A 52,117-nucleotide genomic window follows, 5' to 3' on the forward strand; every position below is an offset into this window, starting at 1 on the left:
CCAGGAGATGGGCGGCAGCTGGGGTGGCGGCCACGACCAGTGGGGCGGCCACGACCAGTGGGGCGGCAAGGACGGCGGATCGTGCGAGTCGGACGAGTCAGGTTCGATGACCGCTCCGGGTGCGTCGACCGCTCCGGGTGCGTCGACCGCGCCGGATGCGTCGACCGCGCCGGATGCGTCGACCGCGCCGGATGCGTCGACCGCTCCGGGTGCTGCGACCGTGCCAGGTGCGTCGACCGCGCCGGGTGCGTCGACCGCGCCGGGTGCGTCGACCGCGCCGGACGGGGCTGCTGCTCCGGGTGCGCCGTCGACCGACGGGTACTCGAGCGGTGGCACGGGTACCTGGGACTACGGCCAGGACATGGGCCAGGGCGGCTACACCACGACGCCGCGGTAACCCAGGACTGGTGGGACAGCTGACTCGCAGAGCCGACTGACCCGGTCAGCCAACGCGATCGGTCAACCGATCGCCGCGCATGCCGCGCCCCACGCATCGTGGGGCGCGGCTTCGCGTCGCGTACCCGCCGATCGTCAGCGACCCCGCAACGCGTCGGCCCCCAGTCCGCGCTCGACCACGTCGAACGCCGTGTTCAGCAGGGCGGCGTGATCCTCGACGACATCGGCGTGACCCTCACCGGCGAGTTGCCGTTGAGCGGTGGCCACGTACGCCGTGCGGCAGGCGGCGACGACCAGCGCCGCGGCCAGCCGGGCGGCCGGGTCGTCCGGTCGACCACCGGCAGCCTCGGCAAACAGGGTGGTGAGCAGGTCCTCCAACTCCTCGGCCGCCTCCCTCACCCGCGCGAGCAACGCGGGCGAGTCGACCACGACCTGCCAGAACCCGGACAGGGACTCACCCACGCCGGCCAGTGGATGCCCCTGCCGCAGCAGGTCGAGCAGCATCCGGCGCAGGGCCGCGACCGGTGTCTCGCCGTCGTGCCGGCCACGGATCGCGCCGGCGATCAGCGCGGCGGCCTCCGGACCCCGGTCGAAGAACAGGTCTTCCTTGCGGGGGAAGTAGTTGAAGACGGTCATCTTGGAGACCTCGGCCGCCTCCGCGATCTCCGCGACCGTCACGTTGTCGAATCCCTTCGCGAGGAAGAGTCCCGTCGCGATGTCGGAGATGCGCTGCCGTGTCTGCGCCTTCTTGCGTTCACGCAGCCCTGGTTCGGTCGTCACCACCCCACTATACCGATCCCAATTTTTGACCCGGTACACTTTCTTCATGACCTACGACGTGATCATTGTTGGCGCGGGGCCGGTGGGACTGATGCTGGCCGGCGAGTTGAACCTCGCGGGGATGCGTACGGTCGTCGTCGAGCGACTGACCGACCCGGACCTGACCATCAAGGCGGGGGCGATCAACACCCCGACGGCCGAATCCTTCTACCGGCGGGGGATGCTCGCCGAGGTCCAGGAGGCGCAGCGGCAGAACCACGAACGGATGCGTGCCTTCCTGCGTTCCCGGGTCCCGGGCGGTGCGCCACTCAAGATGCCGCCGAAGTTCGCGGGGCACTTCGGCGGCATCGTGCTGCGCGGCGATCTGTTCGACGAGTCCGATCCGGACTTTGCGCACCGCGGGCCGGTAGGGAACCTCGGCTTGCTCAACCAGCAGGACGTCGAGCGGCTGCTCGCGGATCGCGCGGGCGCGCTCGGTGTGGAGGTACGCCGCGGCGTGGAGGTGACCGGCTTCGACGCCGGCCCAGAAGGCGTGATCGTGGAGGCGGGCGGCGAGCGGATCGCGGCCGGCTGGCTGGTGGGCTGCGACGGCGGGCGGAGCATGGTGCGCAAGCTCGCCGGCTTCGACTTCCCGGGCACCGAGGCGCAGGTCACCGGGCACCAGGCGATCGTCGACATGGACGGTGCCGAGGCGTTGCCGTTGGGCTGGAACCGCACCGACGCCGGCGTCTTCGTGCACGGGCCGGTGAAGGGCCGGATCCTGACCGTGGAGTTCGACGGGCCACCGGCCGACCGCGACGCCCCGGTGACCGCGGCGGAGTTGCAGGCGAGCCTGCGCAACGTCAGCGGTGTCGACGTGACCATCACCGAGGTGCACAGCGCCACCCGGTTCACCGACAACGCCCGCCAGGTCTCGACGTACCGGCGGGGTCGGGTCCTGCTGGCCGGCGATGCCGCGCACGTGCACTCGCCGTTTGGTGGTCAGGGGCTCAATCTCGGCATCGGGGACGCGATGAACCTCGGCTGGAAGCTCGCCGCCACGATCCGGGGCTGGGCACCGGAGGGGCTGCTGGACACGTACACCACCGAGCGGCACCCGATCGGGGCCTGGGTGCTGGACTGGACCCGGGCTCAGATCACCATCATGCGCCCGGATCCGAACGGTAGGGCGATCCGCGCGGTGGTCTCGGACCTGACCGAGACCGTGACCGGGACGACGTACTTCGTCAAGAAGATCTCCGGGGTGTGGCAGCGGTACGACCTGCCCGGCGACCACCCACTGATCGGGCGCAGTGCCCCCGACCTCGTACTGGCCGACGCCAGCACGCTCGCCGACCACTGCCACGACGGCACCGGGCTGCTGTTCGACCTGGCCGACGACGCCGCGCTGCGGGCACGTGTGGACGGCTACGGCGACCGGGTACGCGTCGTCAGTCAAGCCTGCCCGGAGTGGCCCGAGCTGGCCGGGCTCCTGGTGCGGCCCGACGGGTCCGTCGCATGGGCCGCCGACCGGGACGGTGGTCACGACGCGCTGGATGCCGCGCTGGCAGCCTGGTTCGGCATACCCGCGACGGTCGCCGCGGGCTAAGGCGTCGAGATAGCCCGGTTCAGCCTGGTGGAAGATGGGGGCATGCAGATTCGACGCGTATCCGCCGAGGAACGCCTGGACACGAGCATGCCCCTGACGGCATACGCGTTCGCGCCCTCTCCCGAGCCGGTCGATCGGGAGAAGTGGCGCGACAACCTGCCCTACTACCAGGGGCACTCCACCCTGATGGCGGAGGACGGCGGCCGAACTCTGGCCGTCGTCACCAGCATCCCGATGCGGCAGAACGTTCGCGGTTCGGTATATCCGATGGCCGGCATCGCCGGGGTGGCGAGCCACCCGCTGGCTCGTCGCCAGGGGCACGTCCGCACCCTGCTGACCCGGCTGCTCGGCGAGATGCGTGACGACGGACGCCCGGTCAGCGCGCTGTATCCGTTCCGGCCGTCGTTCTACCACCGTTTCGGGTATATCGGCCTGCCGATGCCGCCGACGGTCAGCTTCGCGCCGGCCGACCTTGCCCCGCTACTGCGCGCCGACCTGCCCGGGGAGGTCAGCTGGGAGCGTCTGGCGGACGGGTACGACGGCTATCGCGACATGCGGGAGCAGTTGGTGGCGCGGCGGCACGGGTGCGCGATCCTGCCGGACTACGCGGTGGCGCGCTTCCGCGACGAGGAACAGCGCTGGCTGGTCACCGCCCGGTCGGGTGGCGAGCTGGTCGGCGCGGTGACGTACCGGATCACCGACCACGGCGGCGACCTGCTCGCCGATGACCTGCTGACGACCGGGCCGCTGGGCCGGGCGCTGCTGCTGCGTTTCTTCGCGTCGCACGTCGACCAGGTGACCCGGGTCTCCGTGCGGGTGGACCCGGACGAGGCGCCGGAGCAGTGGGCGACGGACCTCGGGTTCGTCAGCGAGGCGAAGGTCGCCGTCCCCAGCTTCCACGCGCCGATGGCGCGGATCCTGTCGCTGGACGCGCTCGCCGGGATGGCGGTCGGCCCGGGCCGCGTCGCGGTCACCGTGGTGGACGACCTGTTCATTTCCGGCGAGTACCTGCTGGACGGAGCGTCCGGGAAGCTGGAGGTGACGCGTGGCGCCGGCATGGCGGTACCGGCGGCCACGCTGACCGTGGCCGGGCTGTCTGGCCTGGTATACGGGGTGCTCGACCCGGCCGAGCTGGCGTTCCGGGACCTGGGTACGGTGCCCGACCCGGCCGCCGATCAGCTGCGCGCGATGTTCCCGCGACAGCGCCCGTACGTGGTGGCTCAGTTCTGACGCTCGGACCGCCTGGACCGCCCTACGACGGCGATTGATCCGAACCCGGTGCGGGCGGCTGGCCGGGCAACGGGTGCTGGCCGGGCACGGGCGGCGGTGCCTGACCGGGGATCGGCGCCTGGCCGGGGATAGGCCATGGCTGGCCGGGCGGCGGACCGTATGCCGGTGTCCCGCCCGGCATCGGACCTCCGGAGGCGGGTGCGCCCGGCATCGGTGCGCCGGAGGTCGGTGCGCCGGAAGCCGGGGCGCCCGAGGTGGGCGCGCCGCCGGGCGGGTAGGGGCCGCCGCCGGACGTGGGGGAGGCCGGCGGGTATGCCGGTGCGCCGGACGTGGGCGGGTAGCCCGGTGCCGGCGGGTACCCGGGGGTTCCCGCGGCCGGCGGGTAACCGGGCGCCGGCGGGTACCCGGGGGTTCCCGCCGCCGGCGGATATCCGGGCGCTGGCGGATAGCCCGGCGCGCCCGTCGCCGGTGGGTACTGCTGGTAGCCGGGCGGCGTGGGCGGGTAGCCGGGCTGCGGTCCGGGAATCTGGTTCGAGTCGTTCCGCCTGCTCAGCATGATGGGCACCACCACCGCGCCACCGATGATCAGCAACACGACCAGACCGAGGCACGCCAGGGGACCTATGCCCATGCTTCACTCCACTCACAGTTCCGACCAGTCTGGCTCGGCGCGTCTGACGCCGCGCGATGACCCAGACCAGTCGTCTGTCGTCTCAGTTGGACAGGTCACGACACCATATGCGCCACGCCGGCGCCTCGCATGTCAGGAAGCCGGCGGCATCGATGCAGGCGGCGCCGATGCCGGTGGCGCCGGGTACCCGGGGGCGGGCGGGTACCCCGGTGCGCCGGGCGCCGACGGGTACGCCGGCTGGAGCGGGTACGGCGCCGGTGCTCCACCGAGCGGTACGGCGACGGGTGCCGCCGCTGGCGTGGCCCGGCCGATCTGGAAGCCGACCCCACCGAGCATCGCGGCCAGCCCGCCGATTGCCAGCACTGTGGCGGTCGTTCCCTCGCCTTGGCCCCGGACGGCGCACGCGCTGTCGGGCTGGTCTCCGCTGCTGGAGGTGCACGCGTCCATGGAGGTGATCGCCACGACGAGTGCCACCGCGAAACTGGCCAGGGACAGGCCGAAGAAGATCAGGAAAGATGGGTGGATCTTGGCAAACCGCACCGCGTCAGCGTAGAGCATCGATGGCTCCGGCGCGTCCAACTACAGCAGTAGTTTCATGCCCTCATGGCTCGCGACGAAGCCGAGCCTGGCATAGAAGCGGTGTGCGTCGACCCGGGACTTGTCGGACGTCAGCTGCATCATGACGCACCCCCGCGCCCGGGCCTGGTCGATCGCCCACGCCATCATCCGCTGGCCCACGCCCTGGCCGCGGCGCGCCGAATGGACCCGGACCGCCTCGACCTGCGACCGTTCCGCGCCGTGCCGGCCCAGCCCGGGGATGTACGTGATCTGCATGCACGCCACCACGTCGTCGTCGTCCTGCGCGACGACCAGAACGTTGCGCGGGTCGGCGTCGATGTCGGCGAACGCCTTCTCGTACGCCTCGTCGACAGTCGCGAACTCGCGAGCCTTGCCGAGTACGTCATCCGCGAGCAGGGCGATGATGGCGGGCAGGTCGGCGCGGACGGCCTCGCGGATGATCATGCGGGACAGCGTACGCGACGGCCGTGCGGCGGCGCTTGACAATCCCCGCTTGTCGTAATCGAATCTGTTACAGAAAGCGGGGTGCCATGGCAGCGAACAGTCGGCTGACGATCGCCGTGCACGCGTTGGCGTGGATGGCGCTCGCCCAGCGTCGCGGCAACGACTCCCTGACGTCGGATCAGATCGCCGCGAGCGTGAACACCAACCCGGTGGTCATCAGGCGCAGCCTCGGCGATCTGCTGCGTGCCGGCCTGGTCGAGGTGCGCCACGGCGCCGGTGCCGGCTGGACCCTGGCCCGCGCTCCCGAAGAGATCAGCGTGTGCGACGTGTACGACGCGGTCGAACGGGAGCCGTTGTTCGCCATGCACCACTCCGAGCCCAATCTGGAATGCCCCGTGGGACGCGGCATCCGGCCCGCCCTCGGGGGCGTGTACGACGGAGCCGAGCGTGCGCTCCGGAGCGAACTCGAACGCACCTCGATCGCTGACGTGCTGCGCCGTACCCTGCGCGTGCGCTGATTCCGGCCGTTGGCACCGGTCCCGGCACGCGCCCTTGGTTGTAACAAGACCTGTTCGGACAAGCGGAAGGAGCGCGGAGTGCCCGAGGTTCGGTACCCCGTCGTGGAACTGCGGCAGTACACCCTGCGGCCCGGCCAGCGGGACGTGCTGATAGAGCTGTTCGACCGGGAGTTCGTCGAGAGCCAGGAGGCGCTCGGCATGGCGGTCGTGGGACAGTTCCGCGACCTGGACAGCCCCGATCGCTTCGTGTGGCTACGCGGCTTCCAGGACATGCCGAGCCGTGCCGAGGCGCTGCGGAGCTTCTACACTGGACCGATTTGGCGGACGCACGGCCCCGCGGCCAACGCCACCATGGTCGACTCGGACGACGTGCTGCTGTTGCGTCCGGTGGCGGGGCGGTTCGGCTTTCCGGCGCCGGTCGCCGCGAGGCCCGGCGCGGACGCGGACGGGGGCGGTGACGGGGGCGGTGACGGGGGCGGTGACGGGGGCGGGGACGCTCCGGGCTCCCTCGTGGTGGCCACCATGTACTTCCGCGACCGCCCCTTCGACGACGCGTTCGCGGATTTCTTCGAACACCAGCTGCGGCCCGCTCTCACCGAGGCCGGCGCCACACCCCTGGCGCGGCTGCACACCGAATACGCGGAGAACACCTATCCGGCCCTGCCGGTCCGGGCGGGCGAGCACGCTTTCGTCTGGTTCGCGCGGTTCGACAGCGTGCGGGCGCTCGACGACCACCTCAGCCGGCTGCGTGGCTGCGACCGCTGGCAGAACGACCTGCTGCCGCGGCTGTCGACCCTGGCCGGCCCGGCGCGACGGCTCCGGCTGGCGCCCACCGCCCGCTCGCTCCTGCGGTGACGGTCGCCCGTCTCCGGATACGGCTCGGCCGGCACCATCGGGCAGGGATGGTGCCGGCCGCTGTGTCGCGATGCCTCAGCTGGCGGTGTCCTCGCTGGCCTCGGCGGGTGTGCCGCCCTCGACGGCGGTGGGGCTGGTGCCCCCGCTGATCTCGATCCGCCGCGCACCGGTGCCGGTGTAGGCGCCGGACACCCGGATGCTCAGCACGCCCGCGTCGTACGACGCGCTGATCGCGTCGGCGTTGACGTGCGCCGGCAGGTCGAACGAGCGCTGGAAGGTGCCGTAGCGGACCTCGCGGAGGCTGCGTCCGTCCCGCTCCTCGGTCCGCTCGTCGCGACGCTCGCCGCGGATCACCAGCCGACCGCGGTCCACCTCGACCGTCACGTCGTTGGTCACGTCCACTCCGGGCAGCTCGACGCAGACCACCGCGTCCTCACCGTCCCGGCTGATCTCGGCGGCCGGCGTGAAGCCGGTCGCACGCCGCGCCGGCCACGTCGCGACCGGGCCGAAGGCGTTGCGCACCAGGGCGTCGAACTCCGCGAACGGGTCGCGCCGCGCCCACAGTGACAAGGTGCTCATGCTGGTCTCCTCAGTCTCGCCGCGCCGGCCTCACCGGCGCATCACCCGGCATAACTTGAGTCGGATCGACTCAATTCCGGATCGTGACGCGCACCTCAAACTGGCCGGAAGCTCCGGCGTAAAACGCCATATAGGTAGAAATGAGGCGCTTTCTCGGTACGCTGAAAGCCAGCTTCGCGAGGAGGAGCCGGTGAGGTCGAACACGCAGGCGAGCGCCAGGGTGGAGACCCCCGACACCGCGGTGGTCCGTGGGCCGGGGGATGTCGAGGTCTGGCTGTCGGTCAACGGAGCCGCCCACCGGTTGGCCATCGAGCCCCGGGTCAGCCTGTTGGACGCGCTGCGCGACCGGCTGGAGCTGACCGGCACGAAGAAGGGCTGCAACCAGGGCGCGTGCGGGGCGTGCACGGTCTGGGTGGACGGCGAGCGCGTGTTGTCCTGCCTGACGCTGGCGATCGCCTGCGAGCGGCGGGAGGTGCGCACGATCGAGGGCCTGGCCGATGGCCAGACGCTGCACCCGATGCAGGCCGCGTTCATCGCGCGAGACGCGTTCCAGTGCGGATACTGCACCCCCGGCCAGATCATGTCGGCGGTGGCTCTGTTGAAGGAGGGCCACGCCAAGGACGACTCCGACATCCGCGAGTGGATGAGTGGCAACCTCTGCCGTTGCGCGGCGTACCCGCACATCCGTTCCGCGATCCGCGACGTCCGCGACGGGAAGACGGGGGACTGAGCGCGATGCGGCCGATCAGCTACTCGCGGGTGGCCGACGTGGGCACCGCGGTCGGGACGGTCACCGCCGATCCGGCCAGCGCGTTCCTCGCCGGTGGCACCACCCAGGTCGACCTGCTGCGCATCTACGTCGAGCAGCCCCGCCGGCTGGTGGACATCAACGACCTCCCGCTGCGCGACATCGAGGAGTTGCCGAACCGCGGCCTGCGCATCGGCGCGCTCGCCAGGATGAACGAGGTCGCGGAGCACCCCTCGGTGATCGACCGGTCGCCACTGGTCTCGCAGGCGCTGCTGCTGGGCGCGTCCCCACAACTGCGCAACATGGCTTCGATCGGCGGCAACCTGCTGCAGCGCACCCGGTGCACGTACTTCCGCGACGTGTCGACCGCGTGCAACAAGCGCACCCCGGGCACCGGCTGCGCCGCCATGGACGGCGTCAACCGCGGGCACGCCGTCCTCGGCACCAGCGACCAGTGCATCGCGACCCACCCGTCGGACCTCGCGGTCGCCCTCGTCGCCCTCGACGCGGACGTCATCGCCGAGGGACAGCGGGGACGGCGATCCATCCCGGTCCACGAATTCTTCCTGCCGCCGGAGGACACCCCGGACATCGAGCACCCGCTCGACCACGGCGAGCTGATCGTGGATGTCGAGGTGCCGCCCGCGCCGGACGGGTCCACCTCGCTGTACCTGAAGGTCCGCGACCGGGAGTCCTACGAGTTCGCGCTCGCCTCGGTCGCGGTGGCGCTGCGCGTGGAAGGCGGCATGGTGGTCGAGGTACGGCTGGCTCTCGGCGGTGTCGCCACCGTGCCGTGGCGTGCCCGGCGGGCCGAGCGCATGCTCACCGGCCAGCCCGCCACCACGGAGAACTTCGCCGCAGCCGCACGCGAGGAGTTGGCGCCGGCCGTCGCACGGGGGATGAACGGGTTCAAGATCGAGCTGGCCTGCCGGACCATCGTCCGCGCGCTGGAGACGGTCGCGCCGGACGGTGCGCGATGAGCGAGCCTCAGCCAGGTCAGCGCAGCGGAGCCGCTCCTCCCGTGAGGATCAGGAATTGGAGTTGCAGCGCTCTCGTGCCTCATGCCGAACCGGCGGCGGAGCGACTGGTCTGGGTCGCCGCGCGGCGACAGACGCGCCGAGCCAGACTGGTCGGACAGGATCCGGCATGAGCCCGGCGATCGGTGGCACGCTCGCCCGGCTGGACGGCCGGGCGAAGGTCAGCGGCTCCGCCCGGTACTCCGGCGAGGTGCCGATTCCCCACCTCGCGCACGCGGTCCTGATCGGCGCCCCGGTGGCCAACGCCCGGATCACCGCGGTCGACGCCACGGAGGCGGAGCAGTCCGCCGGGGTGCTGGCCGTGCTGACCCACCTGAACCTGCCCAAGGTCGCCATGCAGCCGTCGCTGCTGCCGTCGCTGGCCGGCCTGGCCGCACCCGGGCACACCTTCTTCCCGATGCAGGACGACACGGTGCACTACGCCGGGCAGCACGTGGCGGTCGTCGTCGCCGACACCCTGGAGCGCGCCGAGCACGCGGCCACCCTGGTTCGGATCGACTACGACACCACACCGCCGGTGACGCTCCTGGAGGAGATCAAGGACCAGGCGTACGAGCCGCAGAAGATCTTCGGCGGTCTGCTGCCCGGTCGCCAGGTACGCGGCGACATCGAGGCCGGCCTGCGGGACGCCGAGGTACGCGTCGAGGCGATGTACGAGTTCGCCGCCAACCACCACAACCCGATCGAGCCGTCGACCACCACGGCGGCGTGGGACGAGGTCGGCCGGCTCACGCTCTACGACGGCATCCAGGGGCCGACCTCGACCCAGCTGACCGCCGCCGCGTTTCTCGGTGTGCCGCCCGCCCAGATCCGGGTGGTGAGCAACTACGTCGGGGGAAGCTTCGGGTCGAAGGCGATGGTCTGGCCGCACGCGACCCTCGCCGCGATGGCCGCCCGGCACGTCGGGCGCCCGGTCCGGCTCGCCCTCAACCGGGAGCAGATGTTCACCTCGTGCGGCCACCGCGAACAGCAACGCCAGCACCTCACCCTGGGCGCCCGGGCCGACGGGAAGCTGGTCGCGGTGCGCCACCACAAGCTGTCGTTGACCTCCCACTTCGACGACTGGGCCGAGCCGTCGCTCCAGTCCCCGGCGATCATCTACGACTACCCCAACTACGAGGGCATCTACCGGCTGGGGCGGGGGAACATCAACACGCCGACCTTCACCCGCGCGCCGGGCGAGGCGACCGGCATGTTCGCCATGGAGTCCGCGATGGACGAGCTCGCCGAGCGGATCGGGGTGGACCCGGTGGAGTTGCGGCTGCGCAACTGCTCCGACACCGACCCGGCCACCGGTGACCCGTGGTCCAGCAGCGGCCTGCGGGAGTGCCTGGAGCGCGGCGCGGAGCTGTTCGGGTGGGCCGGGCGCGACCCGCGGCCGAGGCAGCGGCGGGAGGGCAACTGGCTGATCGGTACCGGCATGGCCACCGCCGCCTACCCGCACGCGCAACCGGTCAACCCGCAGCGCGCCCGGGCCCGGATCTACTCCGACGGCAGCGTCATCGTCGAGGCCGGCGTGTCCGAGTTCGGCACCGGCATATCCACGGCGATGACGCTGGTCGCCGCGGATGGGCTGGGAGTGACCGTGGACCAGGTGCGGTTCGCGGGCGGCAACACCGACATGCCGAACATCACCGCCGCCGTCGGCTCGGCCGGAGCGGGTGCGGCGAGCGCGGCCGTGCACCTGTCGGTGACCGCGCTGCGCGAGCAACTGATCGGCATGGCCGTCGCGGACGAGCAGTCGCCGCTGCACGGCGCGGACCCGGCCGCCGTCGTGGTCGAGGGCGGCCGGATGGCGCTGCGCGACCGGCCGGACGCCGGCGAGACCTACTCGGCGATGCTGCAGCGCAAGCTCGTCCCGGATGTGGAGGCGATCGGCAACTGGATACCGCCGGCCCAGGACGTCGGTCACGGCATGCACACCTTCGGCGCCCAGTTCGCCGAGGTCGGTGTGGACGCCGAGTTGGGGCTGATCCGGGTACGGCGGATGGTCGGCGTGTTCGCGCCCGGACGGGTGCTCAACCGGCGTACCGCGCACAGCCAGTTGATGGGCGGGATGCTCTGGGGGCTGGGCCAGACGCTCCTGGAGGCGACCCGGATGGATGCGCGCAGCGGTCGCTGGGCCAACGCGAGCCTCGCCGACTACCTGGTGCCGGTCAACGCCGACTCGCCGGACGTGGTGGTGGACACCGTCGAGGTGCACGAGAACGTGGTCAACCCGCTGGGCGTGAAGGGGGTTGGGGAGATCGGCGTCGTCGGGGTGGCCGCGGCCATCGGCAACGCGGTCTACCACGCCACCGGCTACCGGGCGCGTAGCCTGCCGATCGCCCTGGACGACATCCTGTCCCAGGCGAGCTGACGCGGCCTGCCAAGCGCGGGCCGCCAAGTGCGGTGCGGGCGGGCCCGCCACGTGGTGACGGGCCCGCGGTGCGCGTACCGGATGGGTCAGGGACTGGTGCAGGTCAGCGCGGGTGTCGCCGCGCTGCCGGTACCGGTGAAGCCGAACTGCGTCGAACCGCCCGCGGCCAGCGAGCCGTTGTAGGACAGATTCTTCACCGTCACGCTGGAGCCGCTGACCGACAGCGTTCCGTTCCAGAGTTGGCTGATGGACTGGCCACTGGCCAGGGTCCAGCGGACGGTCCAACCGTTGATGGCCGCCCGGCCGGCGGTCACGGTCACCTGTGCCTGGAAGCCGCCCGGCCACGAGTTGGTCGTCTGGTAGGCGGCCGTGCAGGCGCCGCCGGCCGGAGTGGTCGGAGGCGGGGTGGTCGGTGGAGCGGAGGTTGGTGGGTTGGAGGTCGGTGGGTTGGACGTCGGTGGGTTGGAGGTCGGCGGGGTGCTGGTGGGTGGGGTCGTGGACGGAGTGGTCGGTGGGGCCGTGGGTGACTCGGTCGGCGGGTACGGCGCCGAACTCGCCAGGCTGTAGGCGAGGTTGGGCTGGAACGAGCCGGCCGTGTACGAGCAGCCGTCGGCCTCGCCGGGCGGCTTCACCCACAGGTACGCGTCGATGTTCGCGTCGCCCGTGTTGGTCGTCGGGTACGCGCCGATGCGCCGGTCGGTGTTGTCGTCGGCGCACCAGTCGCCACCGGCCCCGCCGTTGCGGCTGGTGTCGATGATCTGGTGCTTGCCCGATGTGCCGAGACCGTTGAGCGCGGAGATGATCGAGCGGCCGTACGCGGCCTCGTTCGCCGTGGAGTTGAAGTTCGACACGTTGGTGAAGAACCCGTCGGCGTACTGGACGCCGGCCGCCTTGAGCCGGTTGGCCTGATCCGACGCGCTGTTCCAGGCCGAGTGCCCGCCATCGAGGTACACCCGGGCGCCGGAGTCCGCCGCCTTGATGGTCTGCACCGCCGTGGCCAAGGCCTGGTCCCGCGCCGTGACATCGCTTGCGCTCAGGCACGTCTGCAGGGCGAGGGCGTCGGTTTCCAGGATGACGATGACCGGCCGGTTGCCCAGTCCGGCCGAGAAGCTGTTGATCCAGGTCTGGTACTGCGCGAGACTCGGCGCACCGCCGGCGCTGGCGCCGCCGCAGTCCCGGTTGGTGATTTCGTAGACAGACAGGACGGGGATCTGGTTCGCCGAGGCGGCCGCCCCGACGAACGTGGAGACCTCGGACTGGACTGTCGTGAGGTTGAACGACGAGAGCCAGTGCGCGGCCGGCTGGCTGGCGATCTTGTCGCGGATCACCGGCATGCGGGAGTCGCTGGGGTTGGCGGCGACCCATCGGGCCGCCTGGGAGTTGGGATCGCGGTAGAGGCTGCCGGTGATCGCTCCTGCCGACGCGGGGCCGGTAGAGAACCAGGCACCGGCGAGGACCGTGCAGCCAACGGCGGCCGCGGCGACGGCCGCCGTCCGTCGATGTCTACGGATGTGCTGGGACACGTGGGTACCTTTCTCGGGGACAAAGTGGCAGGCATCGATGGGAGCGCTTCCATGCAAGGTAGACGATGGGTAGCGCCCTGCCAAGCGGCAGTGGGCAAACGCGTCGTCATCGATTAGAATATGTGTACTAAAACAGCTCCCGACCTGGGAGGATTCAAATGGTCTCCAGTACCACCGCCACCCCCACGCCGTATGCGACACTCCTGTCGTTCAGCCGTTACATCGGCCGCACCGGGCCGGCGAAGGCGACCTTCGTCGGCGGCCTGCGCCGGGCCCGGCAGGCCCGCTCCGGATTCAACCCGCACGGCCAGTTCATCAAGGCGCTCAAGGCAGACATCCAGTTCCGCAACCGCGGTGACCACACCGCGGTCGCCGCGGCCGTGGGCACCGTCGCGCCCCGGTGGCGTGCGCTCTACGCGGCGCTGGAGGCCGGCGGCGCCCGCTACCTGGACTCGCTCGGCGATCCGGGGAAGGTCGAGCTGGCGCAGATCCATGACGCGCTCGGCGTGATCGGCGGGCTCACCGTGAAGGTCAATCCACACCTGGGGCTGCGCTACGACGACGGGCGCGCCGAGGCCGTCCGGCTGTACTTCGACGAGCAGCCGCCGGCTCCCGACCTGGCGGTCGCGACCCTGTGGCTGATGTCCCGACACATGCACCAGATCATGCCGAAGGCCGAGCCGGTGCTGGTCGACCTGCGCCGCGGCGAGGTGCACCGGCCGGACCCGAAGACCCGCCCGGACGACGTGGAGCGGTGGCTGGCCGGCGAGGCGGCCGCGTTCACCGCGATGTGGGGCCCGGCCGCGTAGACGACTGGTCTGGGTCGTGGCGCGGCGTCAGACGCGCCGAGCCAGACTGGTCGCGCGACTGGTCTGGGTCGTGGCGTGGCGTCAGACGCGCCGAGCCAGACTGGTCGCGAAGGTAGCCGTCCAGTGGCTCGCCGCGTACACGCGCGGCGAGCCACTGTGATGTGTGGGGTGGGCCGCTTGACCAGCCCGCCACAAACCAGGCGGGCCTGGCGGCGTTGAGCGATCGACCGATCAGCCCTCCGCGCCGCTGGTGTGCACGATCTCCCGTACCTCCATGGCGCCGTACCGGGCGTCCGGCCAGCGCCCGGCGATCTCCACCGCCCGCTCCTCGGTGGCCACGTCGACGATGAGATATCCGGCCAGGTGCTCCTTGGCCTCGAGGAACGGACCGTCCGTGGCGGCCACGGCGCCACCTCGCAGCCGGACCGTCTTGGTCTGCGACGGCGCCGCCAGGGCCTGCCCGCCGACCATCTCGCCGGACTCGGTCAGTTCCTTCATGATCACGTCTACGTCGTCGAATATCCGCTGGCGGTCGGCGTCCGGCATGGTGGCGAACTCCGCCGGGTCGTTGTAGATCAACAGCAAGTACTTCACGGCGTACCTCTCGATGGCTCGTGGCGCCCGGTCGGGCACCTCTCATGGTGAAGGTCGGAGCGGCGCCCGCCATCTCGACATCCGGATCTCGCCGGGATCTCTGACCAACCGGCTCCCTAAATAGTTGACACTGACTAGTCAGTAGTGGATAGTCAGTGTCAACGGATCGCCGCTACACTCGAAGGGACAACCGCCATGAACGCCACCGCCATGAACGCCACGCAGACCGCACGCACCGAGTCGGTTCGCATCCCCGCGAACAACGCCGTGACCAAGCGACTCGGCAACTGGACCACCGCCCGCCAGTTCCAGGTGCGCTCCCACCGCGGGGTCGTCGTGCTGGACCTGCGCTCTCCGCAGATCCCGGCCGGCGACATTGAGGTCGAGGTCGACCTGGAGAACGCCGTGCTCAAGCTGCTGGTTCCCGACGACGCGCCGATCGAGGACTGGGACCTGCGACGTTCGGGCCGCGGCCGGGTCAAGGACGCGCAGCGGCCCGACACGCCAGGCGACCGTCGCGTCGTCCTCACCGGCGCGCTGCGCCATGCTGAGATCCGCGTCCACCGTGGCGGCGTCGCCATGCTGTCGGCGATGTTCTCCCGTGAGTACGTCGCCGACCTGCGCCGGGCGCACAAGCAGGGCCTGCTGCCGACCGTGGACGACCCCACCCGCACCGGCAGGGCCTGACCGATTCACGTGCACGGCGCGTGCCGACCCGCCACCGGTAGGCGCCACGGAGGAGCAGATGGCAAAGCAACGCAAGGTCGGCAACCTGCTCGGGTTGGCCGTGCTGTCCTACCTGATCCAGCGCCCCATGCACCCGTACGAGCTGAGCCGCACCCTGCGCGACAACGGTGACGCGCGCAGCATCAAGTTCAACCACGGGTCGCTGTACATGGTCGTGGGCCAGCTGGCCAAGGCCGGATTCGTGGCCGAGGTGGAGACCAACCGGGAGGGGCAGCGCCCGGAGCGCACCGTCTACGCGCTGACCGACGCCGGTCGCCAGGAGATGCGCGACTGGCTGCGCGAGCTGGTCGAGGAGCCGCGGCACGAGTACCCGCAGTTCGTGGCGGCCCTGTCACTCATCGGGGCGCTGCCACCCGGCGACGTGCTCGTACTGCTGCACCGGCGACTCGACCGGCTGGCCGAGCAGCGCGCCGAGGCCCAGAAGCTGGTCGACGAGTCGCTGGCCGCCGGGGTGCCCGAGCTGTTCCTGGTCGAGGAGCAGTACCGGATAGCCCTGCTGGACGCCGACGCGTCGTTCGTCCGGCGGTTCGCCGAACGCATCACCGACCCGGACAACGGCTGGGGTCGGCAATGGGCCGAGTTCCACGGCGAGTCCCAGCCCACGCAGGACGTGTCCACGCCGGAAATGTCCACGCCGGAGAGGCCCACTCAGGAAAGACCCACGCAGGCGCAGGAGGAGTGACAGTCATGAACCGTACGCGTTCCGCGCTGGTCATCGGCGGCGGCATCGCCGGTCCGGTGACCGCGATGGCGCTCCAACGGGCCGGCATCGAGGCCACCGTGTACGAGGCGTACCCGACCACCGCCGACGGAGTCGGGGCCGGCCTGAGCATCGCACCAAACGGGCTGGCGGCACTCGGCATCGTCGGAGCCGACGACCTCGTCCGGCAGATCGGCATACCGATGACGTCGCTGGTGATGGAGAGCTGGACCGGCAAGCGGCTGGCCGAGTTCGGCGGGCCGGCCAGCGAGTCGAGCATGCAGTTCGTCTGGCGTGCCGACCTGTACCGGGCGCTGCACGACGAGACGACCCGCCGGGACATCCGGATCGAGCACGGCAAGCGGCTGGTCGGCGCGCGGGAGGACGGCGACGGCGTCACCGCGCGGTTCGCCGACGGCAGCGAAGCCACCGCGGACATCCTGATCGGGGCCGACGGCATCAAATCCGCCACCCGGGCGCTGATCGATCCCGGCGCGCCGGCTCCCCGCTACACCGGTCTGCTCAGCTTCGGCGCTCGGCTGGCCGACACCGGCCTGCCGTCCAGCGAGGGCAAGATGCACATGGTCTACGGCAAGCGGGCGTTCTTCGGGTACGCGGTCTACGACGACGGCAGCGGCGGGTGGTTCGTCAACCTGCCGCGGCGTGAACCGGTGTCGCTCGAACAGGTCCGGGAGACGGGCGCCGGCCGGTGGCTGGACGTGTTGCGCGACGCGTTCGCGCAGGACCGCACCCCGGCACCGCACCTGCTGGACCGCACCGACCCGGCCGAGCTGCTCATCGTCGGTCCGATGGAGGACCTGCCGAACGTACCGACGTGGAGCGCGGGCCGGATGGTCCTCGTCGGCGACGCCGCGCACGCCCCGTCGGCCAGCTCCGGACAGGGCGCGTCGATGGCCGTGGAGAGCGCGGTACAGCTCGCGCGCTGCCTGCGCGACCTGCCGTACGAGCGGGCGTTCGCCGCGTACGAGCGGCTCCGCCGCGACAGGGTGGAGAGGATCGTCGCGGCAGGCGCCCGTACCAACCAGGACAAGGCCGCCGGACCGGTCGCCCGGGTGCTGCGCGACCTGTTCCTGCCGGCGACCATGAAGCTGCTGGCCAAGCCGGAGAAGATGGCCTGGCAATTCGACTACCGGATCGACTGGGACGCCCCGGTCGCCGACCCGGCACCCGGCGCCACGCGGCAGTCCGTCCGCGCGTCGTGACGTGCGAGGATCCCGGAGTGATCGGGATCCGCTCGCGGCGCCCGGGGGCCCGGAGGGCAAGTGGCGCCTGCCCGGCGTTCCGCTGGGAGGAGCCGGACAGGCGCCTCGCCCCGGTCCCGATCGGGGGTCGGTGCGGAACCCCTCGGCGGTACACGGGCGTCGGTGTGAGCGGGATCGGGAGAAGCGGCATTGGCTGCCGGCAACCGCGCTCCGCACGTTAGCCAGAATCTCCACCGTGTCAACGAGGGCGATGTGAAGCGGGCGTTACCGGAGGGTGAACGCGCAACGGGTCCGGACGCGACAGGGCGCCCGCCGGTTACGGCGGGCGCCCTGTGCTTGCGGCGCTTGAGAATCAGGCGGTGCTTGAGAATCAGGCGTGCTTGAGGATCAGACGTGCTTGAGAATCAGGCGGTGCGCAGCGGCGCGAGCGCCGTGCTCCACGCCACGACCTGGTCCAGCACGGTGCTCAGCGCCTGGAGGTGGTACTCCGCCGGCTTGAACACGCTGTAGTTCTCGAAGTCCGTGATGAGCGACAGCGCGACCTGCGCGCGGACGTCCGCCATCATCAGCTCGCCGGCGATCAGCCGCAGGTGCTCCACGGCGCGGGCACCGCCGACCGAGCCGTAGCTGACGAAGCCCACGGCCTTGTTGTTCCACTCGGCGAAGAGGAAGTCGATCGCGTTCTTGAGCGCGCCCGAGGTGGAGTGGTTGTACTCCGGGGTCACCATCACGAAGCCGTCGAAGGACTTGATCTTCTGGGCCCACTCCAGGGTGTGCGGCTGGGAGTACTGGCCCATCGACGGCGGCACGGCCTCGTCGAGGTGGGGCAGCTTGTAGTCGAGCAGGTCGACGAGTTCGAACTCCGCGTCGGTGCGCTGCTTGGCGTTCTCGTATACCCAGCGGGCGACGGCCTCACCGTTGCGTCCCGGGCGGGTGCTGCCGAGGATAATTCCGATCTTGGGCATTGCGAAGGATCTCCTTAGGAACAAGCTGATTGCTTGATGAAGCAAATATCCTAGTCATTGATGCGTCAAGTAATTAGTCTAGAATCATGAGCACTGTCACACCGCCAGTTCGGCCGCTTAGTGCCGACGAGGAAGCGGTGATCCGTGCCCTCAGTCGGGTGATCCTGGTGGTCCCGCGGGTGCTGGACGCCGACCTGATCCGGGAGCAGCGTCTGCCGCTGAACGAGTACCTCGTCCTGATGACTCTCTCGGAGGCTCCGTCACGCCGGATGAGGATGAGCGAACTGGCGACGGCGTGCGACCTGTCCATGAGCGGGATCACCCGGATCGTCGCGCGGCTGGAGGGAGACAAGCTGGTTGAGCGGGTCCGGTGCGAGAACGATGCGCGAGGGTGGCACGCCGTACTCACCGATGCCGGCCTGGCGCGGCTCGAGGAGGCGTGGCCGACACACCTGGCCAGCGTCCGCCGGCACATCATGGACCACCTGGAGGGGGTCGACCGCGCCGAACTGGCCCGGGTGCTGGGGAGATTCGGCACCAGCGTCCGAGATTCCGGCCCCTGACCGGATCCCGCCGTATCGCCGGAGTTTCGACCGTTCGTCCTCGCCGGGGTCGCGCGCGGGCAACGCGTCTGCGTACAGTGACGGGTCTTGCCCCACCGGAAAGCTGAATGCCCCTCGGCGACAGGAGACGGCCCGTGGAGTACTCGTCCCGTTCGGCTGGCGGTGTAAGGGAATTGGGCGACCGTCAGGAGGGCCCGGCGGGGCGACGCCCGGGCGGAAGGCCACCAAGGGGTCCACGGGGGACTACTGGGAGTAATCGCGCGTCGGGAAAGAAGAAGGGACGTTCCGGCAAGAAGGTCAAGGGGCCGCTCTGGGCCCGGCTTCTGCTGATCTTCGGCGTGATCCTCATGGTCGGTAGCGGCGGCTCGATCGTGGGCTTCCACGTGGTGCTGGCCGAGGCGACCAAGAGCTTCACCAAGCAGAACCTGCTCGGCTCCGCCAGCGACAGCGGCGGCGCGGCGCACAAGTCCATCACCGGCGCGAAGAACATCCTGCTGGTCGGCGTCGACGCGCGGCCGGGACAGAACCCGAACGACATCGTCCGCGCCGACTCGATCATCATCCTGCACATCCCGGCGGACCACACCGAGGGGTTCATGGTCTCGCTTCCCCGGGACACGCTCGTGGAGATCCCGCCGTACAAGAACGGCAAGCACTCGTACGGCGTCCAGCACGACAAGATCAACGCGGCGTTCGGGTTCGGCGGCTGGGGGCTGACCGGGGCCGCCGCCCGCCAGCACAGCGTGGAGCTGCTCGCGCTGACCATCAAGAATCTGTGGGGGATCACGTTCGACGCCGCGGCGATCGTCGACTTCACCGGCTTCCAGCAGGTGGTAAACGTGATCGGCGGGGTCCACATGTGCGTGGACGAGGACACCAGGTCGGTCCACATCGGCTACAACAAGTCGGGCAAGCAGGTCTCCCCGGGGTGGCGACTGACCAGTGCTGGCATACCCATCGGGCCGATTCCCGGCGTCACGCCGAAGGAATACAAGGTCGGCTGCTACGACATGAGGCCGTGGGAGGCGCTCGACTTCGTGCGCCAGCGCGACCTGCTGGCAAACGGTGACACCGACTACGGCCGCCAGCGTCACCAGCAGCAGTTCCTCAAGGCGATCTTCAGCAAGGTCATGTCCGGTGATGTGCTGACCAACCCGGCCAAGCTGTCCGGAGTGCTCAACACGGTCGGCAAGGCGATGACCATCGACCAGGGGCAGTTCTCGATCCAGGACTGGTTGTTCGCGATGAAGGGCATCGGGGCCTCAAGCCTGATCACGTTGAAGACCAACGGCGGCACGTACGTCAACGTGAAGGGGCCGGACAACAAGGACTACCAGGGTCTCGACCCGACGAGCCTGCAGATGCTCCAGGCGGTCAAGGACGACGCCATGGACGCCTTCGTCAACCTGCACCCCGATCGGGTGGCGACCAGCAACACGTGACGCCGGGCCGGTTCGCGCCGCGTTTCCGACCAATCCGGCTCGGCGCGTCTGGCGCCGCGCCACGACCCGGACCAGTCGCCGGCCCCGCTACCCCCGCGACCAGCCGGGACTGGGCACAATGGGGGCATGCAGCTGCCGGTCATGCCCCCTGTCGCGCCGATGCTCGCCAAGTCCGTCCCGGACATCCCGCCGGGCGCGTCGTACGAGCCGAAGTGGGACGGCTTCCGGTCGATCATCTTCCGTGACGGCGACGAGGTCGAGATCGGCAGCCGCAACGAGCGACCGATGACGCGGTACTTCCCGGAGTTGGTCACCGCGTTCCGTCGTGAGTTGCCGCCGCGTTGCGTGATCGACGGCGAGATCGTCCTCGCCACCCCGGCCGGCCTGGATTTCGAGGCGCTGCAGCAACGCATCCACCCGGCCGCCTCCCGGGTCACCATGCTCGCCGAACAGACGCCGGCCTCCTTCGTCGCCTTCGACCTGCTGGCCCTCGGCGACGAAGACCTGACCGACCTGCCGTTCGCGCGGCGCCGGGAGATGCTCGAGCAGGCTCTTCGCGACGCCGGCCCGCCGGTGCACGTGACCCCGACGACCACCGACCGCGAACTGGCGGCGCGGTGGTTCGAGCAGTTCGAGGGCGCCGGGCTGGACGGCGTGGTCGCCAAGCCGCTGGACATCACGTACCAGCCGGACAAGCGGGTGATGTTCAAGATCAAGCATGAGCGGACGGCCGACTGCGTCGTCGCCGGGTACCGGCTGCACAAGAGCGGACCCGACCGGATCGGCTCGCTGCTGCTCGGCCTGTACACCGACGACGGATCGCTGGCCTCGGTCGGGGTCATCGGCGCGTTCCCGATGAGCGAGCGCAAGAACCTGTTCGAGGAGCTGCAGTCGCTGGTCACCACGTTCGACGAGCACCCGTGGAACTGGGCGAAGCCGACCGAGGGCGTGCGCAACCCGCGCGACAACGAGACGTCGCGCTGGAACGCGGGCAAGGATCTGTCCTTCACCCCGCTGCGCCCCGAGCGGGTGGTCGAGGTGCGGTACGACCACATGGAGGGCACCCGGTTCCGGCACACCGCGCAGTTCGTCAGGTGGCGGCCGGACCGCACCCCGGACTCGTGCACCTTCGCGCAGTTGGAGCAGCCGGTGACGTTCGAACTCAACGACATCGTGCCCGGCCTGTCCGCCGCGACGCCGTCGCGCGTCCCCGCCGATCCGACCTGACATGCGGCCGGTTGCTACGGTAATGCGGTGATCACGGGGAATGAGTTCAGTGTCGTGTTGCGCGGATACGACCGGGTCGAGGTCGACGCGCTGATCGGGCGGGCCGGGAAAGCGATCCAGTCCGACGACACCGCGCTGCGCGCGGCGGCACGCGAGGAACTGCTGACGGCCAGGCTCAACGTGCGCATGCGCGGTTACGACCGCAGCCAGGTGGACGGCGTCCTGCGCAGATACGCCGAACAGCTCGAACGGCCGCAGGGCGCGTAACCGCGCGGGCAGCGGTGGGGACGATTCACGCACGTGCCCAATTTCCGGCATTCGCCATACGATGAATAGATAGTTGCAAGAGCAGCGTTTGAGGAGACTGTGATGTCCGAGCCATACGGCCCGCCGGGCGCGTACCCGAACCAGCCGCCACCCTGGCAGCCGCCGGGCACCAGTCAGGGATCGACCCAGCCGGTCAGCGGCGGCGGGACGCCGCCCGGGTACCCGCCGCAGTACGGCACCCCGCAGCCTCAACAGCCGTACGGCAACCAGCCCGGCCAGCCGTCCTACGGCGCACCGCAGGGCCAGCCGGCGTACCCGGGGCAGCCCACCTACGGGACGCAGCCCACCTACGGGACGCCGCAGGACCAGCCCACGTACGGGACGCAGCCCACCTACGGGACGCCGCAGGACCAGCCCACGTACGGGACGCAGCCCACGTACGGAACGCCGCAGGACCAGCCGACGTACGGCGTCCCGGGCCAGCCGTCCTACGGCACCGGCCAGGGCCAGCCGGCATACGGTGCTCCCGGCCAGCAGGCGTACGGCGCACCGCAGGGACAGCCCGGGTACGGCACGGTTCCGGGCCAGCCGGCGTACGGCGCCGGCCAGGGGCAGCAGCCGCCGTACGGCGCCTTCCCCGGCCAGCCGCCCTACGGCACGCCGCAGAAGTCCGGCTCGCGCGGCCCCATCATCGCTGTCGTCGCGATCGTCGGGGTGCTGCTGATCGGTGGCATCACGGCCGCGGTCGTCATCGGCGGCTCGAACAACGACAAGGACCAGGCGGTAAGCACCAGCACGACCGGTTCGGGCGGCGGCGGGTCCACCGGCGGCGGCGGGTCCAAGGGCGGCGGCACGGTGACGTTCAACGCGCCGGACAAGGTCGGCTCGCTCAACAAGATGAGCAGCCAGTCCGAGGTCGACCCGATGAAGGACAGCCTGAAGGCCGCCGGCATCGACAACCCGTTCGCGGTCGCCTACGAGGACTCGTCCGACTCGGACCACACCGTGATCGCATGGGGTGGCAGCGGCAAGGCGTTCGAGATGGGCAGTGCGCAGACCGAACTCGACGCCTTCTTCAAGAGTGCCGTCGCGTCGATCCAGGGCGGTAGCCAGGGGTCGGTGAAGAAGGTCGACGCGGGTTCGCTCGGCGGTACCGCCGAGTGCGCCGAGGTCTCGGGGCTCTCGCAGGCCACGTCGCTGTGCGCGTGGACCAACAGCGAGGCACTGCTGGGCTTCATCTTCGACGGGTTCTCGCCATCGCAGAGCCAGAGCCAGGTGCGCACCATGCTGCCTGCGCTGATCACCGTCGACTGAACCGCCGCGCCGCGCCCAGGCGGCGACCGGCGGCGTTGTCGGCTTGCCCGGATACGGACACCGGAATCCGGGCGAACCTCCGCTCTGCCGGACGCTGCCTGGTTCCCGGCCCGCTCGGCAGAGATTCGCCCGGTTCTTTATGCCGTCGGCGCGGCTCTCAGCGGCGGTCGCCGGCCGCGACCGTGAGAGTGGTTGGCGGATTGGCGGTGGCGGGGGCAGTGGCGGCGCTGGGGGGAGCGGCTTCGGGAGCCTGACCCGGGGAAGCGCCGGCGGTCGACTCCGGGGCACGGTGGTCGAGCCGCCGGATCGACCGGTACCGGTGGAGTGCCTGGGCCGACGCGGCGACCGCGACCAGCGCCGGGCCTCCGATGAGCACCAGGTTGGGCACCGCGAACAGCTTGAGCGCGCTGGCCAGCAGGACCACGACGAGGGCCACGCGCACCACGCCACCGGGGGCTCGCGAGGACAGCCGGGCACCGAGCAGGACTCCGGGAATCGAGCCGATGAGCACGGCGCCGGCCACGTTCAGGTTCAGGTCGCCGAACAGCGCGTGACCGAGAGCGGCCGCGGCCACCAGCGGAATCGCCTGTACGAGATCGGTGCCGACGAGGTCGCCCGCGCGCAGCGTCGGGTACAGCGCCAGCAGCACCACGATGATCAGTGAGCCGGAGCCGACCGAGGTCATCCCGACCAGCAGGCCGCCGGCCGCACCGAGCAGGGCGGTCGGCAGGCGGCGCACCACCACCGGCCCGGGTGCGCCGGCCGCGGGGCGGCGCCGCGAGGCGTAAGCCTTGACCACCATCCCGACCACGGCGAGAACCAGTGCGCAGCCCAGCGCGTATTGAATGACTCGCTGCACCTCGGCGCCCCCGCCGAGCCACCGGGTGACCAGCACGCCGACGAACGCGCTGGGCACGCTGCCGACGCACAGCCACAGCACGACGGGCCAGTGGACCGTGCCCCGCCGGGCGTGCACCCAGCCGCCGAACGGCTTCATCACGGCGGTGGCGGCCAGGTCGCTGGAGACGGCGGCGAGCGGCGGGATGCCGAAGAACAGCACCAGGATGGGGGTCATCAGGGCGCCGCCGCCCATGCCTGTGAGCCCGACCACGATGCCCACGCCGAGGCCGGCAAGTGCCAGAACCGGATCCATCCGCTCAGTGTCGGGCACCGGCCGGGGCATGTCTACTTTCCCGCGTGACTTGGTTGGTATTGCAGGTCACGCCCGCGTCCGCGACGGGTCCGGGTCGTTGCGTGGCGCCAGGCGGGCCGAGCCGGACCAGCCGAGCCCGCGGGTCAGAGCGCGCGGGTGAAGACGACGAGGTCGTGGCCCGGACCGTTGTAGCCGGGTACCGGGCCGTCGACGGTGAAGCCCATCCGCCGGTGGAAGTCGATGGACGCCTGGTTGCCCGGCGAGGTGATCGCACCGACCGACTGGCGGCCGTGCTCGCGGGCCGTCTGGAAGAACCGCTCGTACATCGCCCGGGCCAGGCCGCGGCTCCTGACCCGAGGATGGACGCCGACGAAGTGGATGTACGCCCGGTCGGGCTGCGCCGGGGACGGGAAGCCGACCAGGAAACCGACCAGCTCGCCGCCGTGGGAGGCGACGAGGCTGCTGTCGTGGAAGTGGTCGAGGAACAGCCGGGGGATCGCGGCCAGGATGGGGCGCCCCCACCAGTCGTCGACCACCGCCGCGATCGGGTCGTAGTCCGTCGGGCGTGCCGGGCGCAGGATCGGATCCGTCATGGCCGCCATGCTCGCAGGAGCGGTCAGCTCCCCGTACGCGCCGGGACCCGCTCGTCGGCGCCGGCCGGGGTCGACGACGGCTCCGCGGCGGTGGTGGTGACGGTGGCCGTGGTGGTGGCGGGAGCCGGTGCCGGGCGGACCACGACCAGGGCGATGAGCGCCGCGATCCCGGCCGCGATCGCCCCGCCGATCAGGATCTCGTTGAGCCCGTTCACGGTCGCCACACGGGCCGCCGCGGCCAGGGCCGGGCGCAGCGCCGCGGGTGCCGAGTCGGCGACCCGGAGCCCGGCACCGGAGCCGACCGCGTCGGCGATCGCGGATGCCTGACCGTGGGGTACCCGGGCGGCGGCGAGCTGCCGCGCCATGTCGGCGGTCGCCCGGTGCTGGAACACCGCACCGAGTACGGCGACGCCGGCCGCCACGCCGATCTGGCGCATCGTGTTGACCGTACCGGTCGCCATCCCGGCCCTGGTGTGGTCGACGGCGGCGAGGGCGGCCTGGGACATCGACGCGTTGGCCATGCCGAGGCCGACCCCGGCGACGATGAACCCGGCCAGCAGCGCGGTCCAGCGGGAGTCGCCGTGCAACTGGCCGGCGAGCCACAGGCCGAGCGCGGACAGGGCCAGGCCGCCGCCGACGGTGACCCGGGGCGGTACCCGGTCGACCAGCCGGGCCACGATCGGCGCCGCGACGAACGAGGCGACGGTCAGCGGCAGGAAACGCAGGCCGGCCTGGAACGGGCTGTAGTTCAGCGTGTTGACCAGGTACAGGCCGAGGTACGAGGTGGCGGCGACCAGCGTGGCCGACACCGCCCAGGCGCCGATGGACACCCCGGCGAACGACGCGTTGCGGAACAGGCGCAGGTCGAGCATCGGCTCGCGGGCGGACGCCTCCCGGATCACGAAGCCGACCAGCAGCACGGCCGCCGCGGCGAACAGGCCGAGAATCTCCGCCGAGAGCCAGCCGTCGGCGTTGCCCCGGATCAGACCCAGCAGGAGGGCGAGCAGGCCGGCGGTGAGCAGCGCGGTCCCCGGCCAGTCGGCGGCTCGCGCGGCGGCCACCCGCGACTCCTCCAGGCGCAACCAGCCGGCGACCAGCGCGGCCAACCCGATCGGTACGTTGACCAGGAAGATCCACCGCCAGCCCGGCCCGTCCACCAGCGCGCCACCGACCAGCGGTCCGACCGCTGTCGCGCCCGCCAGGGTCGCACCGAAGACGCCGATCGCGGCGGCCCGGGCCCGGGGCTCCGGGAATGCCGCGCCGACCAGCGGCAGGCCGACGCCGAACAGCAGCGCCCCGCCGACGCCCTGCGCGGCGCGGGTCAGGTCGAGGATCAGCGGCGACCAGGCCAGCGCGCAGGCGAGGGAACCCAGCGTGAACAGCGCCATGCCGGCCAGGAAGATCCGCCGCCGGCCGATCCGGTCGCCGAGCGTGGCGGCGGTGAGCAGCAGTCCGGCCAGCGGCAGGGTGTACGCGTCGACGACCCACTGCAGCGAGCTGAGGTCGGACCCGAAGTCGGTCTGGATGTCGCCGAGCGCGACGGCGACCACCGTCACGTCCAGCAACAGCATGAACGTCGCGACGCACACGATCGCGAGCGTCCACCGGGGGTGGCGCCGGGCCGGCGAAAGCGGTGACATGGGTAGCCTCTCCTCGCGGGAAGACGTAGGGCAACGGGCGTAGCCTTAACTCTGCGAGTTATGTTTACACCCGTAAGGCTACGGGCGTCAACTAAGGAGGAACGAGTGCCGGACGACGAGGGTGTGGGGCCGGACCGCGAACTGGGCGCGCGGGAGGGCGCGGCCGGTCCCGGTCCCGGTCCCGATCCCGGTCCCGGTCCCGGTCCAGGGCGCCGGCGACGGGCCCGGCGTGGCGAGGGTGAGCGGCTGCGCGAGGAGATCGTCACGGCGGCCAGCCGCATGCTCGCGGAGACCGGCGAGGTGGGCGAGCTGTCCCTGCGCTCCGTCGCGCGCGAGGTCGGCGTCGCCACCACCTCGATCTACCTGCACTTCCCGAGCCTCGACGAGCTGGTCCTGGCGGTGAAGACGCGCTACTTCGACGAGTTCGGCGAGGCGCTCGCCGCCGCGGCCGGGCAGGCCGGCGACGCGCCGCTGGCGCGGGTACGGGCCAGTGCCCACCGGTACGTCCGGTACGGGCTGGAGAACCGCGGCCGGTACCTTACGATGTTCGCGTCCGAGTCGCTGCCGCCGCACCTCCTTCCCGCGGTCGGCTTCGTCGGCAGGGACCAGTTCGAGGCCGTACGGGACGAGGTCGCCGCGCTGACCGGGCCGGAGCAGGATGCCGACATGCTGGCCATCCACCTGTGGACCGCGCTGCACGGGATCGTGACCCTGCGGGCCATGCGTCCCGCGTTTCCCTGGCCGGACCTGGACCGCCAGATCGACAGCCTGATCGACCGGCTGCTGCCTGCCGGCTGAGGCGGCCCGCCCACCGCCCGCGCGTGGCTGACTCGCTTGATCGAAAAGGAGCGAACGAACCTCGCGTCCGGTCTCGACCGATAAAACTTCCAGCGTTAGTTTAGAGAGTGCGGCACCGCTCCCCGCCCCGGCGCCACCGTGGGCCGACCACCGTGGGCCGACGGCGCACATCTGAAGAGGGACACCATGGATTTCGCACTCAGCGACGAACAGAAGGCCATCCGCGACACCGCGCGTGCGTTCATCCGCAAGGAGGTCATGCCACTGGAGCCGGAGCTGCTCCGCCGTGAGCGTGCCCACCAGCCCGGCCTGACCCGCGACGAACTGCGCGAGCTCCAGCTGCGCGCGAAGAAATTCGGGTTCTGGGGACTGTCCACACCCGAGGAGTACGGCGGCATGGACCTGCCGGCCGTGACCCAGTCCCTGATCTGGACCGAGATCGGCCGGACCATCCTGCCGTTCCGCTTCGGCGGCGAGGCGGACAACATCCTGTACCACGCCAATGAGGCGCAGCGGCAGGAGTACCTCATCCCGACCGTCGAGGGCGACCGCGTCTCGTGCTTCGCCATCACCGAGCCGGGTGCCGGATCGGATGCGGCCAACATCAAGCTGTCCGCGCGCCGGGACGGCGACGACTGGGTGCTCAACGGCGAGAAGACGTTCATCACCAACGGAAACGACGCGGATTTCGCCATCGTGGTCGGGGTCACCGACCCGGAACGCGGGGTGCGCGGCGGCGGCACCACGGCGTTCCTGGTCGACCGCGCGATGGGCTGGCGCTCCGAGTTCATCCAGACGATGGGCGAGGGCGGACCGGCGTCGCTGGTCTTCGAGGACGTCCGGGTGCCCGGGCGCAACGTGCTCGGCGAGGTCGGGCAGGGCTTCGAGCTGGGCATGCAGTGGATCGGCAGGGGCCGGTACATCATCCCGTCGCACGCACTGGGCATCGCCGAACGGGCGCTGCAGATGGCGATCGACCACGCGAACACCCGGGAGACGTTCGGCCGCCCGATCGGCGCCAACCAGGCCATCCAGTGGATGATCGCGGACTCGGAGACCGAGCTGGAGGCCGCCCGCTGGCTCGTGCTGCGGGCCGCCTGGACAGTCGATCAGGGTACGGACCCGCGCCACGCCTCCTCGATGGCGAAGCTGTACGGGGCCGGCATGGTCAACCGCGTCGTCGACCGGGTCATGCAGATCCACGGCGGCATGGGCTACACCCGCGAACTGCCGATCGAACGCTGGTACCGGCAGGTGCGGCTGATCCGCATCTACGAAGGTACGGACGAGATGCAGCGACTGATCATCTCGCGCGACCTGTTGCGCGGGTACACCACGATCGGAGGACACCTCGGATGACCATGTTGTCGCTGGCGAGCACGCTCGCCGAGTCCGCCCGGCGGTACCCGGACAAGACGGCCGTCGTCGACGGCGACCTGCGCGTGCCGTACGGGCAGCTGTGGCGCGAGGCTCGCGGGTACGCGGCGGGACTGCGCGAGCTGGGTGTGCGCCCCGGTGACGTGGTGGCACTGCTCGCTCCGAACACGGTGGACTTTCCCCGCGCGTACTACGGCGCGCTCGCGGTCGGCGCGGTCATCGTCCCGGTACACCTGTTGCTGACCGCGGATGAGGCGGCGTACGTGCTGCGGGACAGTGGTGCGCGGATGCTGATCTGCCACACCGCCCTGCTGGCCATGGGTGCCGCGGCCGGCGGCTCGGCCGGCGTACCGGTCGTCACGGTCGGGCCGGCCGTCACCGGTGAGTCCACAGTGGACGTCCCGCGGCTGGAGGACGTGTCGGCGGCGCTCGACCCGGTACCGACGTTCGAGTCCCGGCAGGCCGAGGACCCCGCCGTCATCCTCTACACCAGCGGCACCACCGGGGTGCCGAAGGGCGCCGTGCTCACCCACCTGAACCTGGTGATGAACGCGGTGGTCAACACGTTCGACGCGAACGACGCACAGCACGACGACATCGTGCTCGGCTGCCTACCGTTGTTCCATTCCTTCGGTCAGACCGTCAGCATGAACGGCGCGTTCCGCATCGGCGCCACTCTGGTGATGCTGGCCCGGTTCTCCGGCCCGGCCGCGATCGAGCTGATGCTGCGCGAGAACGTGAACGTGTTCCAGGGCGTACCGACGATGTATGTGGCGCTGGCCGAGGCGGCCGGCGGGTACGAACGGCTGCCCCGGTTGCGGCTGTGCATCTCCGGCGGCGCGTCGCTGCCGATGGCCGTGCTCGAGCGGTTCAACGCCGCGTTCGACACGACCATCTTCGAGGGGTACGGGCTGTCCGAGACGTCGCCGACCGCGACCACCAACCAGCCGCACTTCGGTACGAAGGCCGGTACGGTCGGCCACCCGGTCTGGGGCGTGGAGGTGGAGATCGCCCGAGCGGAGGTCGACGAGCGCATCGAACTGCTGCCGGTCGGTGAACTCGGCGAGATCGTGATCCGGGGGCACAACGTGTTCGCCGGGTACCTCGGCCGTCCCGAGGAGACCGCGCGGACCGTCGTCGACGGCTGGTTCCGCAGCGGCGACCTGGGTACGAAGGACGAGCAGGGTTTCATCACCATCGTCGACCGGAAGAAGGACATGATCATCCGCGGCGGGTTCAACGTGTACCCGCGCGAGGTCGAGGAGGTACTGGCCCGGTACCCCGGGATCGTTCAGGTCGCGGTCATCGGCGTACCCGACGAGACGCACGGCGAGGAGATCTGGGCCGTGGCGGTCCTGGACAAGGACACGTCCCTCACCGAGGACGAACTCGTCGCGTGGTCCAGGGAGCAGCTCGGCCGGCACAAGTACCCGCGCCAGGTCCGGTTCGTCGACGAGCTGCCGGTCGGCCCGAGCCACAAGGTGCTGAAGCGGGAACTGCGCCGCACGTTCGGCGGCTGACCTCAGCGGCCCACCGGGGCCGGCTCGGCCGCCACGGGCGCGTCGGCACCGGTGGGCTCCTCCTCGAGGGACAGCGTCGGCAGGGCGCGGCCCAGCCACCGGGGCAGCCACCAGTTGGACCTGCCGAGCAGAGCCATCACCGCGGGTACCAGCAGACTGCGGATGACCACGGCGTCGAGCAGGACCGCGCTGGCCAGCCCGAGACCGGCTATCTTCACCACCCGGTTCCCGCCCATCACGAACGAGGCGAAGACCAGCACCATGATGATGGCGGCGGCGGTGATGGTACGACCGGTCGCCGCCAGCCCGCGCACCACGGCCGCGCGGTTGTCCCGCAACCGGTGCCACTCCTCCTGGATGCGGCCGACGAGGAAGACTTCGTAGTCCATCGACAGGCCGAACAGCCCGGCGAACAGCAGCACCGGAAGATACGGCTCGATCGGCCCGGTCCGGTCCACCCCGATCAGCGAGCCGGCCCAGCCCCACTCGAACACGGCGGTGAGGATGCCGAACGCGGCGCCGGCCGCGAGCAGGTTCATCAGCGCCGCGGTCAGCGGCACCAGCAGGCTGCGGAAGACGATGGTGAGCAGAATGAACGAGATGCCCACCACGGTCGCGATGAACAGCGGCAGCCGGTCGGTGAGCGCCTGCGAGAAGTCGACGTCGACGGCGGTCGTGCCGCCCACGTACAGCCGGGTGCCGGTGCCGTCGGTCGCCTGCGGGATGACCCGGGCACGCAGGTCCCGCACCAGATCCGCGGTCGCCTCGTCCTGCGGCGAACTGGCCGGGTAGACGGTCAGCACCGCGACGGTGCCACCGTCCCGGGCCGGGGCGAACACGGCCGGTGGTACCCGGGCCACGTCGTCGTGGTGGGCCAGGCCGGCCGCCAGCCCCTGGACCGCCTCGCGCGCCCCGGTGCGGTCCATCCGGCCGGTGATGACCAGCGGGCCGGTGTACCCCGGCCCGAATCCCTCGGCCAGCAGGTCGTACGCCGCCCTCGTGGTGCTGCCCTTCGGATCCAGGCCGGCGTCGGAGATGCCCAGGCGCATGGACAGCAGCGGCAGCGCGAGCAGCACGATGGCGGCCACCGTGGCGAGCGTCGAGGTCACCGGCCGGCCGATGATGGCCCGCGCCCACCGGCTCCACGCACGCCCCTCCTTCTCGGCCCGCGGCCGCCCCTCCCGCTCGGCTTGCGCCCGGCCGTCCTGCTCGGCTTGCGGCCGTCCTTCCCGCCCGGCCTGCGGCCGCCCTTCCTGCTCGGCTTGCGGCCGTCCGTCCGCCAGCCGGCGCCGTTCGCGCCGGGACAGCACCCGCTTGCCGATCACCCGCAGCAGCGCCGGCAGCAGCGTCAGCGCGGCGAGCATCGTCAGCAGGACCGCGACGCTGGAACCGATCGCGATGCCGTACAGGAAGTTCAGGCGCACGGTGAACATGCCCAGCAGTGCCACGCAGACGGTCAGCCCGGCGAACAGCACACTGCGCCCCGAGGTGACGGCCGCCGCGCCCAGCGCGTCCTCCGGCGTGCGGCCGGCCTTGATGCCCTGCCGGTACCGGGTGACGATGAACAACGCGTAGTCGACCCCGACCCCGAGACCCATCAACGCGGTGATCTGTGGACTGACCTGTGCGACGTTCATGACGTGGGTCAGCAGCCCGACGACCGCGACTCCGGAGCCGACCGACACGGCCGCGGTGAGCACCGGCATCAGCATGGAGAACAGCGACCCGAACGTGACCAGCAGGACCACGGCGGCCGCGAGCAGCCCGATGTACGCACCGCCCAGGCTCGGCGGCGACGCCCGCATGGCGACCTGGCCGGACACCTCGACCGTCAGCCCGGACTGGCCGGCCGAGCGGGCCACGTCCACCAGTTGCCGGGCCTGGCCCGTGGTGACCTTGTTGGCTCCGGCGCTGTACGAGACCGTGGCGAAGGCGACCCGCCCGTTGCCGGCGACCTGCGGCTGGCCCTGCGGCGAGTACGGCGAGATCACCTGTGTCACGTGCGGCAGACCGGCCACCCGGGCGAGCATCGGATCGATCCGCGCGCGGATCTGGGCGTCGGTCACCGAACCGCGCGAGGTGGCGAACACGATCCGTTCCGAATCGCCGGCCTGGACGCCGCCCTGGACCTGGCTCAGCAGGTCCTGGGCGCGCGAACTGTCGGAGGCCGGGAGGTTGACGGTGTCGCGGTAGTCGCTGCCGAGGGCGCGGTCGGCCAGGGTGAGGCCGACCAGGACGACCAGCCAGGCCGCGATGACCCAGCCGGCGTGGCGGTGGCAGAACAGAACTACCCGACGCATGGATTCCTCCGAGTCTGCGGTGGCTTCCGTCGCCGCCCAGTGGCGTCTTCCGTCGCCCACCGAACTGTCGCGCCTGACACGATAGCTCGAAAAGTGTCAGCCCTGACACTTGGGGTTGGACCTGGAATGACGACCGGGGGAATGATGACCGGGTGACTCAACCGGGGCGCCGCGAACAGCACAAGCTGGTGACACGCCAGGCGTTGCAGGACGCCGCGTTGCGGATGTTCGAGCAGCACGGGTACGCGGCGACGACGGTGCGCGACATCGCCACGGCGGCGGGCGTGACCGAGCGCACGTTCTTCCGGTACTTCCCGTCCAAGGAGGACCTGGTCCTCGGCGAGATCGTGGACCTGATCCCGGTACTCCAGGAGCAGGTGCGCGCACGCCCGGCGGGGGAGTCGCCGTACACCGCGGTGCTGCACGCGGTGCTGGCGATCGCGTGCCGGCGCGGTACCGGGCTGGGCATCATGTTCAGCGGTCCGCCCGCCCGCTTCCTGTCCCAGGCGACCCGGCCGGCCCAGTCGGTCCTGCGGGAACTGGAGGACGGCCTCGCTCAGGCCCTGCACACGCGGCTGAGCCCCGGGCCCGGCGACTCCGACGGCGCTTCGCCGCGCCGGCCGTCGCTTGCCGCGTCGGTACTGGCGAGGGCGTGCGTCGCGGCGATGCGCAGCACCCTGATCGTGTACTCCGGCCTACCGGACCGGGAGAAGACCCTGGACAGGGCGCTGGAACTGTTGCGTGAGGCGTTCGCGGCCCTGCGCCAGGGTTGACCGCGAGGGGTGCCGGGGCTGACCCGGTAGCGCGCCCGCGAGCGCGCCGGGGCTGACCGGCTAGCGCTATTGCCGGCCCCGGCCGATTTGGTCTGACGTTTTCGGGGCCGGGCTCGGTCGCGCTCGCCGGCATAACTTCCGTCCGGAAATGCCGGTTTACCTGTATGACTTTGTGGCGTTATGCCGCTCGGTGGATCGGGTCGCCGGGCGGAGAGGACCGATAGTGGTACTGATCTTTCTGCTCGGCATCGTGGTGGGCTCTCTGGCGGGCTGGTCGACCTCGCAGCGGATGGCGGGGTGGCGATCGTCGGGCGGCGGTGACGGCGCGACCGAGGAGGGCTTCGTCGCCGGCCTGGTCGCCGGGTTCATCACGCTCCTGAAGGGTGCGGCTCTCATCGTTGCCGTCTTCGTCGTGCTGTTCGCGCTCGCGACCTTCATCGCGCCGCTGCCGCGCAAGTGAGTCCGGGCCGTACGGTCCACTATGGATGGTTGGGCGGTGGGTCCGCCGGGTCGGCCCGGTCTCTCCGGGTACATTTGCTGGCACAGCAAACGATACGGAGAACGTCTCATATGGGTTCCAGAGCATCGGGCGAGCTGGACGCGGCGCGGCGCCGGCGGCGGACGGGCACCGCCATCAAGGAATCGCTGCGCGAGTTGAGCATCCAGCTGTCTCTGCTCAACCACCAGGTCGGCGCCCGGCTGAATCTCAAGGACGTCGACCTGGACTGCCTCGAACTCATCAATCGCCACGGCGCGATGAGCCCGAGCGCCCTGGCCCGCCGCGCCGGGCTGCACCCGGCCACCATGACCGGCATCCTCGACCGGCTCGAACGCGGCGGCTGGATCGCCCGGGACCGGGCCACCGACGACCGGCGCGCGGTCATCGTCCGCAGCCTGCGCGACCGCAACGCGGAGCTGTACCGCCTGTACGGCGGCATGAACTCGGCGATGGACCGGATCTGCGCCGGCTACACCGAGGATCAGCTCGACCTGCTCGCCGACTTCCTGCGCCGGGCGACCGAGGCGGGCAACGACGCGACCGGGGACCTGGCCGGCTGACGGTCGCCGGATGCGATCATTGTCGAAAAGCACACGATCCCTGTGGTGAGTCCAAATGTTCACGTTGATGACCGTCATCCGCAAGAAGCCGGATGTCACGACCGAGGATTTCCGGCACTTCATGGAGCACGAATACGGGCCGACCTACCAGGCGATGCCCGAGACCAGGTCGTACGTGCAGTTTTACCTGTCGGACCTGATGACCGACGGCGCGGAGCCGCCGATCGACGCGATTGTCCAGATCAGTTTTGAGTCCCAGGACGAGATGCGCAAGGCGCTGCAGACCGACGGTTACCGGAGGGCGCACGAGATGCGGACGCGGTACATGCGGGAAACGTCGGTCGGTATCCATTCGGCGGTCGTCGACGAGGTCGTCACGCTCGTCTGAGCGCATCGTCTGAGCGCAGCCGGAGCCGGTTTGTGGCGGAGGCGAGCACAGACTCCGGCGCGTCGTCTGGGCGCAGCCGGAGCCGGTTTGTGGCGGAGGCGAGCACAGGCCCCGGCGCGTCGTCTGGGCGCAGCCGGAGCCGGTCTGTGGCGGAGCGCCCTTAACCTGGGACCGTGACTCCGCCGCCCCGGCCATCGAGGATCCTCGTCTACGGCGTCACCGGCTCGGGCAAGACGACGCTCGCCGCGCGGATCGGCGCCGGCCTTGGCCTGCCGTGGCACTCGGTGGACGACCTCACCTGGGAACCGGGCTGGGTCGAGGTGCCGAAGGACGTCCAGCGTGCCCGGATCGCCGAGATCTGCGACGGTGCCGAGTGGGTACTCGACGCCGGGTACAGCGGCTGGCTGGACATTCCGCTGGCCGCCGCCGACCTGGTGGTGTGTCTCGACTTTCCCCGCTGGGTGTCGCTGCGGCGGCTGCTGTGGCGCACCGGTACGCGGGTGGTGGCCCGGACGCCGGTGTGCAACGGCAACCGTGAGTCGCTGCGGCAGGCGTTTTCCGGGGACTCCATCATCGTGTGGCACTTCCACAGCTTCGCGCGTAAGCGGCGGCGCATGCGCGAGTGGGCCGTGGGACCGTGGGGCGACAGGGTGGTGCTGCTGCGCTCCCCGAGGGCGGTGACCCGGTGGCTGCGGGAGCTGGCCAATTCGACGCCGCCGGGTTAGGCCGGGTCTCGAAGCACCTGCCGAGCACTTCGAGACCCGGCCTGGGGCCACCCGGTGCCGGTCGCGCCGCGGTTCGCGATACTGGGCCGATGGCAGCGAAGTCGATCGTGGTCACCGGCGCGTCCACCGGCATCGGTCGGGCCTGCGTAGACGAACTGGTGCGCGGCGGCGCGCACGTCTGGGCGACGGTACGCGGCGACGCGGATGAGGAGGCGCTGCGCCGCGACCACGGGGAGCGGGTGAGCGTACTGCGGATGGACCTGACCGATCTGGAGTCGGTACGGGCGGCCGGCGAGCGGGTGTGCGCGGCCGGGAGGCTGAACGGTCTGGTCAACAACGCCGGTGTGGCGGTGGCGTCCCCGCTGGAACACGTGCCGATCGACGCGTTCGCCCACCAGATACACGTCAACCTGATCGCTCAGCTCGCGGTGGCCCAGGCCATGCTGCCCGCCCTGCGGGACGCCGCCGAGCACAACGAGCGGTCGCGCATCGTGCTGGTGGGTTCGATCGCCGGGCGGGTCGCCAAGCCCATGCTCGGGCCCTACCACGCCTCGAAGTTCGGTCTCGTCGGCCTCGCCGAAACGCTGCGCGCCGAGTTGGCGCCCTGGGGGATCCGGGTGGCTCTCGTCGAACCCGGTGCGATCGTCAGCTCGATCTGGAGCCGGGCCGAGGAAGCCGGTGACCGGCTGCTCGACCGGATGCCGGAAGCCGGCCGGCAGCGCTACGCCGCCCAGATCGACGCGGCCCGTGCCAGCGCGCGGCGATCGGCCCGCCGGGGCCTGCCCGCGGCACGCGCCGCCGCGGTCATCGTCAAGGCGCTGACGTCCGGTAATCCGCGTCCCCGGTACCTGGTCGGGACCGATGCGCGCATCGGATCGGTGGTGGCCCGGCTGCCGTACCGGCTGCGGGACCGGCTCATCGCGGGGAGTCGGTAACTCAGTGTGACCCGTTGGCGACGGCGTGTGGGTGGATCGAGGGCGCCCGGCCGCCGCCCAGGGACGCGTGTCGCGGCCACGTAGAGTGGGGCAGCGCCGCCGCCGCCCGGGCGCGACCAGCCGATCGTCGATGCGGAGGATTCACGCACATGCCCGTACCCCGCCAGGAGTCAGCCCGTCCGCGTCGAGCCCGGATCCGGCCGTCATGGCCGGCGTGGGCGGCGGTGGTGGCTTGCCTGGCCGCCGTCTCCGGCTGCGGGTCCGCCCCGGCGGGCGGCGCGGGCTCGGCGAGTTGGGTGTCCGGTAGCGCCCAACCGCGTCCCAGTGCGTCCCCTCTGTCCCCGTCGGCGAAGCCCAGCGCCGGTGCCAGCGCCGGTGCCGGTGCCGACACCTGCGTCGGGTCCACGCTGAGCCGGCTCAGCGTTCAGGAACAGGCCGGGCAGGTGTTGATGATCGGTACGCCGATCACCGGCCCGACGGCCCTGGAGGACACGATGCGCCAGTACCACCTCGGCTCGGTCTTCCTCTCCGGCCACGCTCCGCTGGCGGCGTCGGCGGTCACCCAGTCCATCAAGTCGCTGCAGAGCACCGCGCGGGCGGCCGGCGACCTTCCGGTGCACGTCGCGCTCGACCAGGAGGGCGGCGAGGTGCAGAGCCTGCGGGGCAGCGACTTCCCGGCGATCCCGTCCGCCGTCGCGCAGGGCAAGCTGAGCACGACGGCGCTGCGCGGCCAGACCACCGACTGGGCGAAGCGCCTCGCACACGTCGGGGTGACGCTCGACCTCGCCCCGGTCGCGGACACCGTGCCCGCCGGTACCGCGGACTCCAACCCGCCGATCGGCGAACTCGACCGGCAGTACGGGTCGACGCCGAGCGGGGTCGCCCAGGACGTCAGCACCGTCGTCACGGCCGTGCAGTCCGCCGGGGTCCTGACCACCCTCAAGCACTTTCCCGGCCTGGGCCGGGTCACCGCCAACACGGACACGTCCACCCACGCGGTCGACAACAAGACGACCGCCACGGACTCGTTCCTCGAGCCGTTCACGAGCGGCATCCGCGCCGGTACCGCCGCAGTGATGATCTCCTCGGCGTCGTACCCGAAGCTGGACTCGCACGCGATCGCGCCGTTCTCCAGCGCCATCGTGACCGGGCTGCTGCGCCAGCGGCTCGGCTTCACCGGGCTGATCATCTCCGACGACCTCGGCGCGGCGGTGGCGCCGAGCGCCGTCCCCGTCGGGCAGCGCGCGGTGCGCTTCCTCCAGGCCGGGGGTGACGTCGTGCTGACGGTCAAGACCAGCGACGCTGGCCCGATGGAGGACGCGCTGGTCACCGCCGCGAAGGGCTCCGCCACGTTTGCCGCGCGGCTGCACGACGCGGCCCGTCACGTGATCGCGAGCAAGGTCCGGGCCGGGCTGGTGGACTGCTAGGCCAGCTGACGGCTCAGCTGACGGCCCACCAGTTGACGGCCCAGCGGACGGCTCAGCCGCCGGATCGGGGGCGCGGCACCGGCGCGCCACCCACGACGTCGCCGACCACGTCGACCTGGCCGTCGGCCAGCCGGTAGTACATCCCGACGACCGCGCAGCGGCCGGCCGCCACGGCGTCACCGGTGGCCGTGCCGGGGCGGGCCACCGCCGCGACGGTGCGCTCGACGTGGATCCGGGTGATGCCCTCCTGATCCGTGACGCCGCGGGTGTGGGCGTTCGCGATGCTCGGCGTCACCCCGTCGACGATGGCGGCGAGCCGCGGGTCGGGCTGATCGCCGGCCAGCGCGTCCCTGCCGGCCCGGATGCCGCCGCAGGCGTCGTGCCCGAGGACCACCACGAGTGGCGTGCCGAGCACCGCCACCCCGTACTCGATGCTGGCTGTCACCTCCGGGCCGGCGACGTGCCCGGCGGTGCGGACCACGAACAGGTCGCCGAGGCCCCGGTCGAAGATGATCTCGGCGGCGAGGCGGGAGTCGGAGCAGCCGAACACGACGGCGAACGGCTGCTGCTCGAGCGCCACCGCGGCGCGGTGCTCGGCGTCCTGGTGGGGGTGGACGCGGGTACCGGTGACGAATCGCCGGTTTCCGGCGAGCAGTTCGTCCAGCGCCTGCGCGGGCGTACCGGGTCGGTGATCCAAGGCCGGCATGTGCTCGGTCCGTCCTTCCGGGGTTCGGATTCGTCTGCGCCCAACGGTACCGAGCCCCGGACTAGGAACCACACGCGATCATCTCTCGGGTATCCCGGAACACACCGCGGATCCGGCTCTCTCCGGCAGCGAGGTGAGCGCCGGGCGGCGAAGGCGGACCCGGGCCTGAGCCCGGGCCTTGGCCTGGGCGGTTTGTCGCCGTTGCGGCCCGCCTGCCGGTCCCGCCCGCCGCTGGAGTGCCCGGAGTGCTCCGTTCGATGATCGGCGCCTCCGCGCCTGTGCCATGGTCGGGTATGGGGGCAGGGTCGTTACCGCTGATCCGCCCCATGCTGGCCACCCTCGGCGAGGTGCCCGACCCGCCCGGCTGGGGGTACGAGTTCAAGTGGGACGGCGTGCGCGCGGTCGTCTACCTCGACGCGGGGAAGCTGCGCGTCGCGTCCCGCAACGATCGGGACGTCACGCCGAGCTACCCGGAGCTGCGCACCCTGCTTGGCCGGTTTCCCAAGCGGCGGGTGGTGTTCGACGGCGAGATCCTGGCGCTCGACGACCGGGGCGTGCCGAGCTTCAGCCTTCTCCAGCAACGCATGCACGTCCAGGCGCCCAGTGCGGGCCTGCTGGCGCGGGTACCGGTGCGCCTGTACCTGTTCGACGTACTGCACCTGGGCGGCCGGCCGGTCCTCGACGAGCCGTACGAGTGGCGGCGCGAGCAACTGGCGGAGCTCGGCCTGGACGACGGGGTGGCCACGACGCCGCCGTACTGGGCCGACGACGCCGGCCGGGATCTCCTGCGCGCCGCCGCCGACCTGGGACTGGAGGGTGTCGTCGCGAAGCGGCTCGACTCCGCGTACCGTCCCGGTGCCCGCTCCCGGGCCTGGATCAAGACTCCGCTCAACACGACGGTCGAGGTCGTCATCGCCGGCTGGAAGGCCGGCGGCGGGCGACGACAAGGAATGATCGGCTCACTGCTGCTGGGCGCGTACGACCGGGCCGGGACCCTGGCGTTCGTCGGGCACGTCGGCACCGGCTTCACCGGCGAGATGCTGCGCGACCTCGCCGGCGCGCTGCGCCCGCTGCACCGGTCCTCCTCGCCGTTCGCCGAGCAGGTGCCGCGTGAGCACGCCCGCGACGCGCACTGGGTCGAGCCCCGGTTGGTCGGCGAGGTCGCCTACCGCACGCTCACCCCGGACGGCCGCCTGCGGCACCCGTCCTGGCGCGGGCTGCGGCCCGACCGCGAGCCGGGGGAGGCCAGGCGGGACCTGCTCCGGTAGCCGACCCGAGCCGGCACCGCGGCCGCCGGCCGGCGCCGCCTCAGATGAGGGCGGCGTCGGCCAGGTACTTGCCGACCCGGGCGATCTCCTCGGAGTCCAGCGCGATCTGCGGCAGGGCCGTCGTCGGGTACGCGATGATGCCGCGCAGGTGCAGCGCCGCCTTGAAGGCGCCCAGCGCCGAGGAACTGCCCCCCATCCTCGGCCCGCCCACGCGTACCAGGTCGAACAGCCGGAACAGGCGCTCCTGCTCGTCCCGGGCCGCCGCCCAGTCGCCGCGCTTCGCCGCCCGGTACAGGCGCACGTACCCGTGCGGATCGACGTTTCCCAGCCCGGGTACCACCCCGTCCGCGCCCATCCACAGGGCCGCGTCCACGGTCAGCTCCGAACCGGTCAGCACCGCGAACGAGGGCAGGTCACGGTTCCGCCGGCCGAGGATCACCCGGCGCAGCCCGCCGTCGTCGCCGCTGGAGTCCTTCAGCCCGGCGAGCACTCCCTCGGCGGCCAGGTCCAGCAGCAGCGACGCGTCCAGCTTCGTGTGCACCGACACCGGCAGGTCGTACGCGTACAGCGGAACTCCGGCGCGCTTCGCGATCGTCCGGAAGTGCACCGCGATCTCGGCCGGGTGGGTACGCGTGTAGAACGGCGCGGTCGCGACGATCCCGCCGGCGCCCGCGTCCAGCGCGGCCTCGACGTGGCTGAGCACCCGCGGTGCGGTCATGTCGATGACGCCGGCGAGCACCGGCACCTGACCCGCCACGTGGCGCAGCACGGTGTCCAGCACGGTACGGCGGTGCCGGTCCGGCAGGAACGCCGCCTCGGACGAGGAACCCAGCACGAACAACCCGTCCACGCCGCCGTCCAGCAGGTGGTCCACCAACCGGGTCAGGGATCCGGTGTCGACCTCGAAGTCGGGCGTGAGTGGCGTGCACACCGGGGGGATGACGCCGGACAGGGTTACCTTCCCGCCGTCAGCGGCGCCGAGGAACGAGGCGTCGCGGTCAAGCGGCGGGTTTACTGGAACAACACTCATCGACGCTCCTGCGCTTGGCTGATCAGGTCGAGGTCGGTGGTGCCGGCCTCGACCGGGTGATGGCATCGGTACTGGTGGTCCGCACCGCCGCTGACCTCGGTCGGGTCGTCGGTCGTACCCGGCAGCTGCTCGGCGCAGCGGTCGTCGGCGCGCCAGCACCGGGTGCGGAACGGGCAGCCCGAGGGCGGGTGGGTGGCCGGCGGAACGGGCCCCACCAACGGGATCGGGTCGATCGGCGAGAGCAGCCCCGGCGTGGCCGAGAACAGCGCCCGGGTGTACGGGTGGCGGGCGTGCGCCGGTACCGCGTGGGCCGGTGCCTGCTCCACGATCCGGCCCAGGTACATGGTGACGACCCGGTCGCTCATTCGCCGTACCGTCTGGATGTCGTGCGACACGAACACCATCGCGAGGCCCAGCTGCTGCTTGAGGTCCAGCAGCAGGTTCAGGATCTGGGCGCGTACCGACACGTCCAGCGCACTGGTCGGCTCGTCGGCGATCAGCAGCCGCGGCTGCAGCGCCAACGCCCGGCCGATCGCGACCCGCTGGCGCTGGCCACCCGACACCTGGCTGGGCAGCACGTCGGCAACGCTCGCCGGCAGGCCGACCAGGTCGAGCAGCTCGCGTACCCGGGCCTCGCGCTCCCGTCCGGTGCCGACCCCGTGCACGTCCAGGGGATCGCGCAGCACCTGGCGGATGGGCAGCCGGCGGTTGAGCGCCGTGGACGGATCCTGGAAGACCATCCCGACGGTCTTCCCGATGGTGCGCCGCCGCTGCGAGCGGGACATCGCCGTGACGTCCCGGCCGTCGAAGCGGACCGTGCCCGAGGTCGGTCGTTGCAGGCCGACGAGCACCTTGGCCAGGGTGGACTTGCCGCAGCCCGACTCGCCCACGATCCCGACGGTCTGCCCGGCGGCCACGCTGAGGTCGGCCCCGGTCAGCGCGTAGACGTGGTCGCGCCGTAGCAGCCCGCCGCTGCGGGCCCGGTACACCACGTGGATGTCCTCGAGCTGGGCCAGGGTCGGTGCGGCCACCGCCGGCGACGCGGCCGGTACGCCATCCTCGATCGCGGTCATCGTGCCTCCGCTGGTGCGGCCGGCGCGGTACCCGGGCCGGCGGCGACGGCCGGTGCCGGGATCTCCAGCGCCGGGTGGTGGCAGGCCACCGAGTGGTACCGGCCCTGGCCCTCGAGCACCGGCTGCTCCCGCCGGCAGATCTCGGTGGCCATCGGGCATCGGTCGGCGAACCGGCAGCCGCTGGGGAAGTCGGCCGGCGCGGGTACCACGCCCCGGATCTGGGTCAGCCGCTCGGCGCCCGCCTCCAGGGACAGCACCGAGCCGAGCAGGCCGCGCGCGTAGTGGTGGGCGGGTGCTCCGACCAGTGCCGCGGTCAAGCCGGACTCGACGATCTGGCCGCCGTACATCACCAGTACCCGGTCGGTCACGTCGGCGACCAGCGCCAGGTCGTGCGAGACCAGGATGAGCGCGAAGCCCAGCTCGGCGCGCAGCCGCAGGAGCAACTGGATCACCTGCGCCTGGACGGTCACGTCCAGCGCCGTCGTCGGCTCGTCGGCGATGATGAGCTTCGGGTCGCGGGACAGGGCCATCGCGATCAGCACTCGCTGGCGCTGCCCGCCGGACAGCTCGTGCGGGTACGACGAGAGGGTCCGCGCCGGGTCGAGGCCCACCAGCTCCAGCAGTTCGGCCGGGCTGCGCCGGCCGCCGGCCCGGACCACCTGCTTCAGTTGGGCCTTGATGGTCATCGCCGGGTTCAGCGAGGACAGCGCGTCCTGGTACACCATCGCCATCTCGTGGCCGAGCAGCCGCCGGCGCGCCGACCGGGACAGCGTCAGCAGGTCGCGGCCGGCGAACTGGATCTCGCCGCGCACCCGGGCGCCCCGCGGTTGCAGGCCCATGACGGTCAGCGCGGTCAGCGACTTGCCCGAGCCGGACTCGCCGACCAGGCCGAGCACCTCGCCGGGGCGCACCTCGAAGCTGATGCCGTCGACGATGTCCACCCCGTCGTGCCGGTCGGCGAAGCCGATGGCCAGGTTCGTGACCCGCAGGACCGGTTCGCCCTGCGGCAGCGGCCGGGCACGTTCAGCGAGCCGCTGCGCCGCGTCGATCAGGCCGGGCAGTTCGGTGATCTCCCCGGACCCGGGCGTGGCCTGCTCCAGCGCGTCAACCTGGTCTTCCTTCTTGGCGGTACCGGGGCGCCGGGCGGCCGGTGCGGCCCAGGCGTCCGAGATGCCTTCGGCGAGAATGTTCAGCGACAGCACGGTGAGCAGGATCAGCAGGCCCGGGAACACCGTGGCCCACCAGCCGCCGAGCAGCACCATGTTCCTGCCGTCGGCGATGACGCTGCCCCAGGACGCCTCGGGCGGGCGCACCCCGGCGCCGATGAACGACAACGACGCCTCGAAGACGATCGCGTCGGCCACCGTGATGGTGGCGTACACCAGGATCGGCGCGGCGCAGTTGACGGCCACGTGGCGCACCAGGATGTGCCGGGTACGCGCGCCGATGACGCGCTCGGCCGCCACGTAGTCCTCGCCGTACTGGGCCAGCACGTTCGCCCGTACGACCCGGGCCATGGGCGGCAGGTTCAGGAAGGCGATCGCGAACACCAGCACCGGGATGCTGCCGCCGAACACCGCGACCAGGACGGCGGCCAGCGCGATGCCCGGGAACGCCATGATGACGTCCAGGATCCGCATGATGACCTCGTCGACCGCTTTGTGGGAGGTCGACGCGACCGAGCCGATGACGGCGCCGGAGACCAGCGCGAGGCCGGTGGCGCCGAGGCCGATGATCAGTGACCAGCGGGCGCCGTAGAGCAGCCGGCTGAAGATGTCCCGGTTGGCGCTGTCCAGGCCCATCCAGTGCGCGAGGCTCGGCCCTCCCCCGGAGGGCTCCTGAACGTAGGGGGAGTGGGGGGCCAGTAGCGGGGCGAGGATCGCGGCCAGCACGATCACCGCGATGACGATCAGGGCGATCCACGAGGGCAGGTTCAGCCGCCGGAACCGGATGCCCGGCCGGGACAGTCGTTTCGCGAGTCCGCTGCGCATCAGGTGGCGCTCCTGAGTCGGGGATTGACCAGCAGGTACAACACGTCGACGACGAGGTTGACCACCACGAAGCCGGTCGCGATGGTGAGCACGACGCCCTGGACGACGGCGGGGTCGCCGTCCTTGACCGCGGTGATCATCAGCTGGCCCATGCCGGGCAGCGAGTAGATGGTCTCGGTCACCACCGCGCCGCCCAGCAGGTACCCGACCCGCAGGCCGAGCACGGTCAACGGGTTGATCAGCGCGTTGCGCAGCACGTTGCGACCGACCACGACGACCGGATGCAGTCCGCTGCCGATCGCCGTGCGCACGTAGTCCTTGTCCAGCTCCTCGACCATCGAGGTGCGGATGATCCGGGTGAGCTGGGCGGCCACCGGCAGCGACAGCGACAGCGCGGGCAGCGCCATCGAACGCAACCAGCCGCTGAACGAGTCGGCCGGATTGACGTACCCGCTGGTGGGGAACCACCCTTGGTCGACGGCCAAATACTGGATCATCAGCAGCGCGAGCCAGAATCCGGGTGCGGCGACGCCGACCAGCGACACCACCCGGATGAGCTGATCGGGCCACCGGTCCCGGAACAGCGCCGCGGTCACGCCGAAGATGACCGCCAGTACCACGGCGACGAGCAGGCCGAGGAAGGTCAGCTGGAGGGTGAGCGGCAGCGCCGTGGTCACCGACTTCAGCACCGGTGCGTGGGTGAGCACGCTGGTACCCATGTCGCCGTGCAGCAACTGGCCGACGAACCGCACGTACCGTACCGGCAGCGGGTCGAGCAGGCCGTTGCTCACCTGGAACTGGTGGATCTGCTGCGGCGTCGGGTTCTGGCCCTCGAAGTACGCGTACTCCGGCTTGCTGGTGGAGAACCGCATGATGATGAAGACGAACAGGATGACGCCCAGCAGCAGCGGGATCAGCAGGAGTACGCGGCGCACCAGCATTCTGAGGACCACTGCCACGAGGTGCCTCCTGGATGAGTGGGTGAGCGGGTGGACGGGGCACTACGGCCGGCCGGCGCGGCGCCGGGTGAGGATCCGGCGCCGCGCGCGACAGGGGTCGTCAGGCGAACTTCGCCTTGAGCAGGTTGTATCCCGGGTAGGGCAGCGCCTGGATGCCGCTGAGCTTCTTCGGGTTCCACGCGGTCATCAGCTCGGTGTGTACCACCGGGTACAGCACCGCCTGCTGGGCGATGAGGTCCAGGTACTGGTGCTCCAGCGCCAGTTTCTGGGTCTTGTCGGGCTGGGCGGCAGCCTGGTCCATGAGCGAGAAGATCTGCTTGGCCTCGGTGGACGCGTCCCACTTGGTGTACTTCATCCAGGTGCCGTTCGCGGTGTAGTTGTACCGCAGGATCAGGTCGCAGTCGAGGCCGAACTGGTTCGGGTTCGAGGCGGCCGCCACCACCTGGTACGACTGCGACTGGTCCATCTTCGTGAACAGCGCGCTGGTGTCCTGCGGCGCCAGCGTGGTCTTGATGCCGACCGCCTCCCAGGAGTTGGCCAGCGTGGGCAGGCAGTCCACGATCCAGCTGACGTTGACCGCCATCAACGTGATCGACAGGTTCGTCACACCCGCGGCGGCCAGCAATTGCTTCGCCTTGTTGGGGTCGTAGGTGTAGACGGTCGACGCCTGGGCGTACGACGGGTTCTCGTGGTTGAGGAAGCTGGAGGCCGCGGTGCCGTGGCCCTTCAACGCGACTTCGATCATCTTCTGGGTGTCGATGGCGTAGAACATGGCCTGGCGCACGCGTACGTCGTCGAACGGCTTCTGCTTGGTGTTGAACATCAGGAACATGTGGTTCATGCCCTTGCCGCCCTCGACCGTCAGGCCGCCCTTGCTCAGCTGGTCGATGTTCGCGTACGGCACGTTGTCGGACAGCTGCGCGCCGGCGCTGTTGCCGGAGATCTTCGCGACGCGGGCCGAAGCGTCCACAATGGACAGCCAGTTCATCTTCTTGATGGTCGGCTTCAGCGGCCCGTTGTAGTCGTCGAACCGTTCGAACTCGCTGTTGGACTTCGGGTTGTGCGCGGTCAGCTTGTACGGGCCGGAACCCACCGCCTTGCCGCCCTTTGCCGCGTCCAGCCCGGCCTGGGTGCCGAACACGTGCCGCGGCATGATCTTCGGGATGGTCAGCCGGGCGAGGCCGTCCGGGAACGGGTAGTTGAGCGTGAACTCGACGCTGGTGTCGTCGACCTGTTTGACTTCCTTGAGCCAGCTGGCCAGGAAGGAGTACGCCAGGGTCTGGTTCTTGTTGTCGAGCGCGCGCTGGTAGGTGAACAGCACGTCGTCGATGGTGACCGGCTGCCCGTCGTGCCACTTCGCCCCCGAGCGCAAAGTGAACTTCCAGGTCGTGCCGGTGGTGTCGGGCAGCGCGGTGGCCAACGCCGCGTACGGGGCCCGGGTGAGCGGGTCGGTGTCGACCAGGCCCTCGTAGATGTGGTTGTTGGCGGCCATCGTGAAGGCCGACGCGGTCAGCAGCGGGTCCCAGCTCTGGTCGTTGCCGTACCCGATGACACCGGTCAAGAGGTCGTTGCTCCCGCTGGCCCCGGTGCCGTTGGTCGAGGCGGGTCCGCTGCAGGCCGCCAGGGCGGCGGAGATGGCGGCGGCGGCTCCTGCCGTGCCGCTGAAGCGCAAGAAGTCGCGACGGCTGACAGCGAGCCTGGATACCGGCGCGCTCACGGTGCCTCCTATGGGGATCTGTCGGACCACCGATGGCGCCGAGGGACGAGGCGTCGCGGTCGGGCGGTCCGAGTTCGACTGGTCGGTGTGATTCTCTTTCTGCGGACATTGGACGTCCCACATCCCATGTCCTGTAAGGTTGGAGGCTAGGGGTCGAGCCGTCCCCGGTCAAGAGCAGATCACCTGGAGATGTCCGTGGCATTTCACCCTGATGGCTGGAGCACCGGGAACGACACGGGCCGGCGGGTGCCGGGAAGGCGAGTGCCGGTGGCCGGCCGCCGGCCCAGCCGGGCGACCGAGGTGCAGGAGGCGGTCAAGGACATCATCCTGCGGCGGGGACTGGTCGCCGGTGACCCGCTGCCGACCGAGTCCGAGCTCATGGAGGAGCTGGGCATCGGTCGCAACTCGGTACGCGAGGCGCTCAAGGTGCTCCAGGCGGTCGGCATCGTCGACATCCGCCATGGCTTCGGCATGTTCGTCGGGCGCATGTCGCTGGCCGGCTTCGTCGACGAGCTGGCGTTCCACAGCCGGATGACGATGCAGGACGAACGCAACCACCTCGGCCACCTCATCGAGATCCGGGAGGTGCTGGAGAGCGGCCTGGTGCTGCGGCTCATCGACAGCCTGGATTCCGGCGACCTGCCGGCGCAGCTCGCCCCGATCCGCGACGTCATCGAGCAGATGCGGGCCGAGGCGGCGGTGGGGGCAATCTCCCCGGAGACCGACCGGCTGTTCCACGACCTGCTCTACCGGCCGCTGCGCAATCCGCTGGTGGGTCAGCTGCTCGGCGCGTTCTGGCAGGTGTACCACGAACTGCGCGACGACCTGGGTACCCCGGACGAGTCGCCGGCCGACGTCGCGCGTACCCACCGGGACATCTACCGCGCGGTGCTGACCGGCGACCGGGCGGCGGCCACCGAGGCGATGCGGGAGCACTTCGCCGGGGTACGGTCCCGGCTCGCCCGCCTCGCCCGCGGCTGAGCGCGAAACGGCCGCGCTCTCAGCTCAGCTCGCGCAGGTCGACACGCTGGAACGCGATCGCCTCGTACGGGCCGGCGCTCCCGGTCTCGTAGAGCACTCCGATGGTGTCGGCGTCGAGTTCGACCAGGTCCGAGTACGCCGCCGGCAACCTGGACAACTCGCGTACCGGCCGCCAGGTGGCCCCCGCGTCCCGGCTGGCCCGCAGTGTCATCGCGGCCCGCGCGGCCGGGTCGGCCGGGCCGGCGTACAGCAGCGGGGCGCCCGGCGCGCTCGGCGCCAGCAGGCTGCCCTGCACGATCGGGCCGGTCAGGTCGACCCGCGGGCACAGCGGCGCCACGAGAGTCTGCCCGCCGTCCCGGCTGTACCCGTCGGCGCGGTTGCCGGGTGCGGTGCCGTTCTGGTTGCGGGTGTTGACGTACAGCCGCCCGTCGGGCAGTTGCGCCACGGCCGTCTCGTTCGCGTTGACGTACCCGTCGGGCTCGTCGGCCCGGTACCCGACATGCCAGGTCGCGCCGTCGTCGTCGCTGTAGAGGCAGTGCCCGCCGTAGCGGGCTCCGGTCGGTTGGTCGGCTTCCCTGTCGTGGTCGGCTTCGGCTTCCCTTGAGGGGTCGGCTTCGGCCGAATGGTTGGCGGCGGCGACCAGCCGGCCCGCGTGCGGCCCGTGCGCCAGCCGGATCGCGTGCCCCGGCCCAGTCGCGTACCAGTGCCAGCCGGCCAGCTTGACGGCGTCGGTGATGTCCCGGGGCGGGGTCCAGGCGGTGCCGTCGTGGTCCGCGTACCGCACCTGGACGCGCCGGCTCCGCGCGGCCGACACCTCGCCGCGCAGGATCTGCGCCTCGCTGGCGGTGCCGGCGTTGCCGGTGGTCAGCAGCACCACGCGGCCGGTCGAGGCGAGCACCGGAGTCGGGTTGCCGATGGTGTCCCCGCCGCCGGCCGCCACCACCCGCAGCGGACCCCAGGTGCGCCCGCCGTCGGTGGAGCGCCGGACCACGGTGTCGATGTCACCGGTGTCGGCGGGGCCGGCGCGGCGCCCCTCGGCGAACGCGAGCAGGGTGCCGGCCGGGGTGGCGACGACGGCCGGGATGCGGAACGCGGCGTACCCCTCGGTCCCGGACACGTACGGCACCGAGGTCCCGTACCGGTCGTTCGCCGGCATGCGTCGCGCTCCTTGCCGCAGGACGTCCTATGTCTCGAAACGCTAACCGGCGCGCGCCGATCGGGGCAAGCGGCGGGTTCCGGCAACCGTGGAGGGTGCGCGATGACCGCCGCGTTTCGGTGCGAGGGCCAGGCCGCCGCGCTTCGGCGCGAGGGTCAGGCCGCTGCGCTCCGTGCGAGGGTCGGGCCGCCGCGCATCGGCGCGACGGTCAGGCCGCCGCGCCCTCCTGGGCCGCCTGGGCGTGCGCGATGCGCTCCTTGACGTCGCGGAAGTGCCGCCGCATCGCGTCCTGGGCGCCCGCCGCGTCCTGGGCGCGCAGCGCGTCGACGATGCGCCGGTGATTGGCCACGATGTCGTGGGTCCGCTCGGCGGGTGCGCCGACCGCCGACTCGACCTGGTGATATACCCGCCAGAACAGGTCGATGAGCTGGAGCACGAGTTCGTTGCCGCACGACTCGTAGAGCAGCGCGTGAAAGGCCCGATCCGCCTCCGGGTCGGTCTGCAGCGCGGTGACCAGCGCGTCGAGCGCGGACAGCCGGCTCGCGCTGGTCGTGGTCGCCACCTTGGCGATCAGCCCGGTCTCCAGAATCTCCCGGACCTCGACCAGGTCGTGCAGCGCGCGGATGCCGCCCTGCGCCCCGGTGCGGATGCGGAACTCGAGCGACGGGCTCAACACGTCGAGCGACGCGTGGCCGATGAACGTGCCGTACCCGTGCCGGATCTCCACGATGCCCAGCGCCTGCAGCGCGCGGATGGCCTCGCGCACGCTGTTGCGGCTCGCTCCGAGCAGATCCATTAGCTGCGGCTCGGTGGGCATGGGGGCGCCGGGTTCGAGTCGACGTTCGTGGATCAGGGCCACGATCCGGTCCTGAACGGTATCGCCACCCCGTCTGCTCACGCTCTGCCTCCCTCGCTCGCACGCCGATGCAACATCCCACGTCGCGGCTCACTCATTTGCTGCTCGCAATGTACCCTCCGTGTCCGACTTGACGGGGGGCGTACGCGCCCATAGTTTCGGGCCTGAGGACATCCTACGTCCTGTCGAGGAGACACTCATCGTGACTGCGCCCGGGGGCGGCCTGACGCTGCCCAGAATCCTGTTCGGCGGCGACTACAACCCGGAGCAATGGCCGCGCGAGGTGTGGGCCGAGGACCTGAAGCTGATGGTCGAGGCCGGCGTCTCGCTGGTCACCGTCGGCATCTTCTCCTGGGCCTGTGTCGAACCCCGCGAGGGTGAGTACGACTTCGAGTGGTTCGACCGGGTCATGGACAACCTGGCCGGCGCCGGCATCGGGGTGAGCCTGGCGACCATGACCGCCTCGCCGCCGCCCTGGCTGTCCCACCGGTACCCGCAGATCCTGCCCGAACGCGCCGACGGTACCCGGCTGTGGCCCGGCGCCCGCCAGCACTACTGCCCGTCCAGCCCGGTCTACCGACAGCACGCCGGGCGGCTGGTCGAGCAGCTGGCCACCCGGTACGCGCAGCACCCGGCGCTCGCGATGTGGCACATCGGCAACGAGTACGGCTGCCATACCCGGCAGTGTTTCTGCGACGTCTCCGCCGACGATTTCCGGCGCTGGCTGCGCGAGCGGTACGGCGACCTCGACGCGCTCAACGTGGCCTGGTCGACCACGTTCTGGTCGCAGCGCTACGACGACTGGGCGGAGATCTACCCGCCGCGGGCCGCACCGACCTTCGGCAACCCCGCGCACCTGCTGGACTTCGCGCGATTCAGCGACGACGCGATCCTGGCCTGCTACCAGACCGAGCGCGACATCCTCCGGCGGCACAGCCCGCGGATCCCGGTCACCACCAACTTCATCGGGCTGGTTCACAAGCCGATCGACTCGTACCGGTGGGCCGCCGAGCAGGACGTGGTGAGCCTCGACAGCTACCCCGACCCGTACGACCCGCGTGCCCACGTCGAGGCCGCGTTCGGCTACGACCTGGTCCGCGCGGCCCGCTCGGGACAACCGTGGCTGCTGATGGAGCAGGCGCCGAGCGCGGTCAACTGGCGCGAGCGCAACGCGCCCAAGCCGGCCGGCGTCATGCGGCTGTGGAGTTGGCAGGCCGTCGCGCAGGGAGCCGACGCGGTGCTGTTCTTCCAGTGGCGCCAAGCGGCCGGGGGAGCGGAGAAGTTCCACTCCGCGATGGTTCCGCACGGCGGACCCGACACCCGCACCTACCGGGAGATCCAGGCGCTCGGCCGGGAGTTGGCCGCGGCGGCCGAAATCGCCGGCACCCGGGTACGCGTCGACGTCGCCCTGCTGCACGACTGGGACAACTGGCGGGCCGTGGAGGGCGCCGCCCACCCGGCGGTGCTCGACCTGATGGAAGCGCACCGGGCGCACTACGGGCCGCTGTTCGACGCCGGCATCAGCTGCGACGTGGTTCCGCCCTCGGCGGACCTGTCCGGGTACCGGATGGTGGTGGTGCCGAATCTGTACCTGCTGCGCGGAGACGACGCGCGACGGCTGACCGAGTACGTGGCCGGCGGCGGGCACCTGGTGGTGTCGTTCTTCTCCGGCATCGTGGACGAGTGCGAACGCGTGCACCTCGGCGGGTACCCGGCGCCGCTGCGCGACGTGCTCGGGCTGCGGGTCGACGAGTTCTGGCCGCTGCCGGTGGACGGCACGGTCGCGCTGGACCTGACCGGTCTGGGCGCGGCTGGTGTGGGCGCCGCTGGTCTGGGCGCGGCCGGGCTCGACTCGGCTCGCCTGGATTCGGCTGGTGTGGGTGCGGCCGGGCTCGACTCGGCTCGCCTGGATTCGGCTGGTCTGGGCGCGGCTGGTCTCGGCGTGGACGGGCTCGACGTTGCCGGGAGGCGGTCCAGGGGCACCGTCTGGTCGGAGCGCGTCGAGACCGAGGGCGCCGAGGTGGTGGCGACCTTCGCCGACGGCGACCTGGCCGGCGGCCCGGCAATCACTCGGCACGCGTACGGCCGTGGAGTGGCGTGGTACCTGGGCACCCGGCCGGAGCCGGACGCGATGCGCGCGCTGCTCGACCGGGTTCGGGCGGATGCCGGCGTCGTACCGGTGCTGCCCGGCCTGCCGGCGGGGGTACAGGCGGTGATCCGGCACGGTACCGACCACGCGTACCTGTTCCTGCTCAACCACGGCAGCGAACCGGCGCGGATTCCCCTGCCGGTACCGGGGGTCGACCTGCTCGGCGAGTCGCCCGAGCCGGTGGCACAGGTCGCGCTGCCGGCCAGGGGAGTCGCGGTGCTGCGCCAGCCAACTGCGTGAGCGCAGCCGGAGCCGGTTTGTGGCGGAGGTGAGCACGGGCGCTCGTGGCGCTGTCTGAGCGCGGCCGGAGCCGGTTGGTGGCGGAGGTGAGCACGGGCGCTCGTGGCGCTGTCTGAGCGCAGCCGACCGCCGGAGCGTTTGGCCGGCCTCGATAGGACGATTTCCGGGTTATCCACAGGGCCCTC

The 52,117-nt window shown here is 71.1% G+C and carries 49 protein-coding genes and 1 pseudogene; 30 read left to right on the forward strand and 20 right to left on the reverse strand.

Features of this window, described 5'->3' with window-relative positions; genetic code table 11:
- Positions 1 to 397 (forward strand): annotated as a pseudogene (locus Raf01_RS13365) (hypothetical protein); the annotation flags it as partial.
- Positions 398 to 531: 134 nt separating this feature from the next.
- Here Raf01_RS13365 and Raf01_RS13370 read toward each other — a convergent pair.
- The gene (locus Raf01_RS13370) at positions 532 to 1,176 is read right to left on the reverse strand and encodes a TetR/AcrR family transcriptional regulator (RefSeq protein ID WP_203918164.1); all 645 of its coding nucleotides are present in this window, start codon (positions 1,174 to 1,176) and stop codon (positions 532 to 534) included.
- A 46-nt stretch (positions 1,177 to 1,222) separates the two neighbouring features.
- On the opposite strand from Raf01_RS13370, the gene Raf01_RS13375 reads away from it, so the two are divergent.
- A complete protein-coding gene (locus Raf01_RS13375; protein WP_203918165.1) occupies positions 1,223 to 2,764 on the forward strand; it encodes an FAD-dependent monooxygenase in 1,542 nt (513 codons plus the stop codon).
- Between the two features lie 42 nt (positions 2,765 to 2,806).
- Positions 2,807 to 3,994 (forward strand): GNAT family N-acetyltransferase, encoded by a 1,188-nt coding sequence (locus tag Raf01_RS13380; protein WP_203918166.1) that lies wholly within the window; start codon positions 2,807 to 2,809, stop codon positions 3,992 to 3,994.
- A gap of 22 nt (positions 3,995 to 4,016) precedes the next feature.
- Here Raf01_RS13380 and Raf01_RS50520 read toward each other — a convergent pair whose 3' ends face one another.
- The 3 genes from Raf01_RS50520 to Raf01_RS13395 all read right to left on the reverse strand — a co-directional run bounded on the left by Raf01_RS50520 (position 4,017) and on the right by Raf01_RS13395 (position 5,657).
- The gene (locus Raf01_RS50520; RefSeq protein ID WP_203918167.1) at positions 4,017 to 4,625 is read right to left on the reverse strand and encodes a hypothetical protein; all 609 of its coding nucleotides are present in this window, start codon (positions 4,623 to 4,625) and stop codon (positions 4,017 to 4,019) included.
- Between the two features lie 132 nt (positions 4,626 to 4,757).
- Positions 4,758 to 5,165 (reverse strand): hypothetical protein, encoded by a 408-nt coding sequence (locus Raf01_RS13390; protein ID WP_203918168.1) that lies wholly within the window; start codon positions 5,163 to 5,165, stop codon positions 4,758 to 4,760.
- A 39-nt stretch (positions 5,166 to 5,204) separates the two neighbouring features.
- The gene (locus Raf01_RS13395) at positions 5,205 to 5,657 is read right to left on the reverse strand and encodes a GNAT family N-acetyltransferase (protein WP_203918208.1); all 453 of its coding nucleotides are present in this window, start codon (positions 5,655 to 5,657) and stop codon (positions 5,205 to 5,207) included.
- Positions 5,658 to 5,734: 77 nt separating this feature from the next.
- Here Raf01_RS13395 and Raf01_RS13400 point away from each other — a divergent pair, with 77 nt between their 5' ends.
- Both Raf01_RS13400 and Raf01_RS13405 read left to right on the forward strand, forming a co-directional pair.
- On the forward strand, positions 5,735 to 6,166 hold the full coding sequence (locus tag Raf01_RS13400) for an Rrf2 family transcriptional regulator (RefSeq protein ID WP_203918169.1): 432 nt from the start codon (positions 5,735 to 5,737) through the stop codon (positions 6,164 to 6,166).
- A 78-nt stretch (positions 6,167 to 6,244) separates the two neighbouring features.
- Positions 6,245 to 7,021 (forward strand): NIPSNAP family protein, encoded by a 777-nt coding sequence (locus Raf01_RS13405; RefSeq protein WP_203918170.1) that lies wholly within the window; start codon positions 6,245 to 6,247, stop codon positions 7,019 to 7,021.
- Positions 7,022 to 7,096: 75 nt separating this feature from the next.
- Here Raf01_RS13405 and Raf01_RS13410 read toward each other — a convergent pair whose 3' ends face one another.
- On the reverse strand, positions 7,097 to 7,600 hold the full coding sequence (locus Raf01_RS13410; protein ID WP_203918171.1) for an Hsp20/alpha crystallin family protein: 504 nt from the start codon (positions 7,598 to 7,600) through the stop codon (positions 7,097 to 7,099).
- A gap of 241 nt (positions 7,601 to 7,841) precedes the next feature.
- Here Raf01_RS13410 and Raf01_RS49510 point away from each other — a divergent pair, with 241 nt between their 5' ends.
- The 3 genes from Raf01_RS49510 (at position 7,842) to Raf01_RS13425 (ending at position 11,744) form a co-directional block, all read left to right on the forward strand.
- The gene (locus tag Raf01_RS49510) at positions 7,842 to 8,330 is read left to right on the forward strand and encodes a (2Fe-2S)-binding protein (RefSeq protein WP_373319524.1); all 489 of its coding nucleotides are present in this window, start codon (positions 7,842 to 7,844) and stop codon (positions 8,328 to 8,330) included.
- A 5-nt stretch (positions 8,331 to 8,335) separates the two neighbouring features.
- Complete coding sequence (locus Raf01_RS13420; RefSeq protein ID WP_203918172.1) at positions 8,336 to 9,328, forward strand: FAD binding domain-containing protein; 993 nt, start codon at positions 8,336 to 8,338, stop codon at positions 9,326 to 9,328.
- A gap of 166 nt (positions 9,329 to 9,494) precedes the next feature.
- Positions 9,495 to 11,744 (forward strand): xanthine dehydrogenase family protein molybdopterin-binding subunit, encoded by a 2,250-nt coding sequence (locus Raf01_RS13425; RefSeq protein ID WP_203918173.1) that lies wholly within the window; start codon positions 9,495 to 9,497, stop codon positions 11,742 to 11,744.
- 86 nt (positions 11,745 to 11,830) lie between these two features.
- On the opposite strand, the gene Raf01_RS13430 is transcribed toward Raf01_RS13425, so the two are convergent.
- The gene (locus tag Raf01_RS13430) at positions 11,831 to 13,267 is read right to left on the reverse strand and encodes a glycoside hydrolase family 6 protein (protein WP_239133581.1); all 1,437 of its coding nucleotides are present in this window, start codon (positions 13,265 to 13,267) and stop codon (positions 11,831 to 11,833) included.
- 152 nt (positions 13,268 to 13,419) lie between these two features.
- Between Raf01_RS13430 and Raf01_RS13435 the strand changes: the two genes are divergently transcribed.
- Complete coding sequence (locus Raf01_RS13435) at positions 13,420 to 14,076, forward strand: hypothetical protein (protein WP_373319525.1); 657 nt, start codon at positions 13,420 to 13,422, stop codon at positions 14,074 to 14,076.
- 231 nt (positions 14,077 to 14,307) lie between these two features.
- Here Raf01_RS13435 and Raf01_RS13440 read toward each other — a convergent pair whose 3' ends face one another.
- Entirely contained in the window at positions 14,308 to 14,670 is a 363-nt protein-coding gene (locus Raf01_RS13440) for a YciI family protein (RefSeq protein ID WP_203918175.1), read from the reverse strand.
- A gap of 195 nt (positions 14,671 to 14,865) precedes the next feature.
- On the opposite strand from Raf01_RS13440, the gene Raf01_RS13445 reads away from it, so the two are divergent.
- From Raf01_RS13445 to Raf01_RS13455, 3 genes are read left to right on the forward strand one after another with little or no spacing between them, the layout of a single operon-like run.
- On the forward strand, positions 14,866 to 15,357 hold the full coding sequence (locus tag Raf01_RS13445; protein WP_203918176.1) for a hypothetical protein: 492 nt from the start codon (positions 14,866 to 14,868) through the stop codon (positions 15,355 to 15,357).
- Positions 15,358 to 15,415: 58 nt separating this feature from the next.
- Positions 15,416 to 16,099 (forward strand): PadR family transcriptional regulator, encoded by a 684-nt coding sequence (locus Raf01_RS13450; RefSeq protein ID WP_203918177.1) that lies wholly within the window; start codon positions 15,416 to 15,418, stop codon positions 16,097 to 16,099.
- A gap of 5 nt (positions 16,100 to 16,104) precedes the next feature.
- A complete protein-coding gene (locus Raf01_RS13455) occupies positions 16,105 to 17,340 on the forward strand; it encodes an FAD-dependent oxidoreductase (protein ID WP_203918178.1) in 1,236 nt (411 codons plus the stop codon).
- 404 nt (positions 17,341 to 17,744) lie between these two features.
- Here the strand turns inward: Raf01_RS13455 and Raf01_RS13460 are convergent, their stop codons facing one another.
- Positions 17,745 to 18,305, reverse strand: coding sequence for an NADPH-dependent FMN reductase (locus tag Raf01_RS13460; RefSeq protein WP_203918179.1), 561 nt, complete (start codon positions 18,303 to 18,305; stop codon positions 17,745 to 17,747).
- 86 nt (positions 18,306 to 18,391) lie between these two features.
- On the opposite strand from Raf01_RS13460, the gene Raf01_RS13465 reads away from it, so the two are divergent.
- From Raf01_RS13465 to Raf01_RS13485, 5 genes are all read left to right on the forward strand, one after another.
- Positions 18,392 to 18,868, forward strand: coding sequence for a MarR family winged helix-turn-helix transcriptional regulator (locus Raf01_RS13465; RefSeq protein ID WP_203918180.1), 477 nt, complete (start codon positions 18,392 to 18,394; stop codon positions 18,866 to 18,868).
- A 347-nt stretch (positions 18,869 to 19,215) separates the two neighbouring features.
- The gene (locus Raf01_RS13470) at positions 19,216 to 20,310 is read left to right on the forward strand and encodes an LCP family protein (RefSeq protein ID WP_203918211.1); all 1,095 of its coding nucleotides are present in this window, start codon (positions 19,216 to 19,218) and stop codon (positions 20,308 to 20,310) included.
- Positions 20,311 to 20,436: 126 nt separating this feature from the next.
- Complete coding sequence (locus Raf01_RS13475; protein ID WP_203918181.1) at positions 20,437 to 21,537, forward strand: ATP-dependent DNA ligase; 1,101 nt, start codon at positions 20,437 to 20,439, stop codon at positions 21,535 to 21,537.
- A 27-nt stretch (positions 21,538 to 21,564) separates the two neighbouring features.
- On the forward strand, positions 21,565 to 21,804 hold the full coding sequence (locus Raf01_RS13480; protein WP_203918182.1) for a DivIVA domain-containing protein: 240 nt from the start codon (positions 21,565 to 21,567) through the stop codon (positions 21,802 to 21,804).
- A gap of 102 nt (positions 21,805 to 21,906) precedes the next feature.
- Positions 21,907 to 23,118, forward strand: a complete 1,212-nt coding sequence (locus Raf01_RS13485; protein ID WP_203918183.1) for a chromosomal replication initiator protein DnaA — start codon at positions 21,907 to 21,909, stop codon at positions 23,116 to 23,118.
- 157 nt (positions 23,119 to 23,275) lie between these two features.
- Here the strand turns inward: Raf01_RS13485 and Raf01_RS13490 are convergent, their stop codons facing one another.
- The 3 genes from Raf01_RS13490 to Raf01_RS13500 all read right to left on the reverse strand — a co-directional run bounded on the left by Raf01_RS13490 (position 23,276) and on the right by Raf01_RS13500 (position 26,504).
- Complete coding sequence (locus tag Raf01_RS13490; RefSeq protein WP_203918184.1) at positions 23,276 to 24,271, reverse strand: sulfite exporter TauE/SafE family protein; 996 nt, start codon at positions 24,269 to 24,271, stop codon at positions 23,276 to 23,278.
- A 143-nt stretch (positions 24,272 to 24,414) separates the two neighbouring features.
- On the reverse strand, positions 24,415 to 24,864 hold the full coding sequence (locus Raf01_RS13495; protein ID WP_203918185.1) for a GNAT family N-acetyltransferase: 450 nt from the start codon (positions 24,862 to 24,864) through the stop codon (positions 24,415 to 24,417).
- Positions 24,865 to 24,887: 23 nt separating this feature from the next.
- Positions 24,888 to 26,504 (reverse strand): MFS transporter, encoded by a 1,617-nt coding sequence (locus Raf01_RS13500; protein ID WP_203918186.1) that lies wholly within the window; start codon positions 26,502 to 26,504, stop codon positions 24,888 to 24,890.
- Between the two features lie 105 nt (positions 26,505 to 26,609).
- Between Raf01_RS13500 and Raf01_RS13505 the strand changes: the two genes are divergently transcribed.
- From Raf01_RS13505 to Raf01_RS13515, 3 genes are all read left to right on the forward strand, one after another.
- Positions 26,610 to 27,302: a TetR/AcrR family transcriptional regulator gene (locus tag Raf01_RS13505; protein ID WP_203918187.1), complete on the forward strand. Its 693-nt coding sequence runs from the start codon at positions 26,610 to 26,612 to the stop codon at positions 27,300 to 27,302.
- 186 nt (positions 27,303 to 27,488) lie between these two features.
- On the forward strand, positions 27,489 to 28,661 hold the full coding sequence (locus Raf01_RS13510; RefSeq protein ID WP_203918188.1) for an acyl-CoA dehydrogenase family protein: 1,173 nt from the start codon (positions 27,489 to 27,491) through the stop codon (positions 28,659 to 28,661).
- Positions 28,658 to 30,199 (forward strand): long-chain-fatty-acid--CoA ligase, encoded by a 1,542-nt coding sequence (locus Raf01_RS13515; protein ID WP_203918189.1) that lies wholly within the window; start codon positions 28,658 to 28,660, stop codon positions 30,197 to 30,199. Before Raf01_RS13510 ends, Raf01_RS13515 begins: the two co-directional genes overlap by 4 nt.
- A 2-nt stretch (positions 30,200 to 30,201) precedes the next feature.
- Here Raf01_RS13515 and Raf01_RS13520 read toward each other — a convergent pair whose 3' ends face one another.
- The gene (locus Raf01_RS13520) at positions 30,202 to 32,499 is read right to left on the reverse strand and encodes an MMPL family transporter (RefSeq protein WP_203918190.1); all 2,298 of its coding nucleotides are present in this window, start codon (positions 32,497 to 32,499) and stop codon (positions 30,202 to 30,204) included.
- A gap of 152 nt (positions 32,500 to 32,651) precedes the next feature.
- Between Raf01_RS13520 and Raf01_RS13525 the strand changes: the two genes are divergently transcribed.
- From Raf01_RS13525 to Raf01_RS13555, 7 genes are all read left to right on the forward strand, one after another.
- Positions 32,652 to 33,272, forward strand: coding sequence for a TetR/AcrR family transcriptional regulator (locus tag Raf01_RS13525; RefSeq protein ID WP_203918191.1), 621 nt, complete (start codon positions 32,652 to 32,654; stop codon positions 33,270 to 33,272).
- Positions 33,273 to 33,495: 223 nt separating this feature from the next.
- A complete protein-coding gene (locus Raf01_RS13530; RefSeq protein WP_203918192.1) occupies positions 33,496 to 33,732 on the forward strand; it encodes a hypothetical protein in 237 nt (78 codons plus the stop codon).
- Between the two features lie 110 nt (positions 33,733 to 33,842).
- On the forward strand, positions 33,843 to 34,331 hold the full coding sequence (locus tag Raf01_RS13535) for a MarR family transcriptional regulator (RefSeq protein WP_203918193.1): 489 nt from the start codon (positions 33,843 to 33,845) through the stop codon (positions 34,329 to 34,331).
- Positions 34,332 to 34,398: 67 nt separating this feature from the next.
- The gene (locus Raf01_RS13540) at positions 34,399 to 34,719 is read left to right on the forward strand and encodes an EthD domain-containing protein (protein ID WP_203918194.1); all 321 of its coding nucleotides are present in this window, start codon (positions 34,399 to 34,401) and stop codon (positions 34,717 to 34,719) included.
- A 173-nt stretch (positions 34,720 to 34,892) separates the two neighbouring features.
- Positions 34,893 to 35,444 carry a P-loop NTPase family protein gene (locus tag Raf01_RS13545; RefSeq protein WP_203918195.1) on the forward strand — a complete coding sequence of 184 codons (552 nt, stop codon included), beginning with the start codon at positions 34,893 to 34,895 and terminating at the stop codon, positions 35,442 to 35,444.
- Positions 35,445 to 35,533: 89 nt separating this feature from the next.
- Complete coding sequence (locus tag Raf01_RS13550) at positions 35,534 to 36,379, forward strand: SDR family NAD(P)-dependent oxidoreductase (RefSeq protein ID WP_203918196.1); 846 nt, start codon at positions 35,534 to 35,536, stop codon at positions 36,377 to 36,379.
- 149 nt (positions 36,380 to 36,528) lie between these two features.
- Positions 36,529 to 37,806: a glycoside hydrolase family 3 N-terminal domain-containing protein gene (locus tag Raf01_RS13555; protein ID WP_203918197.1), complete on the forward strand. Its 1,278-nt coding sequence runs from the start codon at positions 36,529 to 36,531 to the stop codon at positions 37,804 to 37,806.
- Between the two features lie 52 nt (positions 37,807 to 37,858).
- On the opposite strand, the gene Raf01_RS13560 is transcribed toward Raf01_RS13555, so the two are convergent.
- The gene (locus Raf01_RS13560) at positions 37,859 to 38,512 is read right to left on the reverse strand and encodes a carbonic anhydrase (RefSeq protein WP_203918198.1); all 654 of its coding nucleotides are present in this window, start codon (positions 38,510 to 38,512) and stop codon (positions 37,859 to 37,861) included.
- Positions 38,513 to 38,838: 326 nt separating this feature from the next.
- On the opposite strand from Raf01_RS13560, the gene ligD reads away from it, so the two are divergent.
- A complete protein-coding gene (ligD, locus tag Raf01_RS13565) occupies positions 38,839 to 39,780 on the forward strand; it encodes a non-homologous end-joining DNA ligase (RefSeq protein WP_239133582.1) in 942 nt (313 codons plus the stop codon).
- A gap of 40 nt (positions 39,781 to 39,820) precedes the next feature.
- On the opposite strand, the gene Raf01_RS13570 is transcribed toward ligD, so the two are convergent.
- The 5 genes from Raf01_RS13570 to Raf01_RS13590 form a co-directional block, all read right to left on the reverse strand.
- Positions 39,821 to 40,810, reverse strand: coding sequence for a dihydrodipicolinate synthase family protein (locus tag Raf01_RS13570; protein ID WP_203918199.1), 990 nt, complete (start codon positions 40,808 to 40,810; stop codon positions 39,821 to 39,823).
- Complete coding sequence (locus Raf01_RS13575; protein ID WP_203918200.1) at positions 40,807 to 41,883, reverse strand: oligopeptide/dipeptide ABC transporter ATP-binding protein; 1,077 nt, start codon at positions 41,881 to 41,883, stop codon at positions 40,807 to 40,809. The genes Raf01_RS13570 and Raf01_RS13575 overlap by 4 nt, the downstream gene beginning before the upstream one ends.
- A complete protein-coding gene (locus Raf01_RS13580; RefSeq protein ID WP_203918201.1) occupies positions 41,880 to 43,874 on the reverse strand; it encodes a dipeptide/oligopeptide/nickel ABC transporter permease/ATP-binding protein in 1,995 nt (664 codons plus the stop codon). The genes Raf01_RS13575 and Raf01_RS13580 overlap by 4 nt, the downstream gene beginning before the upstream one ends.
- On the reverse strand, positions 43,874 to 44,833 hold the full coding sequence (locus Raf01_RS13585) for an ABC transporter permease (protein ID WP_203918202.1): 960 nt from the start codon (positions 44,831 to 44,833) through the stop codon (positions 43,874 to 43,876). The genes Raf01_RS13580 and Raf01_RS13585 overlap by 1 nt, the downstream gene beginning before the upstream one ends.
- Before the next feature lie 100 nt (positions 44,834 to 44,933).
- Complete coding sequence (locus Raf01_RS13590; protein WP_239133583.1) at positions 44,934 to 46,550, reverse strand: ABC transporter substrate-binding protein; 1,617 nt, start codon at positions 46,548 to 46,550, stop codon at positions 44,934 to 44,936.
- Positions 46,551 to 46,745: 195 nt separating this feature from the next.
- Between Raf01_RS13590 and Raf01_RS13595 the strand changes: the two genes are divergently transcribed.
- A complete protein-coding gene (locus Raf01_RS13595; protein WP_203918204.1) occupies positions 46,746 to 47,531 on the forward strand; it encodes a FadR/GntR family transcriptional regulator in 786 nt (261 codons plus the stop codon).
- 19 nt (positions 47,532 to 47,550) lie between these two features.
- On the opposite strand, the gene Raf01_RS13600 is transcribed toward Raf01_RS13595, so the two are convergent.
- Together Raf01_RS13600 and Raf01_RS13605 are read right to left on the reverse strand one after the other, a co-directional pair.
- The gene (locus Raf01_RS13600; protein WP_203918205.1) at positions 47,551 to 48,687 is read right to left on the reverse strand and encodes a sialidase family protein; all 1,137 of its coding nucleotides are present in this window, start codon (positions 48,685 to 48,687) and stop codon (positions 47,551 to 47,553) included.
- Between the two features lie 208 nt (positions 48,688 to 48,895).
- Positions 48,896 to 49,585: a FadR/GntR family transcriptional regulator gene (locus Raf01_RS13605; protein WP_203918206.1), complete on the reverse strand. Its 690-nt coding sequence runs from the start codon at positions 49,583 to 49,585 to the stop codon at positions 48,896 to 48,898.
- 160 nt (positions 49,586 to 49,745) lie between these two features.
- Between Raf01_RS13605 and Raf01_RS13610 the strand changes: the two genes are divergently transcribed.
- The gene (locus tag Raf01_RS13610) at positions 49,746 to 51,932 is read left to right on the forward strand and encodes a beta-galactosidase (RefSeq protein WP_203918207.1); all 2,187 of its coding nucleotides are present in this window, start codon (positions 49,746 to 49,748) and stop codon (positions 51,930 to 51,932) included.
- The last annotated feature ends 185 nt before the right edge of the window (positions 51,933 to 52,117 follow it).

The sequence above is a fragment of the Rugosimonospora africana genome, assembly GCF_016862975.1.
Lineage (GTDB): Bacteria > Actinomycetota > Actinomycetes > Mycobacteriales > Micromonosporaceae > Rugosimonospora > Rugosimonospora africana.

Coding starts and splice junctions, on each gene's coding strand:
- ligD (WP_239133582.1), top strand. CDS start 38,839: ATGCTGGCCACCCTCGGCGAGGTGCCCGACCCGCCCGGCTGGGGGTAC.
- Raf01_RS13445 (WP_203918176.1), top strand. CDS start 14,866: ATGAACGCCACCGCCATGAACGCCACGCAGACCGCACGCACCGAGTCG.
- Raf01_RS13475 (WP_203918181.1), top strand. CDS start 20,437: ATGCAGCTGCCGGTCATGCCCCCTGTCGCGCCGATGCTCGCCAAGTCC.
- Raf01_RS13510 (WP_203918188.1), top strand. CDS start 27,489: ATGGATTTCGCACTCAGCGACGAACAGAAGGCCATCCGCGACACCGCG.
- Raf01_RS13540 (WP_203918194.1), top strand. CDS start 34,399: ATGACCGTCATCCGCAAGAAGCCGGATGTCACGACCGAGGATTTCCGG.
- Raf01_RS13400 (WP_203918169.1), top strand. CDS start 5,735: ATGGCAGCGAACAGTCGGCTGACGATCGCCGTGCACGCGTTGGCGTGG.
- Raf01_RS13420 (WP_203918172.1), top strand. CDS start 8,336: ATGCGGCCGATCAGCTACTCGCGGGTGGCCGACGTGGGCACCGCGGTC.
- Raf01_RS13515 (WP_203918189.1), top strand. CDS start 28,658: ATGACCATGTTGTCGCTGGCGAGCACGCTCGCCGAGTCCGCCCGGCGG.
- Raf01_RS13470 (WP_203918211.1), top strand. CDS start 19,216: ATGGTCGGTAGCGGCGGCTCGATCGTGGGCTTCCACGTGGTGCTGGCC.
- Raf01_RS13570 (WP_203918199.1), bottom strand. CDS start 40,810: ATGAGTGTTGTTCCAGTAAACCCGCCGCTTGACCGCGACGCCTCGTTC.
- Raf01_RS13380 (WP_203918166.1), top strand. CDS start 2,807: ATGCAGATTCGACGCGTATCCGCCGAGGAACGCCTGGACACGAGCATG.
- Raf01_RS13485 (WP_203918183.1), top strand. CDS start 21,907: ATGTCCGAGCCATACGGCCCGCCGGGCGCGTACCCGAACCAGCCGCCA.
- Raf01_RS13450 (WP_203918177.1), top strand. CDS start 15,416: ATGGCAAAGCAACGCAAGGTCGGCAACCTGCTCGGGTTGGCCGTGCTG.
- Raf01_RS13460 (WP_203918179.1), bottom strand. CDS start 18,305: ATGCCCAAGATCGGAATTATCCTCGGCAGCACCCGCCCGGGACGCAAC.
- Raf01_RS13555 (WP_203918197.1), top strand. CDS start 36,529: ATGCCCGTACCCCGCCAGGAGTCAGCCCGTCCGCGTCGAGCCCGGATC.
- Raf01_RS13600 (WP_203918205.1), bottom strand. CDS start 48,687: ATGCCGGCGAACGACCGGTACGGGACCTCGGTGCCGTACGTGTCCGGG.
- Raf01_RS13495 (WP_203918185.1), bottom strand. CDS start 24,864: ATGACGGATCCGATCCTGCGCCCGGCACGCCCGACGGACTACGACCCG.
- Raf01_RS13410 (WP_203918171.1), bottom strand. CDS start 7,600: ATGAGCACCTTGTCACTGTGGGCGCGGCGCGACCCGTTCGCGGAGTTC.
- Raf01_RS13575 (WP_203918200.1), bottom strand. CDS start 41,883: ATGACCGCGATCGAGGATGGCGTACCGGCCGCGTCGCCGGCGGTGGCC.
- Raf01_RS13465 (WP_203918180.1), top strand. CDS start 18,392: ATGAGCACTGTCACACCGCCAGTTCGGCCGCTTAGTGCCGACGAGGAA.
- Raf01_RS13455 (WP_203918178.1), top strand. CDS start 16,105: ATGAACCGTACGCGTTCCGCGCTGGTCATCGGCGGCGGCATCGCCGGT.
- Raf01_RS13550 (WP_203918196.1), top strand. CDS start 35,534: ATGGCAGCGAAGTCGATCGTGGTCACCGGCGCGTCCACCGGCATCGGT.
- Raf01_RS13500 (WP_203918186.1), bottom strand. CDS start 26,504: ATGTCACCGCTTTCGCCGGCCCGGCGCCACCCCCGGTGGACGCTCGCG.
- Raf01_RS13580 (WP_203918201.1), bottom strand. CDS start 43,874: ATGCGCAGCGGACTCGCGAAACGACTGTCCCGGCCGGGCATCCGGTTC.
- Raf01_RS13375 (WP_203918165.1), top strand. CDS start 1,223: ATGACCTACGACGTGATCATTGTTGGCGCGGGGCCGGTGGGACTGATG.
- Raf01_RS13535 (WP_203918193.1), top strand. CDS start 33,843: ATGGGTTCCAGAGCATCGGGCGAGCTGGACGCGGCGCGGCGCCGGCGG.
- Raf01_RS13490 (WP_203918184.1), bottom strand. CDS start 24,271: ATGGATCCGGTTCTGGCACTTGCCGGCCTCGGCGTGGGCATCGTGGTC.
- Raf01_RS13520 (WP_203918190.1), bottom strand. CDS start 32,499: ATGCGTCGGGTAGTTCTGTTCTGCCACCGCCACGCCGGCTGGGTCATC.
- Raf01_RS50520 (WP_203918167.1), bottom strand. CDS start 4,625: ATGGGCATAGGTCCCCTGGCGTGCCTCGGTCTGGTCGTGTTGCTGATC.
- Raf01_RS13425 (WP_203918173.1), top strand. CDS start 9,495: ATGAGCCCGGCGATCGGTGGCACGCTCGCCCGGCTGGACGGCCGGGCG.
- Raf01_RS13560 (WP_203918198.1), bottom strand. CDS start 38,512: ATGCCGGCCTTGGATCACCGACCCGGTACGCCCGCGCAGGCGCTGGAC.